Here is a 57,671-nt window from a genome sequence, read left to right as displayed (position 1 = left end):
GGCCTAGACTCTCCTCTTTTTACATTGAACTCTGTTGAAAAAAATGATGATATTGGTCGGTTATTTGGCGCTTGGATTAAGGGACAAGCTGGAAAATGGGATTATCGGGTAGCTTTTAACCGCCCGTTCTTTGTAACTGCAATACCAAGCGGCGAAGTTAATTTTGCCAATAACAAACCTAGAGTAAAAACTTCGGCATATGTAAAATATCAGATTTTTGAAAATGAATCTAACAAATCTGCCTACCAAACCGGAACCTATATACAAAACAAAAAAGTATTTAATATAGGTGCTGGTTTTCAATTCCAATCAGACGCTATGAGTGATGGTGACGCAAGATTAGAAACGACTACGTTATACGATATATCTCATTTTGCGGCAGACTCGTTTTTAAATTTACCGCTTTCAAATGGAGATGCAATTACTGCTTATCTTGGCTATTATGATTATGATTTTGGTAAAGATTATATAAGAAATGTTGGTGCCAACAACCCTACATCTGGCGGTGGCACTGATTTTAATGGTTCTGGAGTTGCGTTCCCAATGATTGGAACAGGCACTACATGGTACAGCCAGTTTGGTTATGCATTCAAGCAGACTAAAATTTTCAACTACGCTGTGGTAATACAACCTAACATTGCAATACAGCATTCTGATTGGGATAAACTAGCAGATAAAATGACTGTTTATGACCTTACGATAAACTTTTTGGTAAATGGCTCACATGACAACAAATTAAGCTTGGGATATCAACACAGACCAATTTTTGATGCCGATAATTTGCGACAAAAAAATTATAAAGGAATGGCAGTAATGCAATATCAAATATCATTAAAATAAAGTCTGCTTATGCCTTTTCCTGTTGAGTGTTAGAAAATAATGATATGAAATTGAATACATAATGGAACTTTTTTTTAACCTGCAAATAGCTTATAAAACAGGTTTACAATAAAAATAATATTAATTCGATAACTATGATATGGCCTACTAACAAATTGTTAATATGCTTCAAATTGATGAAACAATAACAATTTATTATGTAAAATTAAGTTATAAACATGAAGAATTATCAGAATTAGTTTAAAAACCTTAAAATTAAAATCAAAATTTTATCAATATGATAATAATGAAATGGCGAGGAAAAAAAATTAAGTTTACTATATATATTCTGTATATCTTTGGCGTGACAAAATGAGAAACAACAACAATAATAATTTCAATAATCCTATATTTTAGGACAGGAAGGTTATTGTTCAAAAATATTAAAAGCCTTCCAAAAACGGAAGGCTTTTTTTAATTCAAAAATTTGAAACATGAGTAAAATTATGACCGTCGACATCCTGTCGAGTATTAAAGGTGCAAAACCCTCAGAAGCGGTGAGCAAACTATTTGATGTGATTAAAAATGCACACACTTCAAATGATGGTACTTTTAACAGCAATCATAATAATGCGGTATCAATTGATGATTTAAGAGAGGATGTTATTATTGAAAGTTCGGCAACCGAAAAGCAGATTATCAAAGAAAATTTCCCTAAAGAGAAAAAAGGGTACTTAGTTGTTTCTAAAGTGATTGAAGAATAATGATGGAATCTCAAATAAAATCGATACACCATAAACTAGTAAACAAAGAAATTTCTTGTTTAGCCCTAGTAAAAGAAAAACTAAACTTATTAAAATCCAATACTCATAACACTGTTAATAGTCTTTTAGAAGACTATGCCTTAGCATTAGCTTCTAAAGTTGACGAAAAAATTACAAACGGTGAAGCAATTGGTTTACTTGAGGGTATCCCCTTTGGTATCAAAGATGTTTATATGGTAGAGGGCACCTATACCACAGCCAGTTCAGATTTATTAAAAAATTACAAATCGGCCTACACAGCAACGGCTATTCAGAAACTTTTAGATGCTGGTGCTATTCCTATTGTAAAAGAAAACTGTGATAGTTTTGGACACGGTTCTTCTAGTGAGAATACCATTTTTGGTGCTGTAAAAAATGCCAAAAACCCAGAATTAGTTGCTGGTGGTTCTAGTGGGGGGTCTGCCGTGAATGTTGCCAAAGACTTTACGGTATTTTCAATTGGTGGAGATACTGGAGGTTCTATTCGTCAACCTGCAGGTTATAATGGTATTTATGGCTTGAAACCCACCTATGGGCGTATTTCAAGATATGGCTTAATGGCCTACGCGTCATCAACAGATTGTGTTGGTCCTATTGCTAAATCTATTGAAGATATTAGAATTGTATTGAATGTTATAAGTGGTAAGGACACAAAAGACCAAACCACGTATGCTTCACAAAATATTACTGAAGAATCAATCTCACCAAATAATTCTATAAAGTCTGTTGGTTATTTTAAAAATTTTGTTGAAAGCGAAGCCATAGACCCTAAGATAAAAAGTGATTTCCTTTCTGCTGTCGTAAAAATTAAAGCTAAAGGCATCAAAGTAAGAGAATTAGATTTCTTTAAATCGGATACTTTGGTCTCAACTTACTATACCTTGGCAATGGCCGAAACCGCGTCAAACCTATCTCGTTTAGATGGTACTAACTATGGTAATAGAATAGAAGGTGAAAACTTAAAAGACAGTTATTCAATTACACGCTCTGAAAATTTTTCAGAAGAAACAAAACGTCGTATAGTTGGTGGTAATCAAGTATTATCGCAAGGATTTAGTGATGAAATTTACTTAAAAGGACTTGCTCTAAGAGATCAAATTTCACAGAATTTCGAAAACGATTTTAACGAAGTTGACGTGATTATTTCTCCAGTAACACCAAGCACGCCACCAAAAATTGGCGATAGTTTAAAAGACCCATTGGCTATGTATTTAAGTGATGCTTACACTGTTGGGTTTAGTTTGGGACAATTACCAACTTTAACCGTGCCTCAAGGCACCGAAACAGGCTTACAGATAACAGCCGCAAAAGACAATGACGAACTTGTTTTGAAGTTTGCTAACTTCTTAAAAGATACGATATAATGGATTTAGAGCAATTAAACGAAACGCTTAAAGCCTACGAATTAGAATTGGTTATTGGGTTGGAAACTCATATCCGATTGAACACAAAAACTAAGTTATTCTGTTCTTGTCCTAACCAAGAGATTGAAACCCCAAATGAGAACATTTGCTCTGTTTGTACCGGGCAAATGGGGGTTTTACCTGCTGTTAATAAAGAAGCTATCACCAAAGCCATTTATTTTGGAAAAGCGGTGAAATCAACCTTTAGTAATGACGTGATTTCATGGGACAGAAAACATTATGAGTACCCAGACAACCCAAAAAATATACAGATAACACAGTTTCATAATCCAATTATTCCAGATGGGCAAGTTTCTTGCTTTAGAAATGATGGCTCTGAGTTTACTGTAAATTTAACTCAGGTTCATATTGAAGAAGATGCTGCTAAATTAATGCACGAAAAAACAGTTTCGTTGGTAGATTTCAATAAAGCAGGTGTGCCACTTATTGAAATTGTTACAGAGCCTTGTATCCATCATATCGAAGATGCTTCAACCTATGCCCAATACTTACAACGCATTGTACAGAACTTAAAAATATCAGAAGCCAACCTTGAAAAAGGTGAGTTTAAATCGGATGTATCGGTGTCGCTTCGAAAAAAACGTAGCTATAACTTAAACCCAAGAACTGAGATTAAAAACCTTAACTCGTTTAAGTTTATGACCGAAGCCCTAAAGGAAGAAGTTGAAAAACAACTAAACTACTATATAGAGCATAAAGAGTTTAGACCAGATCAAACCACAGTGCTTTTTGATGCTGACTTAAAGCAAACCAAAACCATGCGAAAAAAGGAGTTTGAAGCCGATTACCGTTTCATCTCTGAACCTGATTTACCGTTTGTAAACATCAAAAACGTTGTAGAATCTATTGATGTTGATATTAGCTCATTACCTTATGCGGTAGAGCGTATTTTAATAAGAGGTGGTGTGTTACCTCAAGATGCTAAATTTTTTACTGCCGATGCGCTGCGTTCTAAAACGTTTATGACAATAAATAAAGAGCTTAACGACCCCTCGTTTGTTGCTAAAACACTTGTAAACAATATTGGCGCTGATGACTACACTGATATATATAGAATAGAACATCTTATTGAAATTTTCAAATTATTTAAAGAGGAAAAAATAACCTCAGTTTTAGTTCAAAATGCTATTACTTCTTATCTAAAAGATAGAACTTTTGACTACAACAAGTACTTTGAAAATAATACCATTTCAAAAGAAAAAATAGACAATGCCATTGCCAAAGTCATTAATGACAATGAGGCTATTGCTAACGATATTAAAACTGGAAACCAAGGTAAAGCTGGTATTTTAGTTGGAAAAGTTATTGGCATAATAGGCAAAGGAGCTTCTGGAAAAGTGATTCGCGAAGGTATTTTAAATGCTTTATCAGCTAAAAATGACAGCAAACCAGAGACCGAAAACCGCAATAAAAAAGTAGCAACAACCAATAACGAACAACCAATAGCTAAACAACAAGAAGAGGTATTGCCAGAAATACCCATGGTTATAAAAGATGAATATAGAACACACGTAGCTACAGACCTCTCTGAAGCCTCTATTTCTGAAAAGGTGACCTTAGCAGGTTGGGTTTCCAGTGTGCGTGATCATGGTGAATTGATATTTATTGATTTACGAGATTCTAGTAATGAGATTTTCCAAGTACGCCTAAGTAGAGAATCATTCCCTAACTTGGATGAATTGGTAAAATTGAAACCTGAATCTGTCATCATGGTAACTGGTGATATTGTGAGACGTCATGAAGATGATTTCAACCCAAGTTTAAGAACAGGAACCATTGAGATGGAAACCTCGGAATTAGAAATTCTGAACCTTTCCAGAACTTTGCCTTTTGAAATAAAACGTGCCACTAAAACTAACGAAACAACCCGTTTTCAATATAAGTTTTTAGACCATAGAAATGCCGATGTACATCGCGTAATTAGAAATAGACATAAGGTTATTAAACTAATGCGCGACATATTAGACCAACAAAATTTCCTTGAAATAGAAACACCTATTTTGAGTGCAGGAACCGATGAAGGTGCTCGTGAATTTATTGTTCCTACAAGAAAAGAGGCTGGTTCATTTTACACCTTGCCACAGGCACCCCAACAGTTTAAACAGATGCTGATGGTAAGTGGCTATGAAAAATATTTTCAGATAGCCCGTTGTTTTAGAGACGAGGACTCTAGAGGTGATCGCCAACCAGAATTTACCCAGTTAGATATTGAAATGGCTTATGTTAGTATGCAACAAATTATGGACTTGAACACAAACATGTTCAATGAAATAGTTGAAAAAGTATATGATAAAAAATGGATTTTAAAACCTTTTGAGGTTTTAACCTATAAAGAGGCCATGGATAAATACGGCTGTGACAGACCAGACCTTCGTTTTGGTTTAGAAATGCAAGACATCACTAAGATTGTAAAAGATACTACATTTCAAGTATTCAGCAAACCTATTAACGAAGGAGGTATCGTAAAATGTATTAAAGTTTCTGCAAAAGAACAAGGCAAGCAACGTATGTCTAAAGGACAAATAGAAAAGTTAACCGCTATTGCTCAAGAGCATGGCTTGGGTGGATTAGCTTACATTATTGTTAACGAAAATGATTTACAATCGCCCATCATTAAATTCTTGGGAGAAGACATAGCTGTTAACATTATTAAAGCAACCCATGCCCAAGTTGGTGACATTGTGTTCTTTTCTGCTGCTGATTATACTACCGCTAATAAAGCCTTGGATGCTGTAAGGCAAGAAATGGGCAAGATGCTAAGGTTGATAAACCCTAAAGAATTAAGACCTGCCTGGGTTATTGATTTTCCTATGTTTGAAAAAACCGATGAAGGTAATTGGACATTCACTCACAACCCATTCTCAATGCCAGCTACCTATGACATTGAAAAACACCTAAATGGTAAAGAGGGTGATATTGGTGCTATTATTGCACAACAATATGACTTAATATTGAATGGTTACGAAATTGGAGGCGGCTCTGTGCGTGCGCACAAGCCTGAAATTCTGGAAGCCACTTACAAAAATATGGGATACAACAAAGAAGATATGATGAAGAGTGTAGGAACTATGTACAAAGCTTTCCATTATGGAGCACCACCACATGGAGGTATTGCTTGGGGTGTAGACCGTTTAATGATGATTCTTGAAAAGAAAGCCTCCATTAGAGAAGTTATGGCATTCCCGAAAACAGGAACCAGTGAAGATTTATTGTTTGGAGCACCATCTCCACTATCAGACAAAAAGATAGAAGAAATGAATGTTAGAGTGATAAAGAAATAACGACATCTAAAAGTTTAAGTTAAAAATGCTTCAGGAAAACTGAAGCTTTTTTTATATAAAATTTAACATACCCTATAGTCAGTTTTATATTAACTTAATGACCACAATACTCAATTCAAAATAAAAACTATAATTATGAAAAAATCATCAATTCTTCCCTTACTTGCTTTGGCTATTATTATGTTAATTTCATCTAACCTAAGCGCTCAAAAATTCAAAGGCTTAGATAAAAGCCCCATGGATGCAGCTGCGTATCCAACAAGTTATAAAGAAGCCAATAAAGCAATTAAAATTATCTACAGTAGACCTCAACTAAAAGGTAGAGATTTAAGTACACTTGCTCCTAACGGTAAAGTTTGGAGAACAGGTGCAAATGAAGCTCCAGAATTAACTCTATATGAAGATATGAACTTGGGAAACACTCTAATTGAAGCTGGCACTTATACTTTTTATGTTATTCCCGGAGATAAAGAATGGATAGCCATTATTAGTAAAGATATTAATGCTTGGGGGGCTTATACTTATAACGAAGCTAACGATGTTGCAAGACTTTCTGTTCCAGTTTCCTCAAGTAAAGAGTCTCTTGAAGCTTTTTCAATAGTTTTTGACGAAGGAAACAATGCAATTAACATGCATTTGGGTTGGGGAACCATTAGAGTAACTGTACCTTTTACAAAATAACTTCTGACTGACATACATCACAAAAAGCTTTGAAAAGTCAAGGCTTTTTTTGTGCCTAAGGTATATTCAAATATTTATGTGTTTGAAGTGACACTTTCCATTTAGGATATTGCATCACATAATCCACAATCAATGGAATTACTTTATCACGCTTACTCCACTCAGGTTGCAAATACAAAATACAGTTTTCATTTACCCTAGATGCTTGCTCTTCTGCAAATCTTAAATCGTCTTTATTGTAAACGATTACTTTTAATTCATGAGCTTTTTCATAAACTTCATCAGTTGGTAATTTCATTTTTTTTGGAGATAAACAAATCCAATCCCACTCCCCTGTTAGCTTATAGGCCCCAGAGGTTTCAATGTGAGTTTTCAATCCAAGCGCTTTTAGTTTGGTAGTTAAAATGGTCATATCCCAAGTTAAGGGTTCTCCTCCAGTAACAACAATGGTATCACTGTATCTTTTAGCATTCTCAACAATTTTAGAAGTAGCTGTTGGAGGGTGTAAATTGGCATTCCAGCTTTCTTTTACATCACACCAATGACAACCTACATCACAACCTCCAATGCGAATAAAATACGCTGCAGTACCTTTGTGATATCCTTCTCCTTGAATGGTATAAAATTCTTCCATTAAGGGTAACATCTCACCTTTATCAACCAATTCTTGAATCTCCTTTATCATAAGGCAGCAAAGATAACTCTTTGTTACTTAATTGTTCAAAGTTTTGACCATGTAGTTTGTTTCAATTAATACAGATTAGTTATTTTTATGAAAATTTAAAGAATGGCAAAAACAGAAGATTTTTTCAAGTACATAATTGATGGCAACACAACTAAAGGTGATTTTATACCTGTTGGTGCCGCTATGTTAAATGGTGAAACAGTGACTGGTGCCCACGTAAAAATACCTTTAAAAACCATGAATCGTCATGGCTTAATTGCTGGCGCTACAGGTACTGGAAAAACAAAATCATTACAAGTTTTAGCCGAAAATTTAAGTGATAAAGGCATTCCAGTTTTGTTGATGGATATTAAAGGGGATTTGAGTGGATTAGCACAACCAAGCCCGGGACACCCTAAAATTGATGAGCGGCATGAAAAAATAGGATTACCTTTTGAAGCTAAATCCTTTCCAGTAGAAATATTAACGCTTTCAGAACAAGATGGTGTGCGCTTAAGAGCTACCGTTAGTGAATTTGGGCCTACCTTATTATCAAGAATTTTAGATTTAACGCAGGCCCAATCAGGTGTTATGGCAGTACTTTTCCAGTATTGTGATGATAACAAACTACCTATACTAGATTTAAAAGATCTAAAAAAGGTATTGCATTATGCTACCAACGAAGGCAAAGAAGAGTTCACCGAATCTTATGGTAGAATTTCTACCGCTTCAACAGGTGCTATTCTTAGAAAAATTATAGAATTAGAGCAACAGGGAGCCGATTTATTTTTTGGTGAAACCTCGTTTGAAGTTGATGATTTATTAAGAATTGATGAAAACGGAAGAGGTTATATTAATATTATAAGACTAACCGATATTCAGGATAGACCTAAGTTATTTTCAACTTTTATGCTGAGTTTACTAGCTGAAATATACGCTACGTTTCCAGAGCAAGGAGATAGTGACCGCCCTGAGCTAATCATGTTTATAGATGAAGCACATTTAATTTTTAACGAAGCTTCAAAACCCTTATTAAATCAGATAGAAAGTATTGTAAAACTTATTAGGAGTAAAGGGGTTGGTTTGTATTTTGTTACTCAAAATCCAACCGATGTTCCAGAGGAAGTTTTAGGTCAGTTAGGTTTAAAAATACAACATGCTTTAAGAGCTTTTACCGCTAAAGACCGAAAAGCTATAAAGCTAACGGCCGAAAATTATCCTGATTCTGAATATTATGACACTACAGAAGTGTTAACCTCTTTAGGTATTGGTGAAGCCTTAATTTCTGCATTAAACGAAAAGGGGCGCCCAACGCCATTGGCAGCAACTATGATGCGCGCTCCTATGAGTAGAATGGATGTTTTAACAGACACTGAACTAAGCAACTTACTATCAGGATCTAAACTTTCAAAAAAATACAATAAGGAAGTTGACAGGGAGAGTGCTTACGAGTTATTAAATGAAAAAATAGAAAAGGCTGAAGCCAAAGAATCAAAAGAAAAAGCCAAAAAAGAGCAAGAAGCCCTAAAAAAAGAAGAAGCTAAACAAAAAAGCAGAAGTGCTTCAACAAACCGAAGAAGCACCAGAATGAATCCTGTTGTTAAAGTTTTAACTAGTGCTACATTTATTAGAAGTGTGTTTGGTATACTAAACAAGGTTATAAAAAAATAAGACCTCAAATTCAAACTAATCAAGTTACAAAAAACTAATTTCAATAATGAATAAAACTTTTTTAAGCCTCATTATACTTTGCTTAATATTTACAAGCTGTAAAAATGAACAAGACCCTCTTGAGATTTCTAAACAACATATTGGGTTGTTAACAGATTCTACTCAAGTTAAAGACTTAAAAGCTATTTTTATTAACGACTCTATTTCAAAATTTGAAGTTGGTAAAGAATTTGCAGGCAATACTAATAACATTATAATATTAAGTAAAAGTGGAGAAAAGCGCTTAATACTAACCCCAAAAACAGTTTCAGATTCTACCTCAGTTATTGAAAGCATCCAAATTCTAGACCCACTATACAAAACGCCTAAAGGTATTTCTGTTTTAAGTACATTCAAAGATATTAATAGTGCCTATCGTATTTCTAAGATTGATAATGGCATAAACTCTGTAGTGCTTTCTGTTAAAGAATTAAATGCTAGTTTTGTGATAGATAAAAAAGAATTACCTGCCAATTTAAGGTTTGATCTTAACCTGAAATTTGAGGCAACCCATATTCCTGATGATGCCAAAATCAAATATTTTTTCCTAATTTGGAATAACTAATAATTAATGAATGAATCCATTTTTAACTAAAATAATATTTGATTTAGCTAAAAAAAGACTAGAAAAGAGCCAACCTAAAAAAACGGTTACCAAGAAAAAAATAGTCCCACTTGTTAGACAACTTCAAGTAGAATTAACCCACACCATTGGGGAATATATTTGTATAATCATTGGTATTTTTTCTGCAGGCTTTGGCTTAAAGGGCTTTTTACTACCTAATCAATTTATTGATGGTGGTGCAACAGGTATTTCATTATTACTAGAAAATGTCACATCTATTGAACTTGGTTTCCTTTTAATTTTAGTCAATATTCCATTTATTATATTAGCCTCTAAAACAGTTAGTCTAAAATTTGCTATTCGTAGTATTGTAGCCATAGCACTTTTAGCAATTGTAGTCCATTTTGTTGATTATCCTAAAATAACCGAAGACAAACTCCTTATAGCTATTTTTGGTGGTTTCTTTCTAGGTTTAGGTATAGGTATGTCTATGCGCGGGCGTAGTGTAATTGATGGCACAGAGGTTCTAGCTATTTTTTTAAGTAGAAAGCTATCTTTAACCGTAGGTGATGTCCTGCTAATAATAAACATTATTATATTTTCTTTTGGAGCTTACGTGCTTTCTGTAGAAACAGCGTTATATGCTATTTTAACTTATTTGGCAGCCGCTAGAACTGTTGATTTTGTTGTTGATGGCGTTGAAGAATACGTAGGATTAACAATTATTTCAGAAAAACACGATGATATTAAATGGATGCTCACCAATAAATTGGGAAGAGCTTGTACAGTTTATAGTGGTAAAGGCGGTTACGGAAAGCAAGGAGAAAGTTCTGAAAAGGAAATAATCTACAGCGTTGTTACACGTTTGGAGTTACCTAGAATTAAAACCGAAATTGATAAAATAGACCGAAAAGCTTTCTTAATAATGGGTATTGTTAAAGACATTAAAGGAGGTATGATAAAGCGCAAACCCTTTAAAGATTAAAATGAAAAACTACACCATTCAAAACAGTCCGTTTATAGTGCCAACTAAAGATGGGAAGTCCATAAAAGAACATTTTGGATTAGCTACTGATGGTAATTCTAAAATGAGTATTGCACATATGAAAGCACCTGCTGGTTGGAAAGAACCTTTTCAGACTCCAGAGTTTGATGAGTTCACTTTTATCATTAAAGGAAAAAAACAATTTATTATAGAAGGTGAAACGGTAGTTTTAGAGGCTGGCCAGTCCATAAAAATAAATAAAAACACCAGAGTTCAATACTCAAATCCGTTTACAGAGCCCTGTGAATACATTGCTATTTGTACACCAGCATTTTCAATGGATTTAGTTAATAGAGAAGCTGAATAGTTGATGCAAAAATTCATTATTAAACTTGTTGGGTCTTATTTAAATGTATTAAGTTATGTCTCTGTAGATTATGCAGCAAATAAAGCACTGCATTTATTCTCAATTCCTAGAAAAGGAAAACTCAATGAGACTCAAAAACGTTTTTTAAACTCTGCAAAAAAAGAAATACTAACCTTTGAGGGGCTGGATATTGCCACTTACCGCTGGAAGGGTAATAAAACAACCATACTTTTGGTTCATGGATGGGAAAGTAACTCTGCCCGTTGGAAAAACAAAATTGAACGATTCATAAACCAGGGATTTAATATTATAGCTTTAGATGCTCCAGCTCACGGCGCGTCTGGAGGTAAATTATTCAATGCCCTTTTATACTCAGAGTTTATTCATATAGTCTCAAAAAAACACCAACCAGAAGTGATTATAGGACACTCTGTAGGAGGTATGGCTTCTGTATTCTTTCAACAGAAATATCAATTAGAATCTGTAAAAAAAATGATATTGCTTGGTGCGCCCTCTGAGTTTAAAGGCATCTTAAAAAGTTACATCAAGCTTTTGGGTTATAACAAAAAAATTGAACACAGTCTTAATAAAATTATTCTTAAAAAGTTTGGAGCAATACCTAGTGATTTTTCAACTTCTAAATACTCCAAAGATATTGAAACCGAAGGTCTTATAATTCATGATGTTAAAGACACCATTATTCCATACACAGATGCTAAACTAATTAACAAAAGTCTACGCAATAGTAAACTCATAACCACTAAAGGGCTTGGTCACTCTTTAAACAATACTTCGGTAACAGAGAATATTTTAGAATTTTTAGAAGATTAAGATGCTTACTTTTGTAACATGGACGAACCTTTAAAAAGAATCAATAAATATTTAAGTGAAGTTGGTTATTGCTCTCGTAGAGAAGCAGACAAACTCATTGAGGCTGGTAGAGTAACTGTAAATGGAAATATTCCTGAAAAGGGCACAAAGCTGTCTTCAGATGACAAAGTTTATGTTGATGGTACATTAGTGAAAAACACCAAAAATAAATTTACATATCTAGCTTTTAATAAACCTGTTGGTATTGTTTGCACAACAGACACACGTATTGAAAAGGACAACATTATTGATTATATTAATTACCATAAGCGTATTTTCCCTATTGGAAGATTAGACAAACCCAGTGAAGGTTTAATTCTACTTACCGACGATGGCGATATTGTGAATAAAATTCTTAGAGCTAGTAACAACCATGAAAAGGAATATATAGTAACAGTAGATAAACCTATCTCACAGACTTTTGTGGAGCGTATGTCTAAAGGCATTTATTTAGAAGAATTAAAACAAACCACAAAGCCTTGTATTGTGAAAAAACTGAACTCCAATAAATTTAAAATCATACTAACTCAAGGTTTGAATAGGCAAATTAGAAGAATGTGTTCTCATTTAAACTATGAGGTGCTAACACTAAAACGCATTAGAATAATGAATATAAAACTAGACCTCTCCGTTGGAAAATACCGAGAACTTTCAAAAGAAGAATATAAGGAGTTAAGCAAACTTATTAGTGATTCAACTAAAGAATTTAAACCTAAAACTGTAAAAAGAAAGTGATAGATTAAGCCCTTCTTTCTCTGGCTAATAGCGTATTTTTAAGTAGCATAGCAATGGTCATAGGGCCAACGCCACCAGGAACAGGTGTAATATAACTAGCTTTCTTGCTTACACTTTCAAAATGAACATCACCAGCAAGCCTATATCCATTTTTTTTGGTTTGGTCTGGAACACGTGTAATACCAACATCTATAACCACAACATCTTCTTTTACCATATCTCCTGTTAAAAACTCAGATATTCCAATGGCAGCCACTATAATATCAGCTTCTTTAGTAATTTCTTTTAGGTTTTTAGAGCGGCTGTGAACCACCGTAACCGTAGCATCACCTGCTGGACGTTTCTGACTCATTAAAATACTCATGGGTCGACCTACAATATGACTCCTACCCATAACTACCACATTTTTACCAGAAGTTTCAATTTGATATCTCTCCAATAATTCCATAATACCGAACGGTGTAGCCGGTAAAAATGTAGGTAAATCTAAAGCCATTTTACCAACATTGGTAGGATGAAATCCATCAACATCTTTGTCTGGGTCTACAGCCATTAATACCTTTTGTTCATCAATTTGACCTGGCAAAGGAAGCTGAACAATAAATCCATCAATATCATCATTAGTATTCAATTCGTGAATTTTATCTAATAACTCTTCTTCAGATGTATATTCTGGTAATTCAATTAAAGTGGATTCAAAACCTATTTTCTCACAAGCCTTTACTTTGGCATTTACATAGGTCATGCTTGCACCATCACTCCCAACTAAAATAGCTGCCAAATGAGGTACTTTTTCACCTTTAGAAACCATTGCTTTTACGTGTTCAGCAATTTCTTCTTTAATATCGTTACTTACTTTTTTACCGTCTAAAATGGTCATTGTTTACTTAACTAATTATATTTTTGAGATGCTTTGACTGCGCTCAGCATGACACTTCTAACTTCTAACTTCTAACTTCTTACAAAATTAACGCATATTCTGCATCATCTGCATCATCTTTCTGCCTCCACCTCCTTGCATCATCTTCATCATTTTACTCATCTGATTAAACTGCTTTAAAAGCTGATTTACTTCTTGTACTGAAGTACCAGATCCTTTCCCTATACGCTTCTTTCTGCTAGCGTTTATAATAGATGGATTGGATCTTTCTTTGGGCGTCATAGAATGAATTATTGCCTCAATACTTTTAAAAGCGTCATCATCAATATCAACGTCTTTCATCATTTTTCCAGCTCCAGGAATCATACCCACAAGGTCTTTCATATTTCCCATTTTCTTTATCTGCTGGATCTGCTTTAAGAAATCATCAAAACCAAATTTGTTTTTTGCAATTTTCTTTTGAAGTTTCCTAGCCTCCTCTTCATCAAACTGTTCTTGCGCACGTTCAACAAGAGAGACAACATCTCCCATACCAAGAATACGATCGGCCATACGTGATGGATGGAATACATCAATAGCCTCCATTTTCTCACCAGTACCAATAAATTTGATTGGCTTGTTTACAACAGATTTAATAGATATAGCAGCTCCACCGCGGGTATCACCATCTAGTTTGGTTAGGATAACGCCTTCAAAATTTAAGACGTCATTAAAAGCTTTTGCTGTATTTACAGCATCCTGACCTGTCATAGAATCTACAACAAACAATGTTTCTTGAGGCTGAACTGCTTTATGGATGTTGGATATTTCAGTCATCATCGCTTCATCAACAGCTAAACGACCTGCGGTGTCTATAATAACTACATTATAACCGTTAGCTCTTGCATGCTCAATAGCTGCCTGAGAAATAGCAACTGGATCATTATTGCCTCTATCACTAAAAACCTCAACGCCTATTTGATCTCCAACCACATGTAATTGGTCTATTGCCGCAGGACGATACACATCACAAGCAACCAATAAAGGTTTTTTAGTTTTTTTATTTTTAAGATAATTTGCAAGCTTACCAGAAAACGTTGTTTTACCAGAACCCTGTAGACCAGACATTAAAATAACACTTGGTGTACCAGATAAATTAATCCCTTCGGCATCACCACCCATAAGTTCTGTTAATTCATCTTTAACAATTTTAACCATTAGTTGCCCAGGTTGCAACGTAGTTAATACGTTTTGACCTAAGGCTTTTTCTTTAACTCTATTGGTAAAATCTTTAGCAATTTTAAAGTTGACATCGGCATCCAGTAAAGCACGTCTTACTTCTTTTAAAGTCTCAGCAACATTAACCTCGGTAATACTGCCATGTCCCTTTAAAACGTGTAAGGCTTTATCTAACTTATCACTTAAATTATTAAACATAATTTTGACACATTTAAATTTTAATAATTAATGTCTTTATTATAATTATAAAATTGAGAACGTGTACAACCGCTACGCTCTCACATTAAAAATTTTAAACATTCTCTTTGATAAAATCTGTTTAAAATTTATTAATGCTCGTTTCTTGAAATTTTAAGAATTGCAAATTTAAGGAATTGAAGCTATTAATGGGTAATATTGTTTAAAAAAGGGCATAAAAAAAGAGCTATTAATTTTGTAATTAATAGCTCTTATAAAGGAAACTTAGCTAACTAACCTAACAAACCGAAAATCCAAGTTTCTCCTTTTTATTAACCAATAACATAATTATTCTTTTCTTTCAAGAACTAATACACGTTCTACAATTCCATTAGCAGAGTAATCTTTTAACTCAATTCTATTTGGAGTAATCTCTTTAATTCTCCATCTATGAGTTAACTGATTGAAAGGCTCATTATCTCTTCCAAATCTCATTCCTAAGAATAATCCCTCATGTCTGTATGCCAACCAAGAACCTCTTGTTACACCCTCATTAGGATCTGTAATCTTTATTCTTCCAGTCTCTAAGAAGCTTAATGTGTACATGAAAAAGTTTTCAGTTAAATCTGCATCATTATCCATATAAGATGCTACTTCCCATTGGCTAGACACTAATATATCCTCAATGTAATTCAAATCATTATCAGTATTTGGACAGTGTCTTTCAAGTACCATTCTGTTTTGACTATTCTCTAACTTTATTAAGTTTGGACCAAGGAATGATACTAACCATTGTAATTTAAGATTCGGTCTACCTTCTAATTCAATGCTTAACCCAATACGTCCAGAGTTTAAAACAAATACTTCATAGGTACCTTCTACCAATTCACCTTCTATTCTAATCTTAACTACATTATTTTCAAAGAATCTTAAAGGTGTTCCTATATATTCTTTTTCATTCTCTGCTCCACCAACATTTATTCTTGCTATTCTCCATAAACATTCTTGTAAGTAGTTTTTAACACGTTCTTTAGTATGATCTATGACTACATCACAGTTACGTTTCATAATAATTCTACCAGCATCTTCTTGGTATACTTTAACTCTTCCTTCTTCTATCTCATAGATGTACCACTCTAATGTAAAGTCTGCTAAGTTTTCAAATTCCATTTTTAGTTTAGCACCTCTACCCTGTACAACTCTTGTTTCCCAAGTACCTGTAAGCATATCACCATTTCTAGCTCTCATTACAACCACTCCGTTTTCTTTAAAGTTGATTGCATAATCAAAATACTTATCTGTTAAAGCATTGGCATCTCTATTGAATTCGTGTACTAACCATGGACATTTAACCAGATAGTTATCTAAACGCTCTTTGGTAAAATCGTCATCGTTATAATCGTTATCATCATCTTCATCACAAGCATCCTTTGCCTCTTTTATTGTTCTGTGTAATTCTTGGTTGCTATTCACAATAATTTCAGAACCATCTGCTAATACCATAGTAACGGGGTAATTAATACTGGCTATAACTTCATTTTCTTTTACTCTCCTTATAAAACGATGTAATTGTCTATCGTTTTCAATTTCAATGGTATCAATAATTAAGAAATCGGCATTAAAAATTGAGAATGAAATTGGGTATTTAAAATCAATACACTCTATGTCATCGTCTTCTTCATTTTCTCCACTGCACGCTTCAGCGTAAGCCTCTAACTGATCAGCGTTATTAATAACAATTTCATCGTGATCTGCATTAATAATGGTAATAGGAAAGATCATTTCAAGATTATCGTCATCATTATCAAATTCGTCAAAAATAGCTTCAATAACTTCGAAATCTTCTTCCGAATCAATAATAATTTCCAATCCGTTAGCTACAACAGTAAGAGGTAACTTAACAGAAATACAACTGGCACGGTCTATAATATTGTCTTTAGAACCGTCCATTTTAGATGCAGCACTTACAAGGGCTGTCAATTCTGATTCTGCTACTAAAGCTTCGGCTTCAGTAGGTTCTGTAATGTCAACTACTTCTTCTTGACAAGAGGTAAACATTAAAAGGGCAAAAAAAGGTAGTAATAATAAAATTCTCCAATTAGTTTTCATGATATTTGATTTTGGGTTAAACATAGCTTTTTGGAGATAAAACAATTAAACTTTAAAAATTCCTACCCTCTAACTCAAAAAAAATTAAATTTTTATTAAAAAGCTTTATTTTAGTGGCTCCAACTACCAATAAACATGAGCAAGCAATTACATGACAATATTTGCGCAGAGCATATTTTTTCATCTATATTTAATAAACACGCCAAAGACCTACACAATTTTTTATACTACAAGTTTGGTGATTTACTAAACCCCAAAGATAAAGCCCAAGAAGCTTTTGTTAAACTTTGGGAAAATTGTTCTAAAATATCTCCAGACAAAGCCAAAAGCTTTTTATTTACCACCGCCAATAATTTAATGTTAAATGAGGTAGCTCACCAAAAGGTTGTTTTGAAACATCAAAAAATTACCAAACCAAAATTGAGCACCAATGAGAGTCCTGAGTTTTTAATGCGTGAAAAGGAATATAACGATAAGTTACAAAAGGCATTGGCTAACTTAACGGAGTCACAACGCGTTGCTTTTATGATGAACCGTATTGAAGGAAAACGATTTAAAGAAATTGCTGATATTTTAGAAATCTCAACCAAAGCGGTTGAAAAACGTATTTATGGTGCGTTGGAAAAGCTAAGGAAGGATATTAAGGAGTTGTAATCAGTTGATTAAAGAAGAACTGAACACTGAAATTTAAGTCTTTGAAAAAATTGAATAGAGAGGGTAGGAAAAAATAAAAGTTAATTGTTATATAGTTGAATAAAGGAATAATGGACAAAGAAACTTTAATATTAAAATGGTTAAATAACGATCTAAATGATCAGGAACTTCAAGCCTTGAAAAAACTTGAAGACTATGATGATTTAGTGAAGTTAGACAGTAACCTGCAAGCTTTTAAAGCTCCAGAATACAAGACTTCTAAAGAGCTTGAAAGCGTATTATCCACTATTAAAAGCAGTAAAAAACAAAAAACGCATTGGGTAAAACCTTTTATGCGTGTTGCTGCAATTCTTGCTATTTGTTTTAGTCTTTATTATTACACCACTACTATTAATACTACCATTACCACAGACATGGCACAAAAAACTACCATTGAGCTACCAGATGCTTCAAATGTGTCTTTAAATGCAAAATCGGTGCTGGTATTTAATAAAAATTCATGGAAAAACAACAGAGAAGTAGAACTACAAGGCGAAGCATTCTTTAAAGTTGCCAAAGGTTCTTCTTTCAATGTTATAACAAAAACAGGAACCGTTACGGTTTATGGAACTCAATTTAATGTAAAACAACGGGACAATTATTTTGAGGTTATTTGCTACGAAGGTTTAGTAGGCGTTACTTTTAATTCTCAAGAAACAAAATTAAAACCTGGTGACAGTTTTTTAATTTTGGATAGGAAATTAATTGCTAAAGAAAAAGAAAACAGCTTAACACCTTCGTGGTTAAATAACGAAAGTCAGTTTAAAAGTATACCTTATAAACAAGTTATTGAAGAGTTTGAAAGACAGTTCAACGTAGATATTACTCTAATTGGCGTGAATTCTGATGAACTATTCACTGGTAATTTTACACATGATAGTATTGAAGTTGCGTTAAAATCTATTACCTTACCGTTACATTTAACTTATAGTCAATCAAACGATTCTATCATTTTAAAGCGTGAATAGGAAAGACTTTTATTTGCTTTTTGTCTTATTGTTTTTTTTGAAGGTTGCGCCGCTTAGCGCTCAAAAAGTTCAAAAAGAAAAGCAACTACTTTCTACTATTTTAAGCACCTTAGAAACCCGATATAGTATTAGCTTTTCTTATGCCGATAAAACTATTAAAGACAAAAAAATCATTTTGCCCCAAAAAAATTTGTCGTTAAAAGAAGCATTGGAATTTCTTAGAAAAGAAACAAAGCTTGATTTTGACTTGTTAGATGATAGATTTGTGGCTATAAAACCTGCTAAAAAAAAGAAGCCTAGTAGTTTTAGTATACAAAGTCTTGAAGAAGTGTTTATTACCAACTTCCTTACTACTGGTTTAACAAAACTAAATGATGGTTCTGTTACTATAAAGCCTGAAAGTTTTGGTATTCTTCCTGGTTTGATAGAACCTGATGTTCTACAAACTATCCAAGCCTTGCCAGGAGTTTTAAGCACAGATGAAACCGTTTCAAATATCAATGTAAGAGGAGGAACTCATGACCAAAATCTTCTACTTTGGGATGGCATTAAAATGTATCAATCTGGTCATTTTTTCGGTCTTATTTCAGCTTTCAACCCATATATCACTAAAAAAATTAGTGTTTATAAAAATGGAAGTAGAGTGAAATATGGTGATGGAATTTCAAGCATTATTGATATGCAATTGCCCGATGCAATTGATAATGAATCTAAAGCCGGCGTTGGGCTAAACTTTATTAATGCCGATGGTTTTGCCAAAATTCCACTTTCAGATAAAACAGAATTACAAATTTCATCACGCCGCTCCGTTACTGATCTGATACAAACAGCCACTTACAACCAGTATTTCAAACGTATTTTTGAAGATTCTGACTTTAACAACAATAGAAATAGCATTTCACAAAACGAATCGTTTTACTTCTACGACATCACTACTAAATTTCTTTACAATATCTCTAAAAAAGACAAACTCAGATTTAACTTTTTAAACATTAATAATACGTTTAATTATGATGAACAATCTACAATTAATGACAGAACCGAGACCTTAAACAGTAATTTATCACAGCAAAATTTATCGCTAGGTCTTTCTTACACTAGAGATTGGACAAATCAATTATCAACCACACTACAAGCTTATGCCTCAAATTATGATTTAGATGCCACTAACAATGATGTTATTAATAACCAAAGGTTAATTCAGGAAAATAGAGTAAATGACCGCGCCCTTAAAATAGATATAAATTATGAACATAACTATCAATTAAAGTTTAACAGCGGCTATCAATTAAACGAAGTTGGCATCAGCAATTTAGAAGACGTAAACAACCCAAACTTTAAAAGTTTTATAAAAAATGTTGTGAAAAGCCATGCTGTTTATGCTGAAACATCTCTTTTATCATATAGTGCTCAAACCAAACTAAATTTAGGAGCGCGTTTAAACTATCTAGACAAGTTTAATCTGCTTTTTGTAGAGCCAAGATTAAGCTTTAGCCAACGCTTTTTAAATGATTTTAGATTTGAGGTTTTAGGAGAATATAAAAGTCAATTTACCTCGCAAGTCATAGATTTACAAAACGATTTTTTGGGTATTGAAAAACGCCGTTGGGTACTATCTAACAATAACACTGAAGTTATTGAAGAGGGGAACCAAACTATTTACCCTGTTCCCGTATTAAAAAGTAAACAAATTTCGGCAGGTATTCATTTTAATAAAAACAAGCTATTAATCAGTGCCGAAACCTACATTAAAAAAGTAGATGGTATTACAACCAGAAGTCAGGGATTTCAAAACCAGTATCAGTTTGTTCATAGTATAGGTAGCTACAAAATTACAGGTATAGATGTATTACTAAATAAACAATTTAATAATGTAGCAAGCACTTGGATTTCATATTCCTTTAGTAAAAACAACTATCTATTCCCAGATTTAAATAACGGTAATGAATTCCCTAATAACAATGATATTAGGCACGCTATTACTTTTGCTGGCACATACACTCAAAACAATTTTAAATTAGCTTTAGGCGTAAACTGGAATTCTGGTAAGCCCACAACATACCCTGCAGGCCAGAATAATCAAAGTAATGTCATTATTAATTATCAAAGCCCCAATGCAGAAAATTTAGATGATTACTTAAGGGCAGATTGTTCTGCAACTTATTCATTTGATATTTCAAGAACATCAAAAGCTACTATTGGAGCTTCGGTATGGAACGTTTTAAATAGAAAAAACATTATTAATGAATACTATACTCTAATAGAAGACAGTATTGAACCTATTAGAAATGAATCTTTAGGCATCACCCCAAATGTAAGTTTTAGAGTTCATTTTTAGATAATAACTAACTTATACAGTGCTTTTTATCGAATATTCATCTTGATTTGTATTGGCAATTAAAATATTAATTACATTGAAAAAAATATAGTATGGCCTCATTAAATCCTCTAAGTTCCAACCTAGACCTAAGGAAAGCTAAACACTTACTTAGAAGAGCTACTTATAATTACTCCAAGGAACAATTAGATACTTTTGTAGGCATGTCAGCCACAGATGCAGTGAATAGCTTAACAGCCAATGTGGCATATGTATTAACAGAGCCTTATGACCCCATGCCTGCAAGTAATCCAGATGGTTATTGGACATCTTCAAATGAACATCCCAATTCTTTTGATGGTCAGAGTAGAAAACGAGCACACGTTACAGCTTGGTGGTGGCACAATGCCATAAATCAGATTACCATAAAATATAAATTATCATTTTTTCTACATACCTGTTTTACCGTGGGTAAAGACTCAGGTGTTGGGGCTGCATCTTTTTTCTTTGATCATCTTCGTCTTCTTGATTTTTATGCCTTAGGTAACATCAAAACTTTGGCTAAAAAAATCACTTTAGACAATGGCATGTTAGATTATTTGGATAATACCCAAAATAACAAAAATAACCCTAATGAAAATTATGCCAGGGAGTATTTAGAACTCTTTACTATTTTAAAAGGAGAACAAATTGGAGAAGGCAACTACACTAATTACACAGAATTAGATATACAGCAGGCCGCAAAGGTATTTTCTGGTTTTAAAAAGAAAGGCGATAGAAACGGAGATATAGATACGGACACAAACCTACCTATAGGCTATATAAATGCAAATAGACATGACCCAAATGACAAAACCTTTTCTAGTGCATTTAATAACCAAACAATATTGGGTAGAAATACTAAAGAAACCATTATAGAAGAGCTAGACGATTTTGTTGAAATGGTTTTTGCACAAGAAGCAACGGCAAAAGCATATTGTAGAAAGCTATATCGGTATTTTGTAAAAAGTGATATTTCTGCTACCGCTGAAACCGATATCATAACACCACTTGCTCAAATTCTAGTTAATAACAACTATGAAATTTTACCAGTTGTGACTACCCTCTTAGCTAGCGAACATTTTTATGACATGGATGATGACGATAATACCAATAATACTATAGGAGCCATTATTAAAAGTCCTTTACAATTACTATCTGAAGTAATTTCTTTGTTTGAAGTAGAATACCCAGATCCAGAAACAGAACAATTACGGTTCTACCGAAACTTTTTTCTTAGATATATACACATTATATATTTCAAAGGTTCTGGCATGGAATTTTTCAACCCAGATTCTGTAGCAGGATATCCAGCATATTATCAGGAACCAGGCTTTGATAGAAACTGGTTTTCCTCAAACACACTCATTGCTAGATATGAACTCATGAGAGATTTACTTACCCGAAATAATTTATACACAAATTTAGACACTGTTTCATTTGTTGAAAACAAAATAAGCCCAGAAGAGACTAAAGACCCTAATACTTTAGTGTTTGCACTGGCGAATTTAATGTATCCCGAAAGTATTGACTCGGATAGAATCAACTATTTCAAAACATTCCTAATAGGTGATTTTAATGATTATTACTGGACTGGCGCTTGGTTGCAATACATTAACACACATAATGAAAGCGACAAGAATGTTGTGAAAACTAGGCTAGATTCGCTTATTACAACTATGGTCAATGCAGCAGAATTTCAATTAATGTAAAAGTCTACCAATCATGAAAAGAAGAAACTTCATAAAACTATCAGCAACCGCTTCAGTTATTGGGCTTACACCATTTCAAATTCAAGCTGCTTTAAAAACGTTTTTTCCATTTAATTGCCCAGACATATCTGGAAGAAAACTGGTTTTAGTGAATCTTGCTGGAGCAAACGATGGCTTAAACAGTATAGTTCCTTTAAATCAATACGATATTTATAGCAATTTAAGACCAACCATTAAAGTACCCGAAAGTGGATATAATAAATACATTACTCTAGATAGCACACTACCAGAAAACCAACAAGTTGGTTTGAACCCTGCATTAGCTAGCTTTAAACCACTTTATGATAAGGGTATTTTGAGAATCGTACAAGGCGTAGGGTACCCGTCACAGAATAAAAGTCATTTTAAATCAACCGATTTATATTTTACCGGAAATGACGGAAACAGCATGCTAAACGGTGTTGATACTGGTTGGATAGGAAGATTTATGGAACAATATTATTCTGATCTAATAGTGGAGCAATTCCCGTTGGCAATCGAAATTGGTTCCAACCAAACCTCTTTAGGTTTTCATGCCGAAGAAGCTCATGGGTTATCACTTAATATTACAGGTCAAGACCCATCTGGTTTTTATAATGTTATAAACGGTTTAGGTGGTGAGGCTCCAACAAACATTCCAGATTCTGATTACGGTAAACAATTAGAATTTATTAATAATACTGATAGTCTAACAAATACGTATGCAGCATCAATATCTAACGCCTTTAATAAAGGTAAAAATGATATTACTTACCCCGACACGGATTTGGCAGATCAATTGAAAACCGTTGCTCGCCTAATTAGCGGTGATTTAGGGTCAAAAATTTACATGGTAAGAATTAGTGGCTTCGACACGCACAATGCTCAGGTACAAGCATCTGGAGACATTTTAGGAAGACACCATGCCTTATTATCTGAACTCTCTGAAAGTATAGAAGCTTTCACTGCTGATTTGGAAAGCCAAAATCTATCTGAAGATGTTGTTGGTGTTACGTTCTCTGAATTTGGAAGAAAAGCAGCAGAAAATGGAAACCTAGGAACCGACCATGGTGAAATTGCACCAATGTTTATATTTGGAAAACCTGTTTCTGGAGGCATGACAGGTAGTAATCCTAATTTATCCGAAGCTGTTGAAGATAACAATTGGCAAATTAAAACGGTTCAATACGATTACAGACAGACTTTCGCTACATTACTACAAGATTTCCTTGGTGCAGATAATGCTATCATTGATAATACCTTCTTCAACCATTCGTTAAACGATAGCTTCACAAATTTAAAAATTGAAGATATTTTAAGAGCAGAGTATGATATTTCCAAAAACTGTCAATCTAGTATCGGTGAACCTGATTCTGATAATAAAAACTGGTTGTTATACCCCAATCCAGTTAAAGACATTATAAACATGTCTAGCATTAATCTAGTTGAATCTGTAAACTTTAGAATTTACAATGCATCTGGAATTCCTTTAATTGATGTAACACGTGAAGTAAAAGACGGAGTAGCGTCTACTAATGTATCTCATTTTAGTAGTGGGGTGTACTTTTTTGAAGTAGTAACTGGCTCTAAAAAAGAGATTCATAAAGTGGTTAAAATATAGATTTGAGATAGTAAATTTATTCTATAACAACACTACTGTATTTTGCATTCACCACAATACTTTTTCCACTACTTAAATCTCCTGTTGAAAACGTATTTACATTATCAGATTCCTTTTTTGGATGACTAAATCTAGAGCGATTTCCCTTGTACTGTAAATTATAGTTCACTTTAGGTTGGGCAATGACAGCATCACAATTTTGAAGTATAACATTTAGGTTAGTAAAGGCCTCATCTATTTTTAAAATTTTAATATCGCCAATCTTACTATCAATAACGGCATTTCCTAGAAAATTGTCTATTAAAATATTTGAAGAATTAGAGTTTAAAACTATATGCTTCACATTATTTAGTTCTACTTGCTTAACATATTTCAAATTTAATTCACCTAAATTCCAATTAGTTACATAAACAGGAGAGTAAGAAGCATTAATGGAGGTAGATCCTCCATTAATGCTATTTGCTGTTAATTTAGAATAAGCCAAATTTGCCTTTAAATCATCAACATTTGAGGCTAACTCAACCTCACCATGCTTAACATTAACTTTTAGCTTAGCTTTTTTGGGCATTTTTATTTTAATGGTCTTATTAACTTTAAAATTAGTCTCTTTAGTTACCAATCTTTCAATTAAAACCTTTCTTTCTTTTGTCAATTTTTCTTGTGCTACTTTCCTTTTTTCTATAGCTTTTTCTCGTTCCTTCAGTGCTTTTTCTCTAGCTTTTTGGCGCTCTTCTTGATTCAAAGCTTGTTGTTCTATTTTTTTAGAAAAACGCTCTCCCCATGCTTCCATTTTCTCTTCAAATGCTTCGCTATCAAAATTCTCTTCAAATTTTTCTGCCCATGCTTCCATTTGTTTACCAAACTTCTCACTCCACTCTTTTCCAAATTTTTCTCCCCATGCTTCCATTCTTTTGGCATAATCATCGCCATAAGTAGATTCAAATTGTTTGGTATACTCATTTAAATACTTTTCCCCATCTTTTTTATAGGCTTCATAATCAAAGTGAAAACTCTTTGTGTTTTCTGGTAATGGCGGTAATTCTGGTAACGGAGGTAATTCTGGCATTTCAGGAAGTTCAGGAATATCTAACTGAAAACTAAAATCCATTTCAGGTATTTCTGCTAATTCATATTTTAACTCTCTTAATACAGCATTAACAGCGTCGTCATCGGTCGAGGTTGAATATGCCCACACTTTTGGGGTGTGAGCACTGCTTCTTGTGCTTATAGTTACTTGGCTACTAGTGGCATCAATATCTAAAAGCCAATTTTTTAATGCTTGATTAAGTTCCTCCTCACTTAATTCCTCACCTTCAATATAAGCTTCAACTTCAACTACATCTTTATTCCAAGTATCAAATATAATATTGCAATAGCTTGTATTTAAGTCTATAGTTACATCTTTATCAACCTTTATAGATTGTGATACTTTAGTTTGTTTTTGAGCTGCTAAATTACCTGCTATAAAAAAGGTAATTACTAATAATTTTAATTTTATTGATAATCTGTTCATTTTTTGATTTTTTTAAATTGATTGTTCCACGGCTTCAGTTCCCGCCTCGGAAGGGGTTAATTCTTTTAGTTGTGATTTTAACCTGTATAACAAGTTTAAGCGCAACTTTAAATTATCAATTAAGGCATTAACAGTTAACTCACTTGGTCCTGATTTAGTTAACTCTAAAGACAATCTTTTATACTCCTTATCCAGTTCTCCTAATTGCTCTATGTAGCCATCAAAAAGGTCTTTTGTTTCTGGTGTATACTTAATTTTAGATAGCTCTAAATTAATACTTGCTAAATAGTAACCCTCAACCTTTTTTAAACCTGGAGATATATCACCTAAAGATTTTGTTTCTACAGGGTCATTAACAACAATATTGGTTGGACTATCTGTTTTAACATCTGGAGAAAACAATTTATAACCACCAAAGCTTAAACCAATTAATAATGTAATAGTAGCAGCTATTTGAATCCAACCAAAATTAGATTTTGATGATTTCTCTGGAAACGCTTTATCTAATTTTTTTATAAAGCGTTGCTCGTGATTTGCAGGCATCTTTTCAGGTGATACTTTATCATCTTTAAAAAAGTCTCTAATATCTTGTGCCATGACTTTTAAGTGTTAACAATTCTTGTAATTTTACTTTACCCCTTGATAATTGTGTTCTTGATGCTACTTCCGAAATATTTAAAATTTCCGATATTTCCTGATGGTCATACCCTTCTATCAAATACAGCATCACTACGTACTGGTATTTATCGGGTAACTTTTCAATAGCAATTTTAACATCATTCAATGTTATAGCATCATCTACTAACCATTTGTCGTCTTTTGGAGTATCAACAACTTTTAAGTGCACTTCATCTAACTCTACAAGCTGTTGCTTTTTAGACTTTAAAAAATCAATACTCTTATTTACAACAATACGTTTTAACCAAGCTCCAAAAGTAACTTCAGCCTTATACTGATGTAGTTTTGAAAACGCCTTAATAAAAGATTCTTGCACTACATCTTCGGCGTCATTAGCATCTCTCAAAAAACGTTTAGCAACAATATACATACCATCGCAGTACTGGTTGTATAACTGCAATTGTGCCTTTCTGTTGTTTTGTTTACATTGTTCAATAATGTCAACCTGAAACATACTAAATCTACTTTTGGTCTAAGTTAGTTCATTTAAAAGACGATGAAAAAATTGAAGTGTGGCAAAAAAAATATTTTTTTTAAAGAAATAACAAAATCAAGCAATTATGCGTTTGCAAATTAGAAAATGTTAGTTTTTAAAGTATCTTTATATCGAAAAAATCGCTCAATATGAACACCTTCTTAAAACGTTTATTAATCCTACTTTCAATTGTTGCTTTAGGGCTACTTTTATATTCTGTTTTTGTTGAAAATATTTTTGAAAAACGCTTAAGTCCTAAAGATACAGTAAAATTTGAATTGAATGATTTAAGGCTAAAAGTATTCTATAACAGACCCTATAAAAAAGAACGGGAAATCTTTGGAGCCTTAGTACCATTTAATAAAGTGTGGCGTACTGGTGCAAATGAAGCCACCACCTTTCAAACCAATCAAAAATTAGATATTAATGGTATGATTTTACCTGTTGGAAAATATACGCTATGGACGGTTCCAAAAGATTCTACTTGGACAGTAATGTTTAACTCTAAACAATACGAGTGGGGTGTAGACTCTGAAATGAATCCTTTGTGGGATCCTAATTATGACGTAATAAATGTTGAAGTTCCGGTTGAAAAATTACAAACTACGGTTGAGCAATTCACCATTGCTTTTGACAACTCTACAGATAAGTTGTTTTTAACCATGGCTTGGGATGACACCAAAGTTGCGGTTCCTCTTAAAAATTAGGTTTTTTTATTGCGTATCTTAGTATAAACCTTTTAGCATTGGATAAACCAAAAAAATCAGCTCTAATTCAAAAAGATGGGGTTTCTATTTCTGAAATTACTAATAAAAATTCTATTGAAAATTTAAAGAACAAACGTAAAAGTGAAATGGACCCCAATGAATTGGTTGATTCCATTCTAAACAAAGATATTACTGCTCTAAGTAGGGCTATTACTTTAATTGAAAGCAAAAATCCAAAGCATTTAAAAGCGGCTAACACCATATTAAAGGGTTGTTTACCACATGCTAATAAATCGGTCAGAATTGGAATAACAGGCATTCCTGGAGTTGGAAAAAGCTCCTTTATTGAAACCTTTGGAAACCATTTAACCAAGCTAGGAAAACGTGTGGCTGTATTGGCTATAGACCCTAGTAGTTCTGTCTCCAGAGGAAGTATTTTGGGAGATAAAACCCGAATGGAAGATTTAGTGAAAAATGATAATGCTTATATCCGTCCTTCTGCTTCTGGCGACTCTTTGGGTGGTGTAGCCAGAAAAACGAGAGAGACCATAACCCTTTGTGAGGCTGCTGGCTTTAATATTATTATTATTGAAACGGTTGGTGTTGGTCAAAGTGAAACTACAGTGCACAGTATGGTAGATTTCTTTTTGTTATTAAAACTTGCTGGTGCTGGTGATGAACTTCAAGGTATTAAACGTGGTATTATTGAAATGGCTGATTTGATAGCTATTAATAAAGCCGATGGTGATAACTTAAAAGCTGCCAAACTTGCTAAAACCGAATTCACTAGAGCGCTTCACCTCTACCCAAAAAAATCATCTAATTGGAATCCAAAAGTAACTGTTTGTAGTGCTACAGAAAATACGGGTATAGACAAAATATGGAGCATGGTTTTAGATTATGTTGAGATTACAACTAAAAATGCCTATTTTATAAAGAAGCGAAATGAACAAAATAAATACTGGCTTTTACAAACCATTGAAACACAATTAAAATTTTATTTCTTTAATCAGCCAAAAATAAAAAAGGAATTAAAAAATCAGTTACAACTTATTGAGAATAATAAAACAACACCTTTTGCTGCTGCTGATTATTTATTGAACTTGTAAACAGAATTAATGTAGCTTAGGTATTATTAAACACTATGGTTTCAAGTATTAAGTGACATTTCATTTAAGGTAATATTAAATTTTTTCAAAAGCACTTTAGATAATTTATAAAACATAAATCCTGAAATAGCTCCAAACGTTAATCCACAAACAATATCGGTGGGGTAATGAACACCTACATAAATCCTACTATAGGCTACTATAGCACTCCATAATAATAGAATGAAAACAGCATTTTTATAGAATGGTTTAAGTAATAAACCCGCAAAAATAGCTGCTGCCATAGAGTTTGATGAATGCCCTGAAAAAAAGCCATACTTACCACAACGTACTGCAATAAAACGCATTTGCTCAATTAAATTTGCTTCTCTACAAGGTCTAGGTCTTTCAAACCCACGTTTGAAAACGTTTGTTATTTGGTCTGTAAACGTAATCATTAAGGCCACTACAATTATAAAAACTATCAAAGCTTTCCATCCATACTTTTTGTATAATAAAAACAACAACAAAGCGTAAAGCGGAATAAACGTTAGCTTGTCTGTTATGAGCAACCATAACCAATCCCAAGTATTATTTCCTAGATTATTTAAATATAAAAACAGCTCAGTGTCATATTTTAGAATCTTTTCTATCATATATAAAAAGTCAAAATACTAATCGTCATACTTTTCAATTTCGGCATCATAAAATGCGGTGGCAAGCCTAATAGCATTTTCCGTCTCAGTTTCAAGTTCTTTTTGATCTTCGGCGTTAAACTCTTCAAACCATTCAACTTCATCATTTTCAAGATTAATAATAAATCTTGGAAACTCTGTATGTATTACATAAATAGCATTAGGATAGTCTGTGTTATCTCCTAATATAAATTTTGGCAAGGACATATTTCTTTATTGTTTAGTCAAAATTAACTTTTTCGTTAAATAATTAAATCGAATATACAATAAAATTGCGGCTGTAGATAAACCTGCTAATAAACCTAGCCAAATACCCAAACTACCATAAACATGAGCTTTTCCTAAAAACCAACTTATTGGGAAACCTACCAACCAATAAGATATAAATGTGATTAATGTTGGAATTTTAACGTCTTGCAACCCCCTCAATGCTCCTAAAACTATAACTTGAATACTATCACTTATTTGAAAAACAGCAGCTACTAATAATAATTTTGAAGCTATAACCAATACTTCAGTATTATCTACAAAGTTTTTAGCATCATCAAAATCAACGTATAGTTTAGGTAGGTAATTATGGAATGTGTAGAATATTAGTGCAAACCCAATGGCAAATAATATCCCCATTAAAAATAGAGAGAAAGCTATCCTACGCAGCTCAAAATAATTTTGCAATCCTTTTTGATTACCTATCCTTATCATGGATGCCACACTTAATCCCATAGCTACCATAAAGGTCATTGACGATAAGTTTAGAGCTATTTGGTTTGCCGCTTGCGGATTTTTACCAAGCAAACCACTTAACCATATAGCTGCCGTAAATATAGCCACTTCAAAAAGCATTTGCATAGCACTAGGGGTACCTAAATTCAAGATTTTTTTAAGCATCAATTTTTCCAATTTAAAATACTTAATATCTATAATATAATTTTTAGATTTTTTATTCTTTCTTAACAAATACCACAAATAACCAACCATAACAAACCTTGACAAGAGAGTGCCATAAGCAGCACCTACTATCCCTAATACAGGAAAACCAAGTTTTCCAAAGATTAAAACATAGTTTAAAATGATATTGATAACGTTTGCTAATAATGTAGCGTACATAGGATATTTAGTCATAGACAAGCCATCGCTAAATTGCTTAAACCCCTGAAAAACAACCAATGGAATTAATGAAAATGCTACTAAATCTAGATATGGTATAGCTAATTCAACCACTTCTGGTGGTTGTTTCATAAAAAACATTAAAGGCTTTGCAAAAAATACCAATATAAAAAGTAAAACACCTAAAACAGTGCATAAAAAAAGGCCATGCTTAAAAGATGACTTTCCTTTAACAAAATCATCCTCAGCATCTGCCTCTGCAATTAAGGGGGTTATGGCTGTAGAAAAACCAATACCAAGAGACATAGCAATAAACATAAAACTATTACCTAACGATACTGCTGCTAATTCTGCTGTTCCCAATTGGCCCACCATGATATTATCTACAAAACTCACAAAAGTATGCCCTAGCATTCCCAACATTACTGGCGCCGCCAATTGCCAGTTATATTTAAACTCTTTGGTGTAGTGTTTTAAATACATGTTTCAAAATTAAACTTTCGCTTTTGCTTTAACAATTTTAGAAAAATTAGTTTGATTGTATATTATTAACCAATGTTAATAACTTGATATAATATTCAGGTTTATAAGCAGTTATTTTTTATACTTTTAAGAGCTATTTAAATTTGAAAAAAATCGTAGTTAATACGATCTATAGAAACATTTAGCTTTTATTTTATAGGGATTAAAAATTTCGGCTTAAACGTTTCGATATTAAAAAGAAGGACAATTATTATCCTTCTTTTTTCTTTTTTATGATTGAATTTTTGAATTTACAAATTTGAAACTTCCTTTTTGGCAATTTCAAATTCATGAATTAAATCTTTTACTATTTGACTTACTGGTTTGATACTATGAATAAGTCCTGAAATTTGACCTATTTCAAGTTCGCCATTATCTAAATCGCCTTCAAACATACCCTTTTTCGCTCGTGCTCTTCCCAATAATGCTTTTAACTCCTCAAGCGTTGGTCCCTTTTTATATAGTTCTTGAACTTCTTTATAAAACTTATTTTTAATTAAACGAACGGGTGCCAACTCTTTCAAGGTTAACTGAGTATCACCCTCTTTAGCATCAACAACTGCTTGTTTAAACGCTTGGTGTGCCGAACTTTCTTCACTGGCCACAAACCTGCTTCCTATTTGAACTCCATCTGCTCCTAAAACCATTACTGCTAACATGCCTCTACCTGTTGCTATACCGCCAGCAGCAATTAAAGGAATTTTGATTTGTTCTCTTACCATAGGTATTAAACTCAATGTTGTAGTTTCATCACGCCCATTATGCCCACCGGCTTCAAAACCCTCAACCACAATAGCATCTGCGCCTGCTTCTTGAGCTTTTAAAGCAAATTTAACACTACTAACTACGTGAACTACAGTAATATTTCTTTTCTGCAACCAAGCAGTCCAAGTTTTTGGGTTTCCCGCAGATGTAAATACAATTTTCACATCTTCTTCTACTATGATATCCATGACTTCTTGAATATTAGGATATAACATAGGAACGTTTACCCCAAAAGGTTTAATTGTTGCCTGCTTGCACTTTTGAATATGCTCCCGCAGTACCTCGGGGTACATGGAACCTGCTCCTATTAGCCCTAAAATTCCTGAATTACTGGCTGCGGATGCTAATCGCCAACCACTGTTCCAAACCATTCCCGCTTGAACGATTGGATATTGAATATTAAAAAGATTTGTGATTTTATTTGGCATACCGAAAGTTAAGAAATAACTCCCGAACCTAAAAGCTCATCATTTTTATACCAAGCTACAAACTGACCTTCTGTAATAGCAGATTGGCATGCTTCAAATTCTACATATAATCCAGAATCTATCTTGTGTAAGGTTGCTTTTTGTAGAGGTTGCCTATATCTAATTCTGGCCTCAACTTGCATTGTCACATCAACATCTAAAACTAAATCCTCTCGAATCCAATGTAATTCATCATTGCCAACAAATAAGGCTTTTTTTAATAATCCAGGATGCTCTTTGCCTTGCCCTGTGTAAATTACATTTTCTTCTACATCAGTATCAATAACAAACAATGGCTCTGGGGTTCCACCTACAGCAAGTCCTTTTCGTTGGCCTTTTGTAAAAAAATGAGCTCCTTGATGTTTACCAACCACTTTACCATCATCTATTTTGTAATTAACTTTTCGTGATAAAAACTTTAATTTATCTATTTCTGAAGTGAACTTTGGTTGTTTCTGATTAAATATCTTTAAATCGTTTGGAATTTCAACGATAAGACCCTCTTTGGGTTTTAATTGTTGTTGTAAGAATTCTGGCAACCTTACCTTACCAATAAAACAAAGTCCTTGAGAATCTTTTTTATCAGCAGTAACCAAACCTATATCATTGGCAATATCCCTAACTTCAGGTTTCGTTAATTCTCCTATTGGAAATAAGGCTTTTGAGAGTTGCTCTTGAGATAACTGACATAAAAAATAAGATTGGTCTTTATTGTTATCAACTCCTGCCAAAAGTTGATATGTTACTTTTCCACTGTTTTCAATGATACCTTTTCTGCAATAATGCCCCGTTGCTACATAATCTGCTCCTAGCTCTAAAGCAATTTTCAAAAAGACATCAAATTTAATCTCTCTGTTACATAAAACGTCTGGGTTGGGAGTTCTTCCTTTTTCATATTCATTAAACATATAGTCTACAATACGCTCTTTGTATTGTTTACTCAAATCTACCGTTTGAAAAGGAATTCCTAATTTTTCAGCAACCAACATAGCATCATTACTATCATCTAACCAAGGACATTCATTGGAAATAGTGACGGAATCATCATGCCAGTTTTTCATAAACAAGCCAATAACATCATAGCCTTGCTTTTTTAACAAATAAGCCGCAACACTAGAGTCTACACCACCTGAAAGTCCAACAATAACGCGTTTCATCTTTCTAAAATTAGAGTGCAAAGATACATATTATTTACAGCATAAATAGTAATAAGAATGCAATGTACAAATCGACAAAAAACATATTGTTTAACTTTTTTAAATTTTTTTTGAACAAAATTTGTTTATTTGTTTAACTTTTTAATATATTTGCTAAACAAAAATTATTAAAATAAAATTATTATGAAAACATTAACAGCCACAAAAAAATTGATAATGCTATTTATAGCATCTTTTTTTGTATTATCGTGCAGTGACGATGATGCTCCTGCCCCATTCGTACCAGTAAACAGTATTGTTGAAATTGTTCAGTCTTCTCAATTAACAGACTTATTTACTGCACTATCGAAATACCCAGACTTAGTGAATACTCTAAGTGGAAATGGAACTTTTACAGTTTTTGCTCCTACAAACCAAGCCTTTGATGCATTATTAGCAGCATTAGGGCAAGACAGCATTGATGACATACCAGAAGATGTGTTAAGAAACGTACTGGAATACCATGTTTTTGCTTCTGGAACAGTGACATCAAACCTAGTTAGTCCAGGTGATATACAGATGGCAAATGGAGAAACTGCAACAATTACTTCGGAAACCAACGGATTGTTTATAGCAGGTGCACAAATCATTGAAGTTGACGCGTTAGCCACTAATGGAGTTATACACGTTGTAAGTGATGTTATGGTACCACCATCTATAATGCCTATAGTAGGGACTATAGTTGCTCCGGCTTATTTCAACAAAGATTTCACAACTTTAATAGCTGCTGTACAAGCTGCAGACCCAAGTATATTAGATCTTCTTTTGAGTAATGGTACTAATGATGGCGGCTTAACACTGTTTGCTCCAACTAACGATGCTTTTACAGCTGCAGGTATTACAGATTTAGCGACCGTAGTAGATATTGTTGAAGATGTTCTAGCTTACCATGTTATTGATGGAACAATTATGAAAGATATGTTACCTACTTCAGGTATCAATGCTTTTGAAGTTGGAACTCTAGGTGGTAATGTATACCTTACAAATGCAGGAGGCTCTGTATCTTTAAACGGTACAACAACTGTTGTAGCCACAGATATAATAGGCTCTAATGGTGTTGTACACGTTATTGATAGAACGTTAATTCCTCCTACACAAACTATTGCAGAGATTGTTTCAAGCTCATCTAATTTTACATTATTAACAGCAGCTTTATTAAAAGCTAATTTAGTAGGCGCTTTTGATGAAGCCACAGATGGTCCATACACAGTATTTGCTCCTACAGATGCAGCCTTCATAGACGCAGGTTTTGCAGATGTTGATGCAATTAATGCTGCACCTGTTGAAACACTTGCTGCCATTCTAACACATCATGTTGTGGAACCCAATGTTTATGTCTTCTCAACTGATTTAACACAAGATGCTGTTGTTCCTATGTTAAATAATCAAAACACAACAATAGATTTGGCAAATTTAGCTGTCATTGATGCCTCTGGCAATAGTGCAGGCTTAAATGCTGGCTCATTAAACATACATGCAACCAATGGTGTAGTACATGTTTTAGATAAAGTATTACTACCATCTTCTTAAAAACAATAATATTAAAAATAAAAACAGTAAAATAATTAAAGGTAGAGATACAACAGCAAATATCATGGGTGGTACAACCTTAATTGATGCTAACAACAGAGTAAGCAACATAATTGCTGTTGATGTTCAAGCTTAGAATGGTGTTACACACGCAATCAATAAGGTTGTTTTACCACCTCTACCTATAAAAAAATTGATTTGTTAGTTTGATTTGTTGGTTGGTTACTTCGTAGACAATAAATTGTTAATAGCAATCTATCTCTCTCAAATTAGAATTGTCTATGAAAAAGTGGGCTCCCTTTAATTAGGGAGCTTTCTTTTTATGACTAAAGTCTTTTTCTTCTGTTACACCATTTTCATAATACTTCCAAATACCGTGTTTTTTGCCATGCTTGTAGCGCCCTTCAGCAATCAACTCTCCTTTAGGACTATAGTATTTAGAAACACCATGTAATTCTCCATTTTCATAAATGAAATGTTTTAGAATAACATTTTTAAGAGAATACCATTTAGCTTCACCTTCAAGTTTACCAAATTGATAATTAGAGGACTCTGCTATTTGCCCATTGTCATAAAAAACAAATCGTTTTCCGTGTAAATTCCCATTCACATCATAATGTTCAACGGTCATTAATTTATCTGAATCATCGTGATAGTATTCCCATTTGCCAATAAACTTCTTTCCATTCATTTTGCCCTCACTAATAATCTTTCCTTTTGAACTAAAAAAAGTAACCTTTGCTGTATTATCATTTTCATTAAAAACCTTCGATGCTGTTAATACCGCTTTCCCTTTTATATTTTTATAAAATTTAAAAATTCCAACTTCTTTACCATGGTGAAATTGTCCTTGATAACGTAAGACTTTAGTTCCCTCAAAATTCTTTTTCCAAATACCATGGCGCTTTCCATTTGCATCAAACTGATTTATAGTTTGCGCACCTATTGAAAGCGACATCAATAACATTGCAATTATATGTAATGGTTTCATAATTATATTTAAAGGATTAATATTAAGTTTCTATTTGACTAATTACAAACGAAAAAATAATAGGTTAAATTATGCGTAACAAAAAAACTGCCAAGTTAAGTGAACAGTTAACGCTCACAGTTGGCAGCTTTACATTTTAAGAAGTGAGAACAAAAACCAATCCCATCATCAATCGAGACAGGTTACAAACTATCTTTTTCTTTTTTGTTGTGATTGTTTTTGCTTTTCAGCTTGTTCCATCATTTCTTTCATTCTGGCTTGAAATTTACTTTGTTTTCTTGGTTTCTTTTTACTTTCCTGAATTTGAGCATGAATCTTATCTTCATCAAGAATATAATTTTTAATTACCAAAATAATCCCAATACTAATTAAGTTTGAAATAAAATAATACAAACTCAAACCAGACGCATAATTATTAAAGAAAAACAACATCATTATGGGTGAGAAATACATCATGTATTTCATCATTTTACCCATATCTGGCATTCCTTCTTGTTGGGGCGCTGTTTGCATGTTTTGTCCGGTTGTCAATCGCATATAAAAGAAAATAGCGATGGATGCCAAAATTGGGAATAAGCTAACATGATTACCATAAAAAGGAATACTCCAACCACTTGGGAAGTGATATATTGAATCATAAGATGATAAATCTTCCGCCCACAAGAAACTTTTTTGTCTTAAATCAAACGCCGACGGAAAAAATTGGAATAAGGCATAAAATACTGGCAACTGAATTAATGCGGGCAAACAACCAGACAAAGGACTTGCTCCTGCTTTAGTTTGTAACGCCATAGTTTCTTGTTGCGCCTTCATTTTATTGTCTTTGTACTTCTCACGTATAGCATCTAACTCTGGTTTTAGAATTTTCATTTTAGCCTGAGACAAGAATTGTTTGTATTGTACAAATGACAAACATATTTTTACCAAAATAGTCATAACTACAATAGCAATACCATAAGGCATTAAACCTCCTAGAAAGCTAAACAAAGGCATAAAAAGATATCGGTTTATCCAACCAAAAATACCCCAACCCAACGGTACCATTTCATCTAGATTACGATTATAGGCATTTAGAGTTCTAAACTCACTTGGTCCGTAATACCAATTCATGTTATAATTAAGTTCTCCTCCTTTTAACTCTAAAGGTATTTTTGAGCTAAATAGTTTGGTATATACAGTATCTATGGCTTCATCTTCAACCAAATTTTTAGAAGCAATTCGAGACGTTTTAAAAGCCGTATCTGTTAATAATATAGAGGAGAAAAAATGTTGCTTATACCCTATCCAAGTTACATCGGATAGAGTTTCATCTGCATCACGCATTCCTGTATAATCATCTTTTCCGCCTTCATATTCGTAATGAATATCGGTATATCTATTTTCATAAGAAATACTCTTTGCATGACGGTATCCTTTAAGATTCCAATCTAAATTAATTTGCTGTGAACTATTGAACACATCTCCTAAGCCTTGTGAACGAATGGTGAAATCCATCATATAATCACCATCTTTCAAATCATATCGGTATTCTAAATATTTACTCTCTGAAACCTTTAGCTTCATAGATACTATTGTACTACCGTTATTTTTAGTGATAGTAGGCTCAAAATATAAATCCTGAGTATTTAAAATTCTACTATCGGTTGTTCCAAAATTAATATTAAATGAAGCGTTGTTATCTTTTATTAAATAAATAGGCTCTTCTTTATAATCTACAAATTCCTTCAACCTTACTTCTGAAAGATACCCGCCTTTATTGTTAAACTTAAGTGCTAAAAGGTTGCTTTCAACAAGGGTTTCTTCATCAGATCCTTTTAATGCAGAATAAGCAAATGCCCCTAGTTTGTTTTGTAAAGCAATATGTTGCAGTGAATCAACATTAGTTCCAATACTATAATCTGTAGCCGAAGTGATTTTGGTTTGTTCTTGCTCTTTAGCATTTTGTTCTGAAGCTATCTGCTCTTGTTTTTCCTTTTCCTGTGCTTCTAACTCTTCAGGTGTTGGCTGATTTTGCCAAAGCATATAAGCCAAAATTCCGAAAATAAGCACGAAGCCTATTATCGAATTAATATCTAACTTTTTTTCTTCCATATTTCAGTTGGTGTCATTCTTAGCGTAAACTCAATATGACAAATCTTATTTGTTACAAAGTTTTATTATTAATCAAAAAACTGTCCAATTCTAGTTTTGTGCCATACTGACACCCTTTTGTTTACTTTTATATTTAAGTGCTGCTGCTACAAAAGCCACAAATAGAGGATGCGGATTTGCTACAGTACTCTTGTATTCTGGGTGATACTGAACACCAACAAACCATGGGTGTTCTGGTATTTCAATAATTTCTACCAAACCTGTATCAGGATTTAATCCTGTGGCAATCATACCTGCAGCTTCCATTTGAGCTTTGTAATTACCATTAAATTCATAACGATGTCTGTGGCGCTCTTTAATGGTTTCAGTCTTGTAAATGTCTCTTACTAAACTACCCAATTTCAAATCACAAGCCCAAGCTCCTAAACGCATGGTACCTCCTTTATCGGTAATCGATTTTTGTTCTTCCATCAAATCAATAACCGCATTTTTAGTTTCAGAATTCATTTCGGTAGAATCTGCATCTTTGATTCCTAAAACATTTCTGGCAAATTCAATAACTGCCATTTGCATACCTAAACAAATACCTAAAAAAGGAATATTGTTTTCACGAACAAACTTAACAGCATCTATTTTTCCTTCAATACCTCGTTCACCAAAACCTGGCGCAACCAAAACACCATCTAAATGAGCCAACTTAACTTCAATATTATCGCTATTTAAATATTCTGAATGAATAGATTCTATGTTTACTCTTACCTCATTAGCTGCTCCTGCATGAATAAATGCTTCTAAAATAGATTTATAAGAATCTTGTAATTCTACATATTTACCAATAAGGCCAATGCTAACCTCTGTTTTAGGGTTTTTATGACGTTTTAAAAATTCATTCCACTTAGTGACATCTGGTTCTGTGCTTTTTAAGTTTAGTTTCTTTAAAACTACTTTATCAAGTCCTTCTTTCAACATTAAATTTGGAACATCATAAATAGTAGAGGCATCTATAGACTCAATAACAGCTTCCTGAGTTACGTTACAGAACAATGCCAGTTTTCGTTTTAAATCTTGTGGTAAATGATGTTCTGTTCTACAAACTAATATATCAGCTTGAACACCACTTTCCATCAAGGTCTTTACACTATGCTGTGTTGGTTTGGTTTTAAGTTCACCTGCAGCTGACAGGTAAGGTACCAAAGTTAAATGCACAACTATACCATTGTTTTCTCCTAAATCCCAACGTAGTTGACGAACAGCTTCTATATATGGCAACGATTCAATATCACCTACTGTTCCTCCAATTTCTGTAATAACAATATCATATTCTCCTGAATTTCCTAATAATTGGATACGATCTTTGATTTCATCTGTAATATGAGGAACCACCTGAACCGTTTTTCCTAAAAATTTCCCTTTGCGTTCTTTTTTAATAACACTTTGGTAAATACGACCCGTGGTAACATTATTGGCTTGACTGGTAGGCGTGTTTAAAAAGCGTTCGTAATGACCTAAGTCTAAATCAGTTTCAGCACCATCTTCTGTAACATAACATTCACCATGTTCATAAGGGTTTAAAGTTCCAGGATCTACGTTAATATACGGGTCTAATTTTTGTATGGTAACACGGTATCCTTGAGACTGAAGCAATTTTGCAAGAGATGCTGCTATAATACCTTTTCCTAGAGAAGATGTAACCCCACCGGTTACGAAAATGTACTTTGTATTTGTCATGTTGCGCTTTTAAACGCAGGCAAATTTACAAAATTAAAATAGTTATTACCGAATAAGTTTTTAGTATTTTAGGGTAGTTTTCAACAAACACCAAACAAATAGAACTTACACATCAATCCGCTCAATATGAGCTCCTATGGCTCGTAAACGTTCATCAATATTTTCGTAACCACGGTCAATTTGCTCAATATTCATTATGGTTGATGTTCCCTTAGCCGATAATGCTGCTATAAGTAATGATACCCCAGCACGAATATCGGGCGATGTCATTGTTGTAGCTTTCAAAGTAGATTTAAAATCATGACCAATAACAGTAGCTCTGTGCGGATCACATAAAATAATTTTTGCTCCCATGTCAATAAGTTTATCTACGAAGAACAAACGGCTTTCAAACATTTTTTGATGAATTAAAACACTACCTCTCGCTTGAGTAGCTACTACCAATATAATACTCAATAAATCTGGTGTAAACCCAGGCCATGGTGCATCTGAAATGGTTAAAATAGAACCATCAATAAAATTTTGAATTTCGTATCCATTGGTATGAGCAGGAATATGAATATCGTCTCCTTGTTTTTCGACAGTGATACCCAATTTTCTAAACACATTAGGAATTAGACCTAAATCATCCCAAGATACATCCTTAATAGTCAATTCACTCTTAGTCATAGCTGCTAAACCAATCCAACTACCAATTTCTATCATATCAGGTAACATGGTATGCTCTGTACCTCCCAAGCTATCAACACCATCAATTATTAGCATATTAGACCCCACGCCACTAATTATGGCTCCCATTCTGTTTAGCATTTTACAAAGTTGCTGCAAATATGGTTCACAAGCCGCATTGTATATGGTTGTTTGGCCTTCTGCTAAAACAGCTGCCATGACTATATTGGCTGTTCCTGTAACAGAGGCTTCTTCCAAAAGCATATATGCGCCTTTGAGTTTGTTGGCTTCAACACCATAAAATTGATCTTCTTTACTATAACCAAATTTAGCTCCTAGTTTAATGAATCCTTCAAAATGTGTATCTAATCTTCGGCGCCCAATCTTATCACCTCCGGGCTTAGGAATATAACCTCTACCAAAACGCGCTAGTAACGGACCAACTATCATTATAGAGCCACGTAATCCTCTTCCGTCTACTTTAAATTCGTCCGATTCTAAGTATTCTAAATTTAGGTTGTCTGCTTGAAAGGAATAAGTACCCTGAGAAAGGCGCACTACCTTTACCCCTAGTTTTTTTAATAAACTTATTAGCTTATTAACATCAACAATATCGGGTATGTTATTTATGGTAATTTTTTCGGGGGTTAGTAAAACTGCACATAATATTTGTAACGCCTCGTTTTTAGCACCCTGTGGTTTTATACTTCCTTTTAGCTGATGACCACCTTCAATTTTAAATACTCCCATACTCTACTCAATTTCGAGGTTTAAACATTCGAGGTCTACCCCCAAAATCAAAATTAGTTTCCTATTAAATGTCTTGTTAACTTGTACAAAGATTGTCTTACTTAATAACGTTTTCTCTGTCTGCTTTGTTTTTTATGATGTCCTTTTTTTCCTGAGTATTTACTCTTAGCACGCATTAAACTTGAAGATTCTGATAAGTTTTCTTCTGAATTTCTAAGATTAATTTTTCCACCAGACAATTCAAACAAGTGATCGTAGATAACTATATCCTCAACAGTGTCTTTATTCCAATTTAAAAAACACTTTTTCATGTGGTTGGCAATGGTGTATATTAAAGCTTCCTTTAATTCACCATCTTCCCATGTATTGGCAACGTCTATCATTGTTTTAATATTGTTCCCGTAGAAACGATATTTTGGGTGATTTTGAGGATATTTTAAAGGCTCAGGGCGTTCAGACAGCAACTCCTTGGTAGGTTTTTCAAAAGGGGAATCTACGTCTAGTTCAAAATTAGACATGATGAATAGCTGATCCCAAAGTTTATGCTGAAAATCTGGTACGTCTCTTAAATGTGGCTGCATATTACCCATTACCGAAATAATGGCTTTAGCTATTTTGTTTCGCTCATCTCTGTTGTTAACAGCTTTAGCTTGATTAATCATTTTCTGCATGTGGCGACCATATTCTGGTATAATTAAATGCTCACGCTCTGTATTGTATTCTAAAGTATTTGTCAAAATAAATGTGTGGAATTAAAAATTATGCACGTAGTTATTTATGCTTGTGCAAAATACAAAAAAATTCTAAAGACTTATTACACCTTCAATTTTTTCTGCTACTTCTTGATATTTTTCAATAACGGCATTGGGATCTCTCATCAATAAGTTTACTGAAACACTTGTATAGTTGCCATTTTTAGACTCAACGGTATTAATTACAGCTCCCATATTATCAAATATAGCCTCTAATTTAGCTAATTTTTCACTATCTGACTTCACAATAAACTTATACAAGTATTCTGCTGGCCAACTAGAGGTTTCATAAAGTTGGTTTCTTAGTTTATTGTAAAACTCTTCTGATTTTGGTGATGAACCCATAGCAATTTTATATGCTGCAAAAGTACATGATTTTTTTTATTGAGAAACTTATATAAAACCAATAAAAAAAATCATTTACTAACGAAAGTGGTTACTGCAGCAAGACTATATTTTTGTTTTTTTTAAAATTTAGTTTCTATGTAAGAAACATTCACTTTTATAAATTCATTGTATTCTTTTTGTAATGTTTCATGTAACCTTTAACAATCAAAACCATTTTCTCAACAGATTTGAACCATAATTTTAATTTTATTGATTATAATTCCATTTTTTTTATCGATTCTAAATTCCGATTTTTACACTAAAATTTTACTGTTGGGAGCAAAAAAAGTTGTTATAACCGGAGGACCTGGAACCGGAAAATCTACACTTATTAGTGAACTTAAAAAACAAGGTTTTATTTGCTTTGAAGAAATTTCTAGACAGGTAACTCTTGAGGCTCAAAAGAAAGGCATTGACCAACTTTTTCTAAAAAACCCATTATTGTTTAGCGAGCGTCTTTTAAATGGTAGACACAAACAATATATTAAAGCTTCAACATCTGAATCTAACATTGTGTTTTTAGACCGAGGTGTTCATGATGTATTAGCCTACATGGATTATATTGGTGATAGCTACCCCAAAAGTTTTATAGATGTTTGTAATACTAGTGTTTATGACGCTGCTTTTATTTTAAGCCCTTGGGAGGCTATTTACAAAAGTGACAATGAACGCTACGAAAACTTTGAACAAGTGCTTAAAATTCACAATCACCTTTTACACACTTATCAATCTTATAACTACAATTTAATTGATGTACCTTTTGGAACGGTTAAAGAACGTACTGATTTTATTATAAATGCGTTATAAGAAACTACATGGTTCAACCTATTAACATATTAGAGCGCTATTGGAAATTCACTTCGTTTAAAAACAATCAAGAAGCTATTATCAATGCGGTTATTGAAGGTGAGGACACTTTTGTGCTTTTACCAACGGGTGGCGGAAAATCATTGTGTTATCAAATACCTGCTCTAGTTAAAGAAGGTATTTGTATTGTTATTTCGCCTCTTATCGCTTTAATGAAAGACCAAGTTCAAAATTTAAACAACAAGGGTATTAAAGCCTTGGCTATTACAAGTGGTATTTCCTTTAATGATTTAGATACGCTTTTAGACAATTGTATTTACGGAAATTATAAATTTTTATACTTGTCTCCAGAACGTTTACAGCAAGAATTAGTTCAAGATAGAATAAGGCAAATGCACGTGAATTTAATTGCTGTTGATGAAGCACACTGTATCTCTCAATGGGGCAATGATTTTAGACCTGCATATAAGAATATTAGTTTGTTACGTAGACTTCAACCATCTGTAAATATAGTTGCCTTAACGGCTTCTGCAAAAACAGAAGTAGTTGAGGATATTATTAAGGAACTAGATTTTATTCAACCCAAAATATTTAGGCAATCTTTTTTAAGACCCAATATTGGGTACATGGTGTATCATGAAAATGATAAGTATTACAGGTTAGAAACCATTTTAAAAAAATACACGCAGTCTTCTATCATATATGTAAGAAATAGGAAAATGACTTTGGAAGTTAGTCAGTTTTTAGAATTGAAAAATATTACTGCTACGTATTACCATGGTGGACTTTCTAACGAAGAAAAAGAATCTAATATGTCTGCTTGGTTAAACAATCAAAAACAGGTCATGGTAGCTACCAATGCCTTTGGAATGGGCATTGATAAACCCGATGTAAAAACTGTAATACACATAAATTTACCTGAAAGTATTGAAAGTTACTTTCAAGAGGCCGGAAGAGTAGGAAGAAATGGTGAAAAAGCCTTTGCGGTTATTTTAAAAAACAATACTGATGCTCAATTGGTGAAAAACCAATTTTTAAAAGTACTACCCACTGTAGATTTTGTAAAACAAGTGTACAGAAAATTGTGTAACTACTTTCAAATATCTTATGGTGAAGGTGCCTACACCACCCACGATTTCAACTTTAATGCGTTTTGTAAAACTTACCAGTTTGGTACTATTTTATGCTACAACGCTTTACAACTATTAGACCGCAATAGCGTTATCAACCTTTCTAAGCAGTTTAAAAATAAAGTAACCGCTCAATTTATTATGCCAAACACAGCTATTTTTGATTATTTAGATAATCATACAGATTTAAACTTAATTGTAAAATCTATGTTGAGAATGTATGGCGGTATATTTGATTACGAAACCAAAATAAACACCTTAAAAATATCTGAAAAAGCATCAGTAACAGAAGTATCGTTAATTAACGCTTTAAAAAGACTAGAAAAAGACCAAGTCATTACTTTAAACTTAGCTAAAACCGATGCACAAATAACTTTTATTGAACCAAGAGAAGATGACAAAACCATCAATAGAATTGCTGCAATAATTGAACAACAAAATAAAATAAAACAGCATCAAGTTAAAGCTATGCTTAATTACGTTGAAAATGATAGCCTTTGTAAAAGTATGCAGCTACTCTCCTATTTTGGTGAAAAAGATTTAGAAACTTGTGGAATTTGTTCGGTGTGTATATCATCTCAAAAAAAGACTTCAAAAGTTGACATTTCAACTTTGAAAAACCGTATTATTGAACTCTTAAAAACAAACGATTTATCATCACGTGCACTCGTTGCTAGTTTAAACTGTTCTGAAAAAGACTTAAAAACTGTTTTAAAACTTTTACTAGAGCATAATATTATAGGTATTACACCTACAAACACTTATAAATTAAATTAATAATGAAGGACTTAAGGATTGTTTTTATGGGCACACCAGATTTTGCAGTGGCCTCTCTAAAAGCATTAGTAGATAATCAATATAACGTTGTTGGTGTTATTACAGCACCTGATAAACCTGCAGGAAGAGGCAGAAAGCTAAATGAAAGTGCCGTAAAAAAGTATTCTAAAGAAAATAACCTTAATATTCTACAGCCAACAAACCTTAAAAGTGAAGAATTTTTAGAAGAATTAAAAAGTCTTAACGTTAATCTACAAATTGTGGTAGCTTTTAGAATGTTGCCAAAGGTGGTATGGCAAATGCCACAATATGGCACTTTCAATCTCCATGCCTCCCTTTTACCTAATTACCGTGGTGCAGCTCCTATTAATTGGGCCATAATTAATGGTGAAACCAAAACAGGAGTATCTACCTTCTTTATTGATGAAAAAATTGATACTGGTGAAATGATTCTTCAAGAGGAAGTTGATATACATCCTGAAGAAAATGCTGGAAGTTTACATGATAAATTAATGACAATAGGAAGTAAACTTATTTTAAAAACCGTTGCTTTAATTAAAAATGGCCATGTAAAAACGAAACCACAAGTTGATACAGATGGTATTAAAACGGCTTATAAACTAAATAGAGATAATTGTAAAATAGATTGGAATGACTCCATTGATAACATTTATAATTTAATAAGAGGCTTGAGTCCTTATCCAGCAGCTTGGTGCTCTTTATTAAACGGTGAGGAAGAATTAGATGTTAAAATTTATGAAGCTGAAAAAGAAATTTTATCACATTCTGAAACAATAGGCTCTATAATTTCAAACAAAAAAGAATTAAAAGTTTGTGTCTCAAATGGGTATATTAACATAAAAGAAATGAAACTTCCTGGTAAGCGTACCATGGATATAAAATCGCTATTAAATGGCTATACGTTTAAACCAAATGCTAAAATGCGCTGAACCCTTGATTCTACTGTTATTTCAAAAACTTCGATGAAATACATATCCTTTATTAACAAAAGACTTAAGTTATCAACAAATACGTGCATTTCCCTTGCTATTACTTGCGTGATTGCATAATCCGTATAAATTTGTAGAGGATTTAACAAAAAATGTTTAACCAATTTATTAATAATTAAATTTTATATTATGAACAAAACAGATTTAATCGATGCAATGGCAGAACATGCAGGAATCACTAAAGCAGCTGCTAAAAAAGCTTTAGAGTGTGCAATTATTGAAATTGAAGGCGCTTTACAAAAAGGTAACCGCGTTTCTTTAGTAGGATTTGGTTCTTGGTCAGTTTCTAAAAGAGCTGCTAGAGAAGGAAGAAATCCTCAAACTGGTGAGACAATCAAAATCAAAGCTAAAAACGTTGTTAAGTTTAAAGCTGGTGCAGATTTATCAAGTGCAGTTAACTAATTAGTTACTCAATATACTTTAAAAAGCCTTCAAAAATTTTGAAGGCTTTTTTTGTGCTCCTATGTTAAAAGTTGCTTTTTTAATAAATAAATATTAGATTTAGTTATTAATTCCTCAAAGCATGACAACAACAACACCTAAAAAAGGAGATTTATTAATAGCAGAACCTTCCATAATTGGAGACGTGTCTTTTAATAGATCTATTGTTCTCATTGCAGACCATTCAGAAGAAGGTTCTATTGGTTTTATTCTCAACAAACCTCTAGATTATTCTATTAATGAATTGGTTCCTGAAATTGAAGCCAACTTTAAAGTTTATAATGGCGGACCTGTTGAACAGGATAACTTATATTTTATCCATAAAATTCCAGATCTAATACCAGATAGTATTGAAATTTCTCTTGGGATTTACTGGGGTGGCGATTTTAAAAGGGTGGTTGAACTCATAGAAGCAGGCAATATTAAGGAAACCGATTTAAAATTCTTTTTAGGCTATTCTGGATGGGATGCCTCTCAGCTAGAGAATGAACTTAAAGCAAATTCTTGGGTAATTGCTGAGAATGTTTACAAACAGAACATCATTGAAAAAGACTACAAATCTTTTTGGAAAGAAAAAATGTTGGAATTTGGTGGTGAATATAGCATTTGGTCTAATGCTCCAGAAAATCCAAACTATAACTAGTTTAGTCTAATTGTTACGTTTAGTTTACCTATTAATTTTTTAGAGACATCACTACTAAATAGTTTTTTCCTATATTTTGATATTGGCTGAATACCTGTGATAACATTGGTAATGAAAATCTCATCAGCTTTTTGAAGTTCAAAAGGAGAAACAGATGCTTCAATAATTTCATAACCTTCTGTTTTTTTAAGAATATCAATAATTTGTTTACGCATAACGCCTTTTAAGCATCCATCAGTAATTGGTGGGGTTTTAATAATATTTCCTTTTACAACAAAAACGTTACTATTTAGAGCTTCAATAACATGCTTGTTAGTATTTAAAATCAGACAATTATCTAACTTATTTTCTTTAGCAAAAATACTTCCAACAACATTTAAAGCTTTGTTATTAGTTTTTAATGTTGATAATAAACTTGGTGACACATAATAATCTTTAAACAAATCAACTTCATAAAAACTATCATTTAACACGTAAAATTCGTCATTAATTTGCTTTACAGAAATAATAAATCCAATATCATTTGAATTTGGTGTATATAACCCATCAGAATCTCTAAACACGGTAAGTTTTGCTCTGGCAGCAGATTTAGAAAATCCATTAGCTTCAATAGTCATGAGTATTTGCTCCTCCATGTATTCCATAGTGAAATTCATTGGAATTTCCATACGCATAATACGCATTGAGGCCATTAATCTAAAATAATGATCTTCTAAAAACAACACTTTACTGTGGCTTACTTTTATAGTTTCAAAAAGTGCATCTCCGTAGGCAAACCCTCTATTTTCTAGTGAAAGTTTTTTGTTACTCTCTAAAATATTTCCATTAAAATTTATCATAAAAAAATCCCGCCCAAATTCTTAATCTGGACGGGCAAATATAATTTAATTATATCATTTAAAATTTAAACAGATCCTAGTACATGCTTTAAATCTGATATTTGATTTTCCCAAAGCATTTTAGCTTCATCTATTTCATCTTCCTCTGCAAAATCAGTTATCATAAGAGAAACATCTTTAGTGATTTCATCAACTTGAATTCTAATTTCAAAGTAACATGACAGACCATCCTCCTCATCAGCCAACCATCTATACTTAACACGTTCACCACTTTTTTTACTCAATAATTTAGCTTGCTCTTCACTATCATCCCAAATAAAAGTAAACAGTTCTCCTCGAGAGTTTACATTATCTGAAAACCATTCAGACAAACCAGAAGGTGTGGAAATATATTGATATAATAATTGAGGTGACGCATGAATAGGAAATTCAAGATCAAATCTAACTTTGTCGTCCATAACTACTTTTGAAAATTTAATGTTGCCCAATATATACATTAATTGATAAGTATTGCAATAAATTTTAATAATATTTTGATCAACTAATATTTGCTGACATTAGAATTGTTTTTATATTTGCAGCCACAAAATGGCGAGGTAGCTCAGTTGGTTAGAGCGTCGGATTCATAACCCGGAGGTCTCGAGTTCAAATCTCGATCTCGCTACAAAGCATAAAGTTAAATAAACAAACGGATTGGTTACGCTGATCCGTTTTTTTATGCTTAATTTAAAGTGGTTTCTTATATTTTAAAAAACAAGTGAACACGATTTAGAACACGATTGGCACAAATAAATTTCAGATTTAAAATTTACACTGAAAACATTAATAAATACACTTTACTTATTTTTTTATCACAAATAATTATTCAATTTAGAATTTAGTTTTAACAAGCTCCTTATGAACTAAACAACGGGACAGATTAATAAATTTTAATTCATATCTTAGATATTTATGTAATTAGCTTTGTTATGAAAAAAATTGACCGTAGAAAAGCCATCAAAAATCTGGGTTTAGGACTTGGGTGTATTCCGTTAATTTCAAATTCCTTAACCGGTTCAGATATATTATATGATGGTTCAAAAACTATTACTGCAGGGAAGTTTGATAACCCTAACATAGATAAACCAATAACCGTAATTACCCTTGGTGCCGGATCTAGAGGAAATACATATGGTAATTACGGTATTAAATTTCCAAATCAATTGGACATCATTGGGGTTGCTGAACCCATAGCCATCAGAAATGAGCGCTATTCCAAAAAACACAATATACCCGATAAAAATAGATTCAAAACTTGGGAGCATGTATTTGAACAACCAAAATTTGCTGATGCTGTTATCATAAGTACACCAGACGACCTTCATTATGCCCCATGTATGAAAGCTTTGGAAATGGGCTATGACATTTTACTAGAAAAACCCATAGCTCCTAGCGAAAACGAGTGCAGAGACATACTAAACTTAGCAAAAAAAACGGGTAGAATTGTAGCGGTTTGCCATGTGTTAAGATATGCTCCTTATTTCATAAAGCTCAAACAAATGATTGATTCTGGTGCTATAGGTGAGCTTATTAGTATTCAACACATGGAGCCTATTGAGCATATCCATATGTCTCATTCCTATGTTAGAGGAAACTGGCATAATTCAAAAGAAACTACTCCTATAATACTAGCTAAATCGTGTCATGACTTAGATATTCTTAGATGGTTAATTGGTAAACCCTGCAAAAGTATATCTGCTTATGGTAGCCTAAAATGGTTTAAAGCATCAAATGCCCCAGAAGGAAGTACCAATCGCTGTACCGATGGTTGTGCTGTTGAATTGTCCTGTCCTTATTCCGCATTAAAAATTTACCACAGAGAGCGTCAACGTACTTATGTATTCGATTTTCCAGAAGATAAATCTACACACAGCGACTTTATCATTCAACAATTAAAAACAACCAATTATGGGAGATGTGTGTATAAAATGGAAAACGACCAACCCGATCACTACATTACCTCTATGGAATTTGAAGATGATGTTACTGCCAATTTTTCAATGGAAGCTTTTACTTCCTATCATGGGCGAAGAACAAGAATAATGGGCTCAATGGGCGATATTGTTGGTGATATGGATCAGTTTATTCATACCGATTTCCTAACAAAAAAAACAACCAAATGGAACATAAATATTGAAGATGTAGGTGATTATAAGAATAGTGGACACGGAGGTGGTGATTGGGCTTTAGTGTTTGATTGGATTCAAGCCGTTAAACAACAGGACGCTAATTTATTAACATCAACTATTGATGCCTCGGTTGAAAGTCATATTATGGGTTTTATGGCTGAAAAAAGCAGAAAAACAAAACAAATTGTTTCCATCGATTTGAAATAGCAAAATGTTAAAAAAAGTCAACATAAAAAAAATAAAAGTTCTTGGTATCATTACTATATCCTTATTTTCATGTAAAAAAGCCTACCAAGAAGTTCATCAAAAAATTGAGACACATTCAAAACCTAACATTTTATTCATTATGTCTGATGACCATGCTTATCAGGCCATTAGTGCTTATTCCGATAAACTCATTAAAACTCCAAACATAGATAGGATTGCCAATGAAGGTATGTTATTTACAAATGCATGTGTAACTAATTCTATTTGTGCCCCTTCTAGAGCAACTATTCTAACAGGAAAGCACACACATATAAATGGTAAGATTGATAATATCATGCCTTTTGATAGCACACAGGTTACCTTTCCTCAATTGTTTCAAAAGGCAGGTTATACAACGGCTATGTTTGGTAAGTTGCATTTTGGCAATACCCCCAAAGGGGTAGATGATTTTATGATTTTACCGGGACAGGGGCATTATATTAATCCCAAATTTATCACAAAAAAAGGGGATACCACCATTACAGGATATGTAACAGACATTATTACCAATTTAACCATTAATTGGCTTGATAAAAAAAGGGACAAGAAAAAGCCTTTTATGATGATGTATTTACACAAAGCACCTCATAGAGCATGGTGGCCAAATCCGGAAAAGTTTGAAGAATTCAGACAAAAAAAATTTCCAGAGCCAGAAACCTTATTTGATAATTACGTTAATCGCGGTGAATCTGCCAAAACAGCTGAAATGAATATCAGGGATCAAATGCTAAGTTATGACAATAAAGTATTACCCCATGCTATCCAAGATTTAGGTTTGGCAGGCGATAACCCTAGGAATATAAAATTTTTTGAAAGAGCTGAATATTCCAGACTTAATGCAAGGCAAAAATCATTATATCAACCTATTTTGGATTCCATTGCTCAAGACTTTAAACAAAACTGGCCCCACATGAACGAAATGGATAAAATGCGCTGGCAATATCAACGTTATATACAGGATTATTTAGCATGCATTTCTTCTGTAGATGATAATGTTGGAAGAGTCCTAGATTACCTTGACAAAAGTGGATTAGCAAAAAACACTATGGTTGTTTATACTTCAGATCAAGGTTTTTATCTTGGGGAACATGGTTGGTTTGATAAGCGGTTTATTTACAACGAATCTCTTAAAACACCATTGCTAATTCGTTGGCCCAATCAAATTAAACCTGGCACCACAAACGATGAAATGGTTCAGAACCTTGATTTTGCACAAACCTTTCTAGAGGCTGCACACATTAAAGCTCCAAACGATATGCAAGGCGAAAGTTTAATGCCTCTTTTAAAAGGTAACACCTCCCAATGGAATCGTGAATCTGTGTATTATCATTACTATGAATACCCCGCAGTACACATGGTTAAAAGGCACTATGGTATTGTAACAAAGGAGTATAAATTGGTTCATTTTTATCACGATGTTGACGAATGGGAATTGTACGATCGTGAGAAAGACCCTCAAGAAATGAACAATGTTTACAATAATGCTGCTTATAAAGATATTGTGGCCAATTTGCATAAAAAGTTAGACACTTTAAGACTTAAATACAAGGATTCACCAGCATTGGATAGGCATTTTATAGAATTACATAACAAAAACAGACCATAAGAGTTAAGCCTATAAAACATAGAATGAAATTATTTAAATTATCAATTGTTTTCTATATATTCTTGATTTTTTCTTGCAAAAATGACACCATTACAACAGAATCAAGGTTTAGTGTAAATAATCGCACATTTTGGATTGAAGACGGTATTGCACTTCCTAAAAGTGATTCGCTTTTCTATTTAGAATATCCTGCGCCACTTTTTAGAAAAGAATTTCAAACCAACAAAACTATCCAGTCTGCTACTTTAAGTATTACAGCTGCTGGTTACTACAAAGTTTCCATAAATGGACAGCACATTAAAGAAAACGTATTAGACCCCGCATGGACAGACTTTAGTAAACGTATCTATTTTACAGAATATGAAGTGACACCTTTAATACAAAAAGGCAAGAATTGCTTAGGTATAATATTAGGCAATGGATTTTACAATCCTTTACCATTACGAAAATGGGGAAGAAGAAACCCAAGGAAAGATCTTACCGTTGGTAAGCCTGTATGTATAGCAAAACTTAATATAAAATATAAAAATGGTGATTCAGAAGATATAGTAACAGATAATTCATGGAAGTTTGCTTTAGGTCCCATAAGAAAGAATAGCGTGTATTTAGGAACTCTATATAACGCTAATTTTGAACTAGACAACTGGGATACACCTAATTTTGATGACACCCAATGGCAACCTATAAAAATAGGAAAGCCTCCAGGAGGAAAACTAGAAAAGGCATTCTTCCCTCCTGTTACAATAACTAAAGAATTAAATCCAGTTGCTATTTATTCTCCTGGAAAGGGAATTTGGGTGGTGGATATGGGTGTAAATTTCACAGGCACTTATAAAATAAAACTCAGAGGTAAGCCCAATGATACCATAGTTTTTAGGTTTGGAGAACGTGTGTACAAAGATGGCAACCTAAACCCCATGACAACCGTAGCTGGACAAATTAAAAAAAGGGGGATTGGCGGTCCTGGTGCACCAGACATAGCTTGGCAAACCGATAGCTATATTTTGGGTAACAAAAATGGACAATGGTTTAGTCCTGATTTTACATATCACACCTATAGGTATATAGAGATTAAAGGTTTAAAAGAAAAGCCTAAAAAAGAGGATATTCGCGGACTTTTCATGCACTCAAACGTTACCAATGACAATAGTTTTTCTAGCTCTTCAGAATTGTTAAACTCAATTCAAGAAGTTTCCAAGCAAACCTTTTTATCAAATTTGGTTAGCGTTCAGTCAGATTGTCCTGCAAGGGAACGATTTGGGTATGGAGGCGATTTAAATGCTACAAATGAATCCTTCATTTATAATTTCGATATGCAATCGTTTTATCGAAAAACCATATATGATTGGGTAGATGCCATGAACGATTCAACATTTGTTGATACTGCACCCTACACAGGTATAAAATATTGTGGGATAAGTTGGGAGTCTGCATACTTAACCACACAATACTACCTATACCTTTATTATAATGATATTGATATTATCAAAGAGTTATACGTTTTTAATACTAAATGGATGGATAAAGTTGCACGTATTCATCCTAATGGAATGGTTAACAAGGGACTTAGTGATCATGAGTCTTTAGAACCCGTTCCTGTAGAACTTACAGGTACTAGCCATTATTTACAATGTGCCAACATTATGAAAACATTTGCCAACGTGATGGGTGAAGAAGGTGATGAAAAAAAGTATGACGATTTGGCTAACAATTTAAAAAAACAGTTAAGAGCTAAATTTTGGGGTAAACCCTACTTGAGAAAAATTAACAGGCAAACACTTTTTTCAACATTACTTTATCATAAAATTATCCCCGAAAATCAGATTCCTGCTGCTAAAGATTCCTTATTAAAAGCTGTTAGCAATGGACCCTCAGGACATTTTATTACTGGAATTTTTGGCACCAAGTACATATTAGAAGTGCTCTCTAAATATGGCAATTCTAGCGTTGTTTTTGATATTGTGAATAGTAGAGCATATCCGGGTTGGGGCTTTATGGTAGATCGAGGCGCTACCACTATATGGGAAACATGGCAAGAAAGCGATAATACCTACTCTAATAACCACCCAATGTTTGGAACGGTGTCCGAATGGTTTTATCGTTGGTTAGCAGGTATACGCCCTAATCCTGACCATCCAGGATTCAAAGAATTCTTTATATCTCCTAAAACTCCAGAAGGACTTAACTCTGTTAATTGCTCCTATCAATCACCTTTTGGGGCAATTGTTTCCAATTGGAAAAAAACAACAGATGGTTATACGTATCAATTTACTGTTCCAGCTAATACTAAAGCCTATGTTACACTTCCAATTTCAAAAAATGAAACAATGAAGATTATTAATGGAAAAACTCTCGATCAATCTAATAATATTGATAAGCTTCAAACTGGGAAATTCTTCTTAAATGAAGGGCATTACAAAATTATGGTTGTGAAAAAATTACGCTAACCACACCTTAAATACTTGATAGCTTCTCAATCAATCATAACCTCCTTATTTTAGGTTTTTAAAAAACTCAAACAAATAATCAAGAACCTGAATATCAATTAATTGCAGTAAACACAGGGTTAAAATCATTACTTTATTTTATTCAACCTTTTTTTGATTTCTAAATTAGAAAGTTAAATAATCAATCGCTTAAAAATTTTTCAAAACACTTATTAGATTACATAAAATGTTTTCGTTAACATAAAGGTTAAAACTGCATACGTTTTTGAATCCTTTCAGTTAAGTCAACAATCTATTCTTTAGCTTAAGCATCAAAATTTTTTAGATTAACTGCAGGTTCAATCCTATAAACTGATAACAATCTTGATAATTATACCTTATATTTGCATTAATAAACTTAAACCTATTTAGTTATGATTAAAAATTACTTTTTTATTGCACTATTGTTTCTAGGCGCAAATTTAAATGCTCAAACAACCTTAACGCAGTCTGAAAATCCAAATTTGGTTGATGATTCAGGAAATGCTTGCTGGAATCCAGGAGGACTTAACCCAAACACTTATAATGATAATTCGTTTTATAGAGCATATAATCTTTCAGATTTTTCGATAACAGGAAGTTTTCAAATCACTTCAGTTCAGTTTGGACAAGGATCTGCTGATACGGGCAAAGAGATAACATTAAAAATTCATACAGCCAACACCGATGATTTAACTAATGCTGTTTTAACAGAACAAGCTAGTACAACTCATATTTGTAATGCCAGTAATAATCTTCAAGTAGTTAGCGTGCCCCTATCTGTATCAATACCTTCTAATTCTACTATTGTATTTGAAGTTTTCGCACCAGATAGTGGAACAAATACAGGTGAACTTTTCTTTATAGGAACGAATTCTGCAGGACAAAATGACGATAGTTATATTAGTTTTTCAGAATGTGCTGGGTGGACAGACCCTACAATAGTTAGTGACCAATACGTTATGAATGTTTTAGGTGATGAAGTTTTAGGGATTGATGATTTTAAAGCATTCAAGCTGTCTATTACACCTAACCCAACAAAGGATATTATTAACATTAATTTAGACAATTCAAACACCATTAATCATATGAACTTATATAATATTACAGGACGTTTAATATATAGAAGTGTCAAGTCTAATAGTATTGATTTATCTCAACTTAATTCAGGTGTATATCTTTTAGAAATAAATACTGAAAAAGGAAAAACTACCAGAAAAGTAATTAAAAACTAAAGATTTAAAAGCTCTTTTTATAGTTCCCCTTTCAAAACACCTTAAACAACTGTTTTAGTGAAAGTTATCATATTTTTAAAAAATAATTTAATGTATTTTGTCGATTTTTTTTGCGTTTCATAGATAATTTTTGAAAATTTTAACTTATATTCGTCCACATAAAATAAGTTTATAACAAAATAGTCTAGTTATATGGTAGGTTATTTTCGTAATTAACTGTTTTATAAGCAATTAATCCACTGCAAAATATTTGCGTACGCACTAAAGAATAAAAAGGTATTTCAACGAGTATTTTTGTTATTCATAGGTCGTAGTAATAATTTTACAGTCCCTCATAAAAATTGGTTAATAGCACATAAACCTAAAATAATTGATGTCTCTTAAGAAAAAATATTCTTAAAAGACACATTATTAGTGCGACGCCCTAAATATTAACTGTTTATGAAGAGAAAATACTTATTTAAGTTTCTTTATATTTTAAGTACCCTATTATTTTGTAGTTCATTACTAGCAAATAATTATTACTTAAAAAGAATCTCTGCACCTTTAAATAATAATAGCTATATACCATATTATGGCTTAATTTCTGATTATGCTAAGGTTTTTGGTGGTAATCTTAGTTTTGAAATATCCCCCATTGATAATATTGAAAAAGCCAATTCAGTTGCTTTTGTTGTTACACTTGACCCTGCTCCCGCAGATGTTACAGTGGAATGTCTAGCCGATGTACCTGCTATGATTTCTTTAAATTGGAATGACAGTTGTGATGGCTCAAATGGTAATATAGCTGGTGTTGATGGACCTCTGATTGGCGGTACTTGTGGCGGAACCATTACCAGGACTTGGACTTACAATAGCTCATGTGATGCTGGAACTGCCACAGAAACTCAAATTATTACTGTAGATGATACTACAGCCCCTGTAATTGCTGCTGCACCCGGACCTATTTCCATTCAATGTATTGCAGACCTTCCTGCTGAAACAGACCTAGCTTGGACTGATAACTGTGACGCTGGTGGAACTGTAACTAGTGTGACTGGTCCTTTAGTAGGCAGTGCCTGTGGTGGAACATATACAAGAACTTGGAACATATCTGATGCTTGTGGAAACCCTGCGACCACCAGAACTCAAATTATTACTGTAGATGATACTACAGCCCCTGTAATTGCTGCTGCACCCGGACCTATTTCCATCCAATGTATTGCAGACCTTCCTGCTGAAACANTGTAACTAGTGTGACTGGTCCTTTAGTAGGCAGTGCCTGTGGTGGAACATATACAAGAACTTGGAACATATCTGATGCTTGTGGAAACCCTGCGACCACCAGAACTCAAATTATTACTGTAGATGATACTACAGCCCCTGTAATTGCTGCTGCACCCGGACCTATTTCCATCCAATGTATTGCAGACCTTCCTGCTGAAACAGACCTAGCTTGGACTGATAACTGTGACGCTGGTGGAACTGTAACTAGTGTGACTGGTCCTTTAGTAGGCAGTGCCTGTGGTGGAACATATACAAGAACTTGGAACATATC

The 57,671-nt window shown here is 33.2% G+C and carries 50 protein-coding genes and 1 tRNA gene (1 of these 51 running past the window's edge); 31 read left to right on the top strand and 20 right to left on the bottom strand.

The genetic code is table 11. The features are described from left to right. From E1J38_RS06555 to E1J38_RS06535, 5 genes are all read left to right on the top strand, one after another. Positions 1–840, top strand: partial view of a porin gene (locus E1J38_RS06555; RefSeq protein ID WP_133355252.1) — the 3' portion only. The gene continues 429 nt to the left of window position 1, outside the view; 840 of the gene's 1,269 nt are visible here — the last part of the coding sequence; its start codon lies beyond the left edge, outside the window; the stop codon is at positions 838–840. Between the two features lie 473 nt (positions 841–1,313). After that, positions 1,314–1,583: a hypothetical protein gene (locus E1J38_RS06550; protein ID WP_186525826.1), complete on the top strand. Its 270-nt coding sequence runs from the start codon at positions 1,314–1,316 to the stop codon at positions 1,581–1,583. A gap of 2 nt (positions 1,584–1,585) precedes the next feature. Next, on the top strand, positions 1,586–2,986 hold the full coding sequence (locus E1J38_RS06545; protein WP_133355594.1) for an amidase family protein: 1,401 nt from the start codon (positions 1,586–1,588) through the stop codon (positions 2,984–2,986). Then, complete coding sequence (gene gatB/aspS / locus E1J38_RS06540) at positions 2,986–6,327, top strand: bifunctional amidotransferase subunit GatB/aspartate--tRNA ligase AspS (RefSeq protein ID WP_133355251.1); 3,342 nt, start codon at positions 2,986–2,988, stop codon at positions 6,325–6,327. Before E1J38_RS06545 ends, gatB/aspS begins: the two co-directional genes overlap by 1 nt. 135 nt (positions 6,328–6,462) lie before the next feature. Then, entirely contained in the window at positions 6,463–7,008 is a 546-nt protein-coding gene (locus tag E1J38_RS06535; protein WP_133355250.1) for a DUF2911 domain-containing protein, read from the top strand. Between the two features lie 55 nt (positions 7,009–7,063). On the opposite strand, the gene E1J38_RS06530 is transcribed toward E1J38_RS06535, so the two are convergent. Next, complete coding sequence (locus E1J38_RS06530; RefSeq protein WP_133355249.1) at positions 7,064–7,693, bottom strand: 7-carboxy-7-deazaguanine synthase QueE; 630 nt, start codon at positions 7,691–7,693, stop codon at positions 7,064–7,066. 102 nt (positions 7,694–7,795) lie between these two features. Between E1J38_RS06530 and E1J38_RS06525 the strand changes: the two genes are divergently transcribed. Genes E1J38_RS06525 through E1J38_RS06500 form a run of 6 tightly spaced genes read left to right on the top strand, consistent with a single transcriptional unit; the run spans position 7,796 to position 12,904 of the window. Further along, positions 7,796–9,343: a helicase HerA-like domain-containing protein gene (locus E1J38_RS06525; protein ID WP_133355248.1), complete on the top strand. Its 1,548-nt coding sequence runs from the start codon at positions 7,796–7,798 to the stop codon at positions 9,341–9,343. A gap of 46 nt (positions 9,344–9,389) precedes the next feature. Continuing rightward, a complete protein-coding gene (locus tag E1J38_RS06520) occupies positions 9,390–9,947 on the top strand; it encodes a hypothetical protein (RefSeq protein WP_133355247.1) in 558 nt (185 codons plus the stop codon). A 10-nt stretch (positions 9,948–9,957) separates the two neighbouring features. Beyond that, positions 9,958–10,932 carry a YitT family protein gene (locus tag E1J38_RS06515; protein WP_133355246.1) on the top strand — a complete coding sequence of 325 codons (975 nt, stop codon included), beginning with the start codon at positions 9,958–9,960 and terminating at the stop codon, positions 10,930–10,932. A 1-nt stretch (position 10,933) separates the two neighbouring features. Beyond that, positions 10,934–11,299, top strand: coding sequence for a cupin domain-containing protein (locus E1J38_RS06510; protein ID WP_133355245.1), 366 nt, complete (start codon positions 10,934–10,936; stop codon positions 11,297–11,299). Between the two features lie 3 nt (positions 11,300–11,302). Beyond that, positions 11,303–12,130, top strand: coding sequence for an alpha/beta hydrolase (locus E1J38_RS06505; protein WP_133355244.1), 828 nt, complete (start codon positions 11,303–11,305; stop codon positions 12,128–12,130). A gap of 18 nt (positions 12,131–12,148) precedes the next feature. Continuing rightward, entirely contained in the window at positions 12,149–12,904 is a 756-nt protein-coding gene (locus E1J38_RS06500; RefSeq protein ID WP_133355243.1) for a pseudouridine synthase, read from the top strand. Between the two features lie 4 nt (positions 12,905–12,908). Here the strand turns inward: E1J38_RS06500 and folD are convergent, their stop codons facing one another. The 3 genes from folD to E1J38_RS06485 form a co-directional block, all read right to left on the bottom strand. Beyond that, positions 12,909–13,784 carry a bifunctional methylenetetrahydrofolate dehydrogenase/methenyltetrahydrofolate cyclohydrolase FolD gene (gene folD, locus E1J38_RS06495; RefSeq protein WP_133355242.1) on the bottom strand — a complete coding sequence of 292 codons (876 nt, stop codon included), beginning with the start codon at positions 13,782–13,784 and terminating at the stop codon, positions 12,909–12,911. An 87-nt stretch (positions 13,785–13,871) separates the two neighbouring features. Next, positions 13,872–15,200 carry a signal recognition particle protein gene (ffh, locus tag E1J38_RS06490; protein WP_133355241.1) on the bottom strand — a complete coding sequence of 443 codons (1,329 nt, stop codon included), beginning with the start codon at positions 15,198–15,200 and terminating at the stop codon, positions 13,872–13,874. A 327-nt stretch (positions 15,201–15,527) separates the two neighbouring features. After that, a complete protein-coding gene (locus E1J38_RS06485; protein WP_133355240.1) occupies positions 15,528–17,288 on the bottom strand; it encodes a hypothetical protein in 1,761 nt (586 codons plus the stop codon). A gap of 135 nt (positions 17,289–17,423) precedes the next feature. Here E1J38_RS06485 and E1J38_RS06480 point away from each other — a divergent pair, with 135 nt between their 5' ends. From E1J38_RS06480 to E1J38_RS06460, 5 genes are all read left to right on the top strand, one after another. After that, positions 17,424–17,942, top strand: coding sequence for an RNA polymerase sigma factor (locus E1J38_RS06480; RefSeq protein ID WP_186525825.1), 519 nt, complete (start codon positions 17,424–17,426; stop codon positions 17,940–17,942). Between the two features lie 110 nt (positions 17,943–18,052). Further along, on the top strand, positions 18,053–18,949 hold the full coding sequence (locus tag E1J38_RS06475) for a FecR family protein (RefSeq protein WP_133355238.1): 897 nt from the start codon (positions 18,053–18,055) through the stop codon (positions 18,947–18,949). Next, a complete protein-coding gene (locus E1J38_RS06470; RefSeq protein WP_255449799.1) occupies positions 18,942–21,287 on the top strand; it encodes a TonB-dependent receptor plug domain-containing protein in 2,346 nt (781 codons plus the stop codon). The genes E1J38_RS06475 and E1J38_RS06470 overlap by 8 nt, the downstream gene beginning before the upstream one ends. Positions 21,288–21,379: 92 nt before the next feature. Next, entirely contained in the window at positions 21,380–23,017 is a 1,638-nt protein-coding gene (locus E1J38_RS06465) for a DUF1800 family protein (RefSeq protein WP_133355237.1), read from the top strand. 13 nt (positions 23,018–23,030) lie between these two features. Continuing rightward, on the top strand, positions 23,031–24,656 hold the full coding sequence (locus tag E1J38_RS06460) for a DUF1501 domain-containing protein (RefSeq protein WP_133355236.1): 1,626 nt from the start codon (positions 23,031–23,033) through the stop codon (positions 24,654–24,656). Between the two features lie 16 nt (positions 24,657–24,672). Here E1J38_RS06460 and E1J38_RS06455 read toward each other — a convergent pair whose 3' ends face one another. The 3 genes from E1J38_RS06455 to E1J38_RS06445 are packed head-to-tail and all read right to left on the bottom strand — an operon-like array spanning position 24,673 to position 27,301. After that, a complete protein-coding gene (locus tag E1J38_RS06455; RefSeq protein ID WP_133355235.1) occupies positions 24,673–26,169 on the bottom strand; it encodes a CCDC174 family protein in 1,497 nt (498 codons plus the stop codon). A gap of 12 nt (positions 26,170–26,181) precedes the next feature. Beyond that, positions 26,182–26,766, bottom strand: coding sequence for a hypothetical protein (locus E1J38_RS06450; RefSeq protein WP_133355233.1), 585 nt, complete (start codon positions 26,764–26,766; stop codon positions 26,182–26,184). After that, positions 26,750–27,301 carry an RNA polymerase sigma factor gene (locus E1J38_RS06445; RefSeq protein WP_133355231.1) on the bottom strand — a complete coding sequence of 184 codons (552 nt, stop codon included), beginning with the start codon at positions 27,299–27,301 and terminating at the stop codon, positions 26,750–26,752. Before E1J38_RS06445 ends, E1J38_RS06450 begins: the two co-directional genes overlap by 17 nt. Positions 27,302–27,471: 170 nt before the next feature. On the opposite strand from E1J38_RS06445, the gene E1J38_RS06440 reads away from it, so the two are divergent. Together E1J38_RS06440 and meaB are read left to right on the top strand one after the other, a co-directional pair. Next, positions 27,472–28,029, top strand: a complete 558-nt coding sequence (locus E1J38_RS06440) for a DUF2911 domain-containing protein (protein WP_133355229.1) — start codon at positions 27,472–27,474, stop codon at positions 28,027–28,029. Between the two features lie 38 nt (positions 28,030–28,067). Beyond that, positions 28,068–29,138, top strand: a complete 1,071-nt coding sequence (gene meaB / locus E1J38_RS06435) for a methylmalonyl Co-A mutase-associated GTPase MeaB (protein ID WP_133355227.1) — start codon at positions 28,068–28,070, stop codon at positions 29,136–29,138. Between the two features lie 41 nt (positions 29,139–29,179). On the opposite strand, the gene E1J38_RS06430 is transcribed toward meaB, so the two are convergent. From E1J38_RS06430 to mnmA, 5 genes are all read right to left on the bottom strand, one after another. After that, a complete protein-coding gene (locus tag E1J38_RS06430; RefSeq protein ID WP_133355225.1) occupies positions 29,180–29,773 on the bottom strand; it encodes a phosphatase PAP2 family protein in 594 nt (197 codons plus the stop codon). A gap of 18 nt (positions 29,774–29,791) precedes the next feature. After that, positions 29,792–30,019 (bottom strand): DUF8828 family protein, encoded by a 228-nt coding sequence (locus E1J38_RS06425; RefSeq protein ID WP_133355223.1) that lies wholly within the window; start codon positions 30,017–30,019, stop codon positions 29,792–29,794. A 6-nt stretch (positions 30,020–30,025) separates the two neighbouring features. Continuing rightward, a complete protein-coding gene (locus E1J38_RS06420) occupies positions 30,026–31,402 on the bottom strand; it encodes an MATE family efflux transporter (RefSeq protein ID WP_133355221.1) in 1,377 nt (458 codons plus the stop codon). Positions 31,403–31,692: 290 nt separating this feature from the next. Next, positions 31,693–32,634 carry an NAD(P)H-dependent flavin oxidoreductase gene (locus E1J38_RS06415; RefSeq protein WP_133355219.1) on the bottom strand — a complete coding sequence of 314 codons (942 nt, stop codon included), beginning with the start codon at positions 32,632–32,634 and terminating at the stop codon, positions 31,693–31,695. A gap of 8 nt (positions 32,635–32,642) precedes the next feature. Next, positions 32,643–33,830, bottom strand: a complete 1,188-nt coding sequence (gene mnmA / locus E1J38_RS06410; RefSeq protein WP_133355217.1) for a tRNA 2-thiouridine(34) synthase MnmA — start codon at positions 33,828–33,830, stop codon at positions 32,643–32,645. A 183-nt stretch (positions 33,831–34,013) separates the two neighbouring features. On the opposite strand from mnmA, the gene E1J38_RS06405 reads away from it, so the two are divergent. After that, positions 34,014–35,399 (top strand): fasciclin domain-containing protein, encoded by a 1,386-nt coding sequence (locus tag E1J38_RS06405; RefSeq protein ID WP_133355215.1) that lies wholly within the window; start codon positions 34,014–34,016, stop codon positions 35,397–35,399. Between the two features lie 304 nt (positions 35,400–35,703). On the opposite strand, the gene E1J38_RS06400 is transcribed toward E1J38_RS06405, so the two are convergent. The 6 genes from E1J38_RS06400 to E1J38_RS06375 form a co-directional block, all read right to left on the bottom strand. Then, positions 35,704–36,390 carry a toxin-antitoxin system YwqK family antitoxin gene (locus tag E1J38_RS06400; RefSeq protein ID WP_133355213.1) on the bottom strand — a complete coding sequence of 229 codons (687 nt, stop codon included), beginning with the start codon at positions 36,388–36,390 and terminating at the stop codon, positions 35,704–35,706. 189 nt (positions 36,391–36,579) lie between these two features. Further along, entirely contained in the window at positions 36,580–38,481 is a 1,902-nt protein-coding gene (gene yidC, locus E1J38_RS06395) for a membrane protein insertase YidC (protein ID WP_133355211.1), read from the bottom strand. Positions 38,482–38,571: 90 nt separating this feature from the next. Then, positions 38,572–40,209 (bottom strand): CTP synthase, encoded by a 1,638-nt coding sequence (gene pyrG / locus E1J38_RS06390; RefSeq protein WP_133355209.1) that lies wholly within the window; start codon positions 40,207–40,209, stop codon positions 38,572–38,574. A gap of 105 nt (positions 40,210–40,314) precedes the next feature. Next, complete coding sequence (gene murA / locus E1J38_RS06385) at positions 40,315–41,628, bottom strand: UDP-N-acetylglucosamine 1-carboxyvinyltransferase (RefSeq protein ID WP_133355207.1); 1,314 nt, start codon at positions 41,626–41,628, stop codon at positions 40,315–40,317. Between the two features lie 101 nt (positions 41,629–41,729). Then, a complete protein-coding gene (locus E1J38_RS06380; protein WP_133355205.1) occupies positions 41,730–42,365 on the bottom strand; it encodes a DUF4290 domain-containing protein in 636 nt (211 codons plus the stop codon). Positions 42,366–42,431: 66 nt separating this feature from the next. Further along, positions 42,432–42,725, bottom strand: a complete 294-nt coding sequence (locus E1J38_RS06375) for a DUF493 family protein (RefSeq protein WP_133355204.1) — start codon at positions 42,723–42,725, stop codon at positions 42,432–42,434. A gap of 315 nt (positions 42,726–43,040) precedes the next feature. Here E1J38_RS06375 and E1J38_RS06370 point away from each other — a divergent pair, with 315 nt between their 5' ends. The 5 genes from E1J38_RS06370 to E1J38_RS06350 all read left to right on the top strand — a co-directional run bounded on the left by E1J38_RS06370 (position 43,041) and on the right by E1J38_RS06350 (position 47,575). After that, positions 43,041–43,574 carry an AAA family ATPase gene (locus tag E1J38_RS06370; RefSeq protein ID WP_133355202.1) on the top strand — a complete coding sequence of 178 codons (534 nt, stop codon included), beginning with the start codon at positions 43,041–43,043 and terminating at the stop codon, positions 43,572–43,574. A gap of 8 nt (positions 43,575–43,582) precedes the next feature. Continuing rightward, positions 43,583–45,481, top strand: coding sequence for a RecQ family ATP-dependent DNA helicase (locus E1J38_RS06365; protein WP_133355200.1), 1,899 nt, complete (start codon positions 43,583–43,585; stop codon positions 45,479–45,481). A gap of 2 nt (positions 45,482–45,483) precedes the next feature. Further along, positions 45,484–46,431, top strand: a complete 948-nt coding sequence (fmt, locus tag E1J38_RS06360) for a methionyl-tRNA formyltransferase (protein ID WP_133355198.1) — start codon at positions 45,484–45,486, stop codon at positions 46,429–46,431. Positions 46,432–46,620: 189 nt separating this feature from the next. Next, positions 46,621–46,893 (top strand): HU family DNA-binding protein, encoded by a 273-nt coding sequence (locus tag E1J38_RS06355; RefSeq protein ID WP_133355196.1) that lies wholly within the window; start codon positions 46,621–46,623, stop codon positions 46,891–46,893. A 121-nt stretch (positions 46,894–47,014) separates the two neighbouring features. Further along, the gene (locus E1J38_RS06350; RefSeq protein WP_133355194.1) at positions 47,015–47,575 is read left to right on the top strand and encodes a YqgE/AlgH family protein; all 561 of its coding nucleotides are present in this window, start codon (positions 47,015–47,017) and stop codon (positions 47,573–47,575) included. Here the strand turns inward: E1J38_RS06350 and E1J38_RS06345 are convergent. Next, positions 47,572–48,414 (bottom strand): aminotransferase class IV, encoded by an 843-nt coding sequence (locus tag E1J38_RS06345; protein ID WP_133355192.1) that lies wholly within the window; start codon positions 48,412–48,414, stop codon positions 47,572–47,574. The two genes, E1J38_RS06350 and E1J38_RS06345, sit on opposite strands and share 4 nt — an antisense overlap. A 65-nt stretch (positions 48,415–48,479) precedes the next feature. Continuing rightward, a complete protein-coding gene (locus tag E1J38_RS06340; RefSeq protein ID WP_133355190.1) occupies positions 48,480–48,872 on the bottom strand; it encodes an START-like domain-containing protein in 393 nt (130 codons plus the stop codon). A gap of 132 nt (positions 48,873–49,004) precedes the next feature. On the opposite strand from E1J38_RS06340, the gene E1J38_RS06335 reads away from it, so the two are divergent. The 7 genes from E1J38_RS06335 to E1J38_RS06305 form a co-directional block, all read left to right on the top strand. Then, positions 49,005–49,078: transfer RNA gene (locus E1J38_RS06335), tRNA-Met, on the top strand. 304 nt (positions 49,079–49,382) lie between these two features. After that, a complete protein-coding gene (locus E1J38_RS06330; protein WP_133355188.1) occupies positions 49,383–50,789 on the top strand; it encodes a Gfo/Idh/MocA family protein in 1,407 nt (468 codons plus the stop codon). A 4-nt stretch (positions 50,790–50,793) separates the two neighbouring features. Then, the gene (locus tag E1J38_RS06325; RefSeq protein ID WP_133355186.1) at positions 50,794–52,434 is read left to right on the top strand and encodes a sulfatase family protein; all 1,641 of its coding nucleotides are present in this window, start codon (positions 50,794–50,796) and stop codon (positions 52,432–52,434) included. 23 nt (positions 52,435–52,457) lie between these two features. After that, complete coding sequence (locus E1J38_RS06320) at positions 52,458–54,881, top strand: alpha-L-rhamnosidase (protein WP_133355184.1); 2,424 nt, start codon at positions 52,458–52,460, stop codon at positions 54,879–54,881. A 413-nt stretch (positions 54,882–55,294) separates the two neighbouring features. Next, positions 55,295–56,134: a T9SS type A sorting domain-containing protein gene (locus E1J38_RS06315; protein ID WP_133355182.1), complete on the top strand. Its 840-nt coding sequence runs from the start codon at positions 55,295–55,297 to the stop codon at positions 56,132–56,134. A gap of 441 nt (positions 56,135–56,575) precedes the next feature. After that, positions 56,576–57,364 (top strand): HYR-like domain-containing protein, encoded by a 789-nt coding sequence (locus E1J38_RS15290; protein ID WP_145774299.1) that lies wholly within the window; start codon positions 56,576–56,578, stop codon positions 57,362–57,364. Positions 57,365–57,369: 5 nt separating this feature from the next. Then, the coding region (locus E1J38_RS06305) for a hypothetical protein (RefSeq protein ID WP_222428236.1) at positions 57,370–57,671 on the top strand (302 nt) is incomplete at its 3' end.

Source organism: Seonamhaeicola sediminis, from assembly GCF_004358095.2.
GTDB lineage: Bacteria > Bacteroidota > Bacteroidia > Flavobacteriales > Flavobacteriaceae > Seonamhaeicola > Seonamhaeicola sediminis.
Note: the sequence above shows the minus strand (reverse complement) of the source record. Positions and strands in the feature narration are given on the sequence as shown.

Excerpts from the sequence above, each read along its gene's own strand:
- E1J38_RS06550 (WP_186525826.1), top strand. The coding sequence starts at position 1,314 with ATGAGTAAAATTATGACCGTCGACATCCTGTCGAGTATTAAAGGTGCA.
- E1J38_RS06545 (WP_133355594.1), top strand. The coding sequence starts at position 1,586 with ATGGAATCTCAAATAAAATCGATACACCATAAACTAGTAAACAAAGAA.
- gatB/aspS (WP_133355251.1), top strand. The coding sequence starts at position 2,986 with ATGGATTTAGAGCAATTAAACGAAACGCTTAAAGCCTACGAATTAGAA.
- E1J38_RS06535 (WP_133355250.1), top strand. The coding sequence starts at position 6,463 with ATGAAAAAATCATCAATTCTTCCCTTACTTGCTTTGGCTATTATTATG.
- E1J38_RS06530 (WP_133355249.1), bottom strand. The coding sequence starts at position 7,693 with ATGATAAAGGAGATTCAAGAATTGGTTGATAAAGGTGAGATGTTACCC.
- E1J38_RS06525 (WP_133355248.1), top strand. The coding sequence starts at position 7,796 with ATGGCAAAAACAGAAGATTTTTTCAAGTACATAATTGATGGCAACACA.
- E1J38_RS06520 (WP_133355247.1), top strand. The coding sequence starts at position 9,390 with ATGAATAAAACTTTTTTAAGCCTCATTATACTTTGCTTAATATTTACA.
- E1J38_RS06515 (WP_133355246.1), top strand. The coding sequence starts at position 9,958 with ATGAATCCATTTTTAACTAAAATAATATTTGATTTAGCTAAAAAAAGA.
- E1J38_RS06510 (WP_133355245.1), top strand. The coding sequence starts at position 10,934 with ATGAAAAACTACACCATTCAAAACAGTCCGTTTATAGTGCCAACTAAA.
- E1J38_RS06505 (WP_133355244.1), top strand. The coding sequence starts at position 11,303 with ATGCAAAAATTCATTATTAAACTTGTTGGGTCTTATTTAAATGTATTA.
- E1J38_RS06500 (WP_133355243.1), top strand. The coding sequence starts at position 12,149 with ATGGACGAACCTTTAAAAAGAATCAATAAATATTTAAGTGAAGTTGGT.
- folD (WP_133355242.1), bottom strand. The coding sequence starts at position 13,784 with ATGACCATTTTAGACGGTAAAAAAGTAAGTAACGATATTAAAGAAGAA.
- ffh (WP_133355241.1), bottom strand. The coding sequence starts at position 15,200 with ATGTTTAATAATTTAAGTGATAAGTTAGATAAAGCCTTACACGTTTTA.
- E1J38_RS06485 (WP_133355240.1), bottom strand. The coding sequence starts at position 17,288 with ATGAAAACTAATTGGAGAATTTTATTATTACTACCTTTTTTTGCCCTT.
- E1J38_RS06480 (WP_186525825.1), top strand. The coding sequence starts at position 17,424 with ATGAGCAAGCAATTACATGACAATATTTGCGCAGAGCATATTTTTTCA.
- E1J38_RS06475 (WP_133355238.1), top strand. The coding sequence starts at position 18,053 with ATGGACAAAGAAACTTTAATATTAAAATGGTTAAATAACGATCTAAAT.
- E1J38_RS06465 (WP_133355237.1), top strand. The coding sequence starts at position 21,380 with ATGGCCTCATTAAATCCTCTAAGTTCCAACCTAGACCTAAGGAAAGCT.
- E1J38_RS06460 (WP_133355236.1), top strand. The coding sequence starts at position 23,031 with ATGAAAAGAAGAAACTTCATAAAACTATCAGCAACCGCTTCAGTTATT.
- E1J38_RS06455 (WP_133355235.1), bottom strand. The coding sequence starts at position 26,169 with ATGAACAGATTATCAATAAAATTAAAATTATTAGTAATTACCTTTTTT.
- E1J38_RS06450 (WP_133355233.1), bottom strand. The coding sequence starts at position 26,766 with ATGGCACAAGATATTAGAGACTTTTTTAAAGATGATAAAGTATCACCT.
- E1J38_RS06445 (WP_133355231.1), bottom strand. The coding sequence starts at position 27,301 with ATGTTTCAGGTTGACATTATTGAACAATGTAAACAAAACAACAGAAAG.
- E1J38_RS06440 (WP_133355229.1), top strand. The coding sequence starts at position 27,472 with ATGAACACCTTCTTAAAACGTTTATTAATCCTACTTTCAATTGTTGCT.
- E1J38_RS06430 (WP_133355225.1), bottom strand. The coding sequence starts at position 29,773 with ATGATAGAAAAGATTCTAAAATATGACACTGAGCTGTTTTTATATTTA.
- E1J38_RS06425 (WP_133355223.1), bottom strand. The coding sequence starts at position 30,019 with ATGTCCTTGCCAAAATTTATATTAGGAGATAACACAGACTATCCTAAT.
- E1J38_RS06420 (WP_133355221.1), bottom strand. The coding sequence starts at position 31,402 with ATGTATTTAAAACACTACACCAAAGAGTTTAAATATAACTGGCAATTG.
- E1J38_RS06415 (WP_133355219.1), bottom strand. The coding sequence starts at position 32,634 with ATGCCAAATAAAATCACAAATCTTTTTAATATTCAATATCCAATCGTT.
- mnmA (WP_133355217.1), bottom strand. The coding sequence starts at position 33,830 with ATGAAACGCGTTATTGTTGGACTTTCAGGTGGTGTAGACTCTAGTGTT.
- E1J38_RS06405 (WP_133355215.1), top strand. The coding sequence starts at position 34,014 with ATGAAAACATTAACAGCCACAAAAAAATTGATAATGCTATTTATAGCA.
- E1J38_RS06400 (WP_133355213.1), bottom strand. The coding sequence starts at position 36,390 with ATGAAACCATTACATATAATTGCAATGTTATTGATGTCGCTTTCAATA.
- yidC (WP_133355211.1), bottom strand. The coding sequence starts at position 38,481 with ATGGAAGAAAAAAAGTTAGATATTAATTCGATAATAGGCTTCGTGCTT.
- pyrG (WP_133355209.1), bottom strand. The coding sequence starts at position 40,209 with ATGACAAATACAAAGTACATTTTCGTAACCGGTGGGGTTACATCTTCT.
- murA (WP_133355207.1), bottom strand. The coding sequence starts at position 41,628 with ATGGGAGTATTTAAAATTGAAGGTGGTCATCAGCTAAAAGGAAGTATA.
- E1J38_RS06375 (WP_133355204.1), bottom strand. The coding sequence starts at position 42,725 with ATGGGTTCATCACCAAAATCAGAAGAGTTTTACAATAAACTAAGAAAC.
- E1J38_RS06365 (WP_133355200.1), top strand. The coding sequence starts at position 43,583 with ATGGTTCAACCTATTAACATATTAGAGCGCTATTGGAAATTCACTTCG.
- fmt (WP_133355198.1), top strand. The coding sequence starts at position 45,484 with ATGAAGGACTTAAGGATTGTTTTTATGGGCACACCAGATTTTGCAGTG.
- E1J38_RS06355 (WP_133355196.1), top strand. The coding sequence starts at position 46,621 with ATGAACAAAACAGATTTAATCGATGCAATGGCAGAACATGCAGGAATC.
- E1J38_RS06350 (WP_133355194.1), top strand. The coding sequence starts at position 47,015 with ATGACAACAACAACACCTAAAAAAGGAGATTTATTAATAGCAGAACCT.
- E1J38_RS06345 (WP_133355192.1), bottom strand. The coding sequence starts at position 48,414 with ATGATAAATTTTAATGGAAATATTTTAGAGAGTAACAAAAAACTTTCA.
- E1J38_RS06340 (WP_133355190.1), bottom strand. The coding sequence starts at position 48,872 with ATGGACGACAAAGTTAGATTTGATCTTGAATTTCCTATTCATGCGTCA.
- E1J38_RS06330 (WP_133355188.1), top strand. The coding sequence starts at position 49,383 with ATGAAAAAAATTGACCGTAGAAAAGCCATCAAAAATCTGGGTTTAGGA.
- E1J38_RS06325 (WP_133355186.1), top strand. The coding sequence starts at position 50,794 with ATGTTAAAAAAAGTCAACATAAAAAAAATAAAAGTTCTTGGTATCATT.
- E1J38_RS06320 (WP_133355184.1), top strand. The coding sequence starts at position 52,458 with ATGAAATTATTTAAATTATCAATTGTTTTCTATATATTCTTGATTTTT.
- E1J38_RS06315 (WP_133355182.1), top strand. The coding sequence starts at position 55,295 with ATGATTAAAAATTACTTTTTTATTGCACTATTGTTTCTAGGCGCAAAT.